The 57,671-nt window shown below is 34.3% G+C and carries 59 protein-coding genes and 1 tRNA gene (2 of these 60 running past the window's edge); 48 read left to right on the forward strand and 12 right to left on the reverse strand.

Going from position 1 to position 57,671, the window contains the following annotated elements:
* The 6 genes from dnaJ to DS830_RS02455 all read left to right on the forward strand — a co-directional run.
* Positions 1-465 carry the end of a molecular chaperone DnaJ gene (gene dnaJ, locus DS830_RS02430; RefSeq protein ID WP_118908098.1) on the forward strand. 672 nt of this gene lie to the left of the window's left edge, so 465 of the gene's 1,137 nt are visible here — the last part of the coding sequence; the start codon falls outside the window, past its left edge; its stop codon occupies positions 463-465.
* Between the two features lie 116 nt (positions 466-581).
* Complete coding sequence (gene lepA, locus DS830_RS02435; RefSeq protein WP_118908099.1) at positions 582-2,417, forward strand: translation elongation factor 4; 1,836 nt, start codon at positions 582-584, stop codon at positions 2,415-2,417.
* A 13-nt stretch (positions 2,418-2,430) separates the two neighbouring features.
* Entirely contained in the window at positions 2,431-3,090 is a 660-nt protein-coding gene (locus DS830_RS02440) for a class A sortase (RefSeq protein ID WP_205526794.1), read from the forward strand.
* A gap of 12 nt (positions 3,091-3,102) precedes the next feature.
* Complete coding sequence (recJ, locus tag DS830_RS02445) at positions 3,103-5,415, forward strand: single-stranded-DNA-specific exonuclease RecJ (RefSeq protein ID WP_118908100.1); 2,313 nt, start codon at positions 3,103-3,105, stop codon at positions 5,413-5,415.
* Positions 5,416-5,425: 10 nt separating this feature from the next.
* A complete protein-coding gene (locus DS830_RS02450; RefSeq protein WP_118908101.1) occupies positions 5,426-5,938 on the forward strand; it encodes an adenine phosphoribosyltransferase in 513 nt (170 codons plus the stop codon).
* 20 nt (positions 5,939-5,958) lie between these two features.
* Positions 5,959-6,047, forward strand: a tRNA-Ser gene (locus DS830_RS02455).
* Positions 6,048-6,457: 410 nt separating this feature from the next.
* Here DS830_RS02455 and DS830_RS02460 read toward each other — a convergent pair.
* From DS830_RS02460 to DS830_RS02495, 5 genes are all read right to left on the reverse strand, one after another.
* Positions 6,458-6,709 carry a site-specific integrase gene (locus DS830_RS02460; RefSeq protein ID WP_118908102.1) on the reverse strand — a complete coding sequence of 84 codons (252 nt, stop codon included), beginning with the start codon at positions 6,707-6,709 and terminating at the stop codon, positions 6,458-6,460.
* Positions 6,710-7,673: 964 nt separating this feature from the next.
* Complete coding sequence (locus tag DS830_RS02470; RefSeq protein ID WP_205526795.1) at positions 7,674-8,024, reverse strand: hypothetical protein; 351 nt, start codon at positions 8,022-8,024, stop codon at positions 7,674-7,676.
* Between the two features lie 1,137 nt (positions 8,025-9,161).
* Entirely contained in the window at positions 9,162-9,731 is a 570-nt protein-coding gene (locus DS830_RS02480) for a hypothetical protein (protein WP_118908106.1), read from the reverse strand.
* 422 nt (positions 9,732-10,153) lie between these two features.
* Positions 10,154-10,549 (reverse strand): hypothetical protein, encoded by a 396-nt coding sequence (locus tag DS830_RS02490; RefSeq protein ID WP_118908108.1) that lies wholly within the window; start codon positions 10,547-10,549, stop codon positions 10,154-10,156.
* Positions 10,542-10,886 (reverse strand): helix-turn-helix domain-containing protein, encoded by a 345-nt coding sequence (locus DS830_RS02495; RefSeq protein ID WP_118901479.1) that lies wholly within the window; start codon positions 10,884-10,886, stop codon positions 10,542-10,544. Before DS830_RS02495 ends, DS830_RS02490 begins: the two co-directional genes overlap by 8 nt.
* Positions 10,887-11,199: 313 nt before the next feature.
* Between DS830_RS02495 and DS830_RS02500 the strand changes: the two genes are divergently transcribed.
* Genes DS830_RS02500 through DS830_RS02510 form a run of 3 tightly spaced genes read left to right on the forward strand, consistent with a single transcriptional unit; the run spans position 11,200 to position 15,436 of the window.
* Complete coding sequence (locus DS830_RS02500) at positions 11,200-12,414, forward strand: MFS transporter (protein ID WP_118908109.1); 1,215 nt, start codon at positions 11,200-11,202, stop codon at positions 12,412-12,414.
* The gene (locus DS830_RS02505) at positions 12,411-14,390 is read left to right on the forward strand and encodes an alpha-amylase family protein (protein ID WP_118908110.1); all 1,980 of its coding nucleotides are present in this window, start codon (positions 12,411-12,413) and stop codon (positions 14,388-14,390) included. The genes DS830_RS02500 and DS830_RS02505 overlap by 4 nt, the downstream gene beginning before the upstream one ends.
* 17 nt (positions 14,391-14,407) lie before the next feature.
* A complete protein-coding gene (locus DS830_RS02510; protein ID WP_118901488.1) occupies positions 14,408-15,436 on the forward strand; it encodes an alpha-L-fucosidase in 1,029 nt (342 codons plus the stop codon).
* Between the two features lie 51 nt (positions 15,437-15,487).
* On the opposite strand, the gene DS830_RS02515 is transcribed toward DS830_RS02510, so the two are convergent.
* The gene (locus DS830_RS02515) at positions 15,488-16,132 is read right to left on the reverse strand and encodes a helix-turn-helix domain-containing protein (protein ID WP_118901491.1); all 645 of its coding nucleotides are present in this window, start codon (positions 16,130-16,132) and stop codon (positions 15,488-15,490) included.
* A gap of 160 nt (positions 16,133-16,292) precedes the next feature.
* On the opposite strand from DS830_RS02515, the gene DS830_RS02520 reads away from it, so the two are divergent.
* The 8 genes from DS830_RS02520 (at position 16,293) to DS830_RS02555 (ending at position 22,966) form a co-directional block, all read left to right on the forward strand.
* Entirely contained in the window at positions 16,293-16,547 is a 255-nt protein-coding gene (locus DS830_RS02520) for a helix-turn-helix domain-containing protein (RefSeq protein ID WP_118908111.1), read from the forward strand.
* Positions 16,537-17,298 carry a MurR/RpiR family transcriptional regulator gene (locus DS830_RS02525; RefSeq protein WP_118908112.1) on the forward strand — a complete coding sequence of 254 codons (762 nt, stop codon included), beginning with the start codon at positions 16,537-16,539 and terminating at the stop codon, positions 17,296-17,298. Before DS830_RS02520 ends, DS830_RS02525 begins: the two co-directional genes overlap by 11 nt.
* A gap of 110 nt (positions 17,299-17,408) precedes the next feature.
* On the forward strand, positions 17,409-19,091 hold the full coding sequence (locus DS830_RS02530; RefSeq protein WP_118908113.1) for a PTS transporter subunit EIIC: 1,683 nt from the start codon (positions 17,409-17,411) through the stop codon (positions 19,089-19,091).
* A 20-nt stretch (positions 19,092-19,111) separates the two neighbouring features.
* Positions 19,112-19,885, forward strand: a complete 774-nt coding sequence (locus DS830_RS02535; RefSeq protein ID WP_240366823.1) for an HAD-IIB family hydrolase — start codon at positions 19,112-19,114, stop codon at positions 19,883-19,885.
* Positions 19,878-20,369, forward strand: coding sequence for a PTS sugar transporter subunit IIA (locus DS830_RS02540; protein WP_118908115.1), 492 nt, complete (start codon positions 19,878-19,880; stop codon positions 20,367-20,369). The genes DS830_RS02535 and DS830_RS02540 overlap by 8 nt, the downstream gene beginning before the upstream one ends.
* A 452-nt stretch (positions 20,370-20,821) precedes the next feature.
* A complete protein-coding gene (locus DS830_RS02545; protein ID WP_118908116.1) occupies positions 20,822-21,097 on the forward strand; it encodes a DUF2089 family protein in 276 nt (91 codons plus the stop codon).
* Positions 21,097-21,396: a hypothetical protein gene (locus tag DS830_RS02550; protein WP_118908117.1), complete on the forward strand. Its 300-nt coding sequence runs from the start codon at positions 21,097-21,099 to the stop codon at positions 21,394-21,396. The genes DS830_RS02545 and DS830_RS02550 overlap by 1 nt, the downstream gene beginning before the upstream one ends.
* Before the next feature lie 166 nt (positions 21,397-21,562).
* A complete protein-coding gene (locus DS830_RS02555) occupies positions 21,563-22,966 on the forward strand; it encodes a C69 family dipeptidase (RefSeq protein WP_118908118.1) in 1,404 nt (467 codons plus the stop codon).
* A gap of 45 nt (positions 22,967-23,011) precedes the next feature.
* Here the strand turns inward: DS830_RS02555 and DS830_RS02560 are convergent, their stop codons facing one another.
* Entirely contained in the window at positions 23,012-23,686 is a 675-nt protein-coding gene (locus tag DS830_RS02560; RefSeq protein ID WP_118908119.1) for a LexA family transcriptional regulator, read from the reverse strand.
* Between the two features lie 128 nt (positions 23,687-23,814).
* On the opposite strand from DS830_RS02560, the gene DS830_RS02565 reads away from it, so the two are divergent.
* Positions 23,815-24,057, forward strand: coding sequence for an XRE family transcriptional regulator (locus DS830_RS02565; RefSeq protein WP_338024777.1), 243 nt, complete (start codon positions 23,815-23,817; stop codon positions 24,055-24,057).
* Between the two features lie 149 nt (positions 24,058-24,206).
* On the opposite strand, the gene DS830_RS02570 is transcribed toward DS830_RS02565, so the two are convergent.
* Positions 24,207-24,668, reverse strand: coding sequence for a YbaK/EbsC family protein (locus tag DS830_RS02570; protein ID WP_118908120.1), 462 nt, complete (start codon positions 24,666-24,668; stop codon positions 24,207-24,209).
* Positions 24,669-24,798: 130 nt separating this feature from the next.
* Here DS830_RS02570 and DS830_RS02575 point away from each other — a divergent pair, with 130 nt between their 5' ends.
* Genes DS830_RS02575 through DS830_RS02605 form a run of 7 tightly spaced genes read left to right on the forward strand, consistent with a single transcriptional unit; the run spans position 24,799 to position 30,313 of the window.
* A complete protein-coding gene (locus DS830_RS02575) occupies positions 24,799-24,996 on the forward strand; it encodes a hypothetical protein (RefSeq protein WP_118901516.1) in 198 nt (65 codons plus the stop codon).
* Positions 24,997-25,005: 9 nt separating this feature from the next.
* Positions 25,006-25,866, forward strand: coding sequence for a 50S ribosomal protein L11 methyltransferase (gene prmA / locus DS830_RS02580; protein ID WP_118908121.1), 861 nt, complete (start codon positions 25,006-25,008; stop codon positions 25,864-25,866).
* Entirely contained in the window at positions 25,866-26,627 is a 762-nt protein-coding gene (locus DS830_RS02585; RefSeq protein ID WP_118908122.1) for an RsmE family RNA methyltransferase, read from the forward strand. Before prmA ends, DS830_RS02585 begins: the two co-directional genes overlap by 1 nt.
* The gene (locus DS830_RS02590; protein WP_118908123.1) at positions 26,624-26,965 is read left to right on the forward strand and encodes a hypothetical protein; all 342 of its coding nucleotides are present in this window, start codon (positions 26,624-26,626) and stop codon (positions 26,963-26,965) included. The genes DS830_RS02585 and DS830_RS02590 overlap by 4 nt, the downstream gene beginning before the upstream one ends.
* A 50-nt stretch (positions 26,966-27,015) precedes the next feature.
* Positions 27,016-29,232 (forward strand): RelA/SpoT family protein, encoded by a 2,217-nt coding sequence (locus tag DS830_RS02595; RefSeq protein ID WP_118908124.1) that lies wholly within the window; start codon positions 27,016-27,018, stop codon positions 29,230-29,232.
* Positions 29,233-29,243: 11 nt separating this feature from the next.
* Positions 29,244-29,681 (forward strand): D-aminoacyl-tRNA deacylase, encoded by a 438-nt coding sequence (gene dtd, locus DS830_RS02600; protein WP_118908125.1) that lies wholly within the window; start codon positions 29,244-29,246, stop codon positions 29,679-29,681.
* Positions 29,682-29,683: 2 nt separating this feature from the next.
* Entirely contained in the window at positions 29,684-30,313 is a 630-nt protein-coding gene (locus DS830_RS02605) for an HAD hydrolase-like protein (RefSeq protein ID WP_118908126.1), read from the forward strand.
* 31 nt (positions 30,314-30,344) lie between these two features.
* Here the strand turns inward: DS830_RS02605 and DS830_RS02610 are convergent, their stop codons facing one another.
* On the reverse strand, positions 30,345-31,661 hold the full coding sequence (locus DS830_RS02610) for an N-acetylmuramoyl-L-alanine amidase family protein (RefSeq protein ID WP_118908127.1): 1,317 nt from the start codon (positions 31,659-31,661) through the stop codon (positions 30,345-30,347).
* Between the two features lie 279 nt (positions 31,662-31,940).
* Between DS830_RS02610 and hisS the strand changes: the two genes are divergently transcribed.
* The 5 genes from hisS to DS830_RS02635 are packed head-to-tail and all read left to right on the forward strand — an operon-like array spanning position 31,941 to position 37,333.
* Positions 31,941-33,221 (forward strand): histidine--tRNA ligase, encoded by a 1,281-nt coding sequence (gene hisS, locus DS830_RS02615; RefSeq protein WP_118908128.1) that lies wholly within the window; start codon positions 31,941-31,943, stop codon positions 33,219-33,221.
* Positions 33,222-33,223: 2 nt separating this feature from the next.
* A complete protein-coding gene (gene aspS / locus DS830_RS02620; RefSeq protein ID WP_118908129.1) occupies positions 33,224-34,981 on the forward strand; it encodes an aspartate--tRNA ligase in 1,758 nt (585 codons plus the stop codon).
* Between the two features lie 59 nt (positions 34,982-35,040).
* A complete protein-coding gene (msrB, locus tag DS830_RS02625; RefSeq protein WP_118908130.1) occupies positions 35,041-35,487 on the forward strand; it encodes a peptide-methionine (R)-S-oxide reductase MsrB in 447 nt (148 codons plus the stop codon).
* A gap of 52 nt (positions 35,488-35,539) precedes the next feature.
* The gene (locus DS830_RS02630) at positions 35,540-36,418 is read left to right on the forward strand and encodes a YitT family protein (protein WP_118908131.1); all 879 of its coding nucleotides are present in this window, start codon (positions 35,540-35,542) and stop codon (positions 36,416-36,418) included.
* 18 nt (positions 36,419-36,436) lie between these two features.
* Positions 36,437-37,333: a deoxyribonuclease IV gene (locus DS830_RS02635; protein WP_118908132.1), complete on the forward strand. Its 897-nt coding sequence runs from the start codon at positions 36,437-36,439 to the stop codon at positions 37,331-37,333.
* Between the two features lie 41 nt (positions 37,334-37,374).
* Here the strand turns inward: DS830_RS02635 and pepI are convergent, their stop codons facing one another.
* Together pepI and DS830_RS02645 are read right to left on the reverse strand one after the other, a co-directional pair.
* Positions 37,375-38,256: a proline iminopeptidase gene (gene pepI, locus DS830_RS02640; RefSeq protein ID WP_118908133.1), complete on the reverse strand. Its 882-nt coding sequence runs from the start codon at positions 38,254-38,256 to the stop codon at positions 37,375-37,377.
* Between the two features lie 18 nt (positions 38,257-38,274).
* Complete coding sequence (locus tag DS830_RS02645) at positions 38,275-39,081, reverse strand: pyruvate, water dikinase regulatory protein (protein ID WP_118901555.1); 807 nt, start codon at positions 39,079-39,081, stop codon at positions 38,275-38,277.
* Between the two features lie 161 nt (positions 39,082-39,242).
* Here DS830_RS02645 and rpsU point away from each other — a divergent pair, with 161 nt between their 5' ends.
* From rpsU to DS830_RS02725, 16 genes are all read left to right on the forward strand, one after another.
* Positions 39,243-39,431, forward strand: coding sequence for a 30S ribosomal protein S21 (rpsU, locus tag DS830_RS02650; RefSeq protein ID WP_045922571.1), 189 nt, complete (start codon positions 39,243-39,245; stop codon positions 39,429-39,431).
* Positions 39,432-39,450: 19 nt separating this feature from the next.
* The gene (locus DS830_RS02655) at positions 39,451-39,894 is read left to right on the forward strand and encodes a GatB/YqeY domain-containing protein (RefSeq protein WP_118908134.1); all 444 of its coding nucleotides are present in this window, start codon (positions 39,451-39,453) and stop codon (positions 39,892-39,894) included.
* 79 nt (positions 39,895-39,973) lie between these two features.
* Entirely contained in the window at positions 39,974-40,939 is a 966-nt protein-coding gene (locus DS830_RS02660; RefSeq protein ID WP_118901560.1) for a PhoH family protein, read from the forward strand.
* A 3-nt stretch (positions 40,940-40,942) separates the two neighbouring features.
* Positions 40,943-41,419, forward strand: coding sequence for an rRNA maturation RNase YbeY (gene ybeY / locus DS830_RS02665; RefSeq protein WP_118901563.1), 477 nt, complete (start codon positions 40,943-40,945; stop codon positions 41,417-41,419).
* Positions 41,420-41,426: 7 nt separating this feature from the next.
* Positions 41,427-41,831 (forward strand): cytidine deaminase, encoded by a 405-nt coding sequence (locus DS830_RS02670; RefSeq protein ID WP_118908135.1) that lies wholly within the window; start codon positions 41,427-41,429, stop codon positions 41,829-41,831.
* Positions 41,824-42,729: a GTPase Era gene (gene era / locus DS830_RS02675; protein WP_118908136.1), complete on the forward strand. Its 906-nt coding sequence runs from the start codon at positions 41,824-41,826 to the stop codon at positions 42,727-42,729. The genes DS830_RS02670 and era overlap by 8 nt, the downstream gene beginning before the upstream one ends.
* The gene (gene recO / locus DS830_RS02680; protein ID WP_118908137.1) at positions 42,729-43,490 is read left to right on the forward strand and encodes a DNA repair protein RecO; all 762 of its coding nucleotides are present in this window, start codon (positions 42,729-42,731) and stop codon (positions 43,488-43,490) included. Before era ends, recO begins: the two co-directional genes overlap by 1 nt.
* A gap of 248 nt (positions 43,491-43,738) precedes the next feature.
* Positions 43,739-44,662, forward strand: coding sequence for a glycine--tRNA ligase subunit alpha (gene glyQ, locus DS830_RS02685; protein WP_118901575.1), 924 nt, complete (start codon positions 43,739-43,741; stop codon positions 44,660-44,662).
* Positions 44,655-46,733 (forward strand): glycine--tRNA ligase subunit beta, encoded by a 2,079-nt coding sequence (glyS, locus tag DS830_RS02690; protein ID WP_118908138.1) that lies wholly within the window; start codon positions 44,655-44,657, stop codon positions 46,731-46,733. Before glyQ ends, glyS begins: the two co-directional genes overlap by 8 nt.
* Before the next feature lie 109 nt (positions 46,734-46,842).
* Positions 46,843-48,684 carry a DNA primase gene (gene dnaG, locus DS830_RS02695; protein WP_118908139.1) on the forward strand — a complete coding sequence of 614 codons (1,842 nt, stop codon included), beginning with the start codon at positions 46,843-46,845 and terminating at the stop codon, positions 48,682-48,684.
* A gap of 12 nt (positions 48,685-48,696) precedes the next feature.
* The gene (gene rpoD, locus DS830_RS02700) at positions 48,697-49,824 is read left to right on the forward strand and encodes an RNA polymerase sigma factor RpoD (protein ID WP_118908140.1); all 1,128 of its coding nucleotides are present in this window, start codon (positions 48,697-48,699) and stop codon (positions 49,822-49,824) included.
* 65 nt (positions 49,825-49,889) lie between these two features.
* Positions 49,890-50,582, forward strand: a complete 693-nt coding sequence (locus DS830_RS02705; RefSeq protein ID WP_162887481.1) for a tRNA (adenine(22)-N(1))-methyltransferase — start codon at positions 49,890-49,892, stop codon at positions 50,580-50,582.
* Positions 50,575-51,369: a Nif3-like dinuclear metal center hexameric protein gene (locus tag DS830_RS02710; protein ID WP_118908142.1), complete on the forward strand. Its 795-nt coding sequence runs from the start codon at positions 50,575-50,577 to the stop codon at positions 51,367-51,369. The genes DS830_RS02705 and DS830_RS02710 overlap by 8 nt, the downstream gene beginning before the upstream one ends.
* 14 nt (positions 51,370-51,383) lie before the next feature.
* Positions 51,384-52,622, forward strand: a complete 1,239-nt coding sequence (pepT, locus tag DS830_RS02715) for a peptidase T (protein ID WP_118908143.1) — start codon at positions 51,384-51,386, stop codon at positions 52,620-52,622.
* A gap of 2 nt (positions 52,623-52,624) precedes the next feature.
* Positions 52,625-52,813 carry a 2-hydroxymuconate tautomerase gene (locus DS830_RS02720; RefSeq protein ID WP_118908144.1) on the forward strand — a complete coding sequence of 63 codons (189 nt, stop codon included), beginning with the start codon at positions 52,625-52,627 and terminating at the stop codon, positions 52,811-52,813.
* A gap of 173 nt (positions 52,814-52,986) precedes the next feature.
* Complete coding sequence (locus tag DS830_RS02725; RefSeq protein WP_240366825.1) at positions 52,987-55,512, forward strand: M1 family metallopeptidase; 2,526 nt, start codon at positions 52,987-52,989, stop codon at positions 55,510-55,512.
* A 51-nt stretch (positions 55,513-55,563) separates the two neighbouring features.
* Here DS830_RS02725 and DS830_RS02730 read toward each other — a convergent pair whose 3' ends face one another.
* On the reverse strand, positions 55,564-56,514 hold the full coding sequence (locus DS830_RS02730; RefSeq protein WP_118908146.1) for a sugar-binding transcriptional regulator: 951 nt from the start codon (positions 56,512-56,514) through the stop codon (positions 55,564-55,566).
* A 108-nt stretch (positions 56,515-56,622) separates the two neighbouring features.
* Here DS830_RS02730 and deoC point away from each other — a divergent pair, with 108 nt between their 5' ends.
* The gene (gene deoC, locus DS830_RS02735; protein WP_118908147.1) at positions 56,623-57,288 is read left to right on the forward strand and encodes a deoxyribose-phosphate aldolase; all 666 of its coding nucleotides are present in this window, start codon (positions 56,623-56,625) and stop codon (positions 57,286-57,288) included.
* Between the two features lie 15 nt (positions 57,289-57,303).
* On the forward strand, positions 57,304-57,671 hold the start of the coding sequence (locus tag DS830_RS02740) for a phosphopentomutase (RefSeq protein WP_205526796.1). 823 nt of this gene lie beyond the right edge of the window; the window shows 368 of its 1,191 coding nt (coding positions 1-368); it begins with the start codon at positions 57,304-57,306; its stop codon lies off the right edge, out of view.

A 57,671-nucleotide genomic window follows, 5' to 3' on the forward strand; every position in this document is an offset into this window, starting at 1 on the left:
GGAATTGATAATTTACAACGGATGCGTCTGGATGGACAAGGTGAAGCTGGCGATAATAAGGGGCCTTATGGTGACTTATATATCGTTTTTGAGGTGGAACCGAGTCGAGAATTCACACGAGACGGCGATACAATTTATTCTCATGCAGCTATTTCGTTTCCACAGGCAGCCTTAGGTGATACGATTAAAGTAAAGACAGTGCGTGGTCCAGTAGAATTGAAAGTTCCTGCTGGAACTCAAAGTGGAACTGTATTTCGCTTGCGTGGTCAAGGTGTTCCTCGTCTTCATGGTGGTGTCGGCGATCAACGCGTAACAGTGGAGATTATTACACCAAAGCATTTAAATAATAAACAAAAAGAAGCCCTGCAGCAGTTTGCTAAATTAGGCGGCGATAAAGTTAAAGAACAAGATCGTAATCTTTTTGAGAGAATGCGTGATAATATGAAAGACAAATTTGGTAATTAATTATAAAGGCTGGTGCTTAGTGACCAGCCTTTAATTATACATAGTAAGAATCAGCATTGCTTTGTTTATATTCAAAAAATTGGTATAATGCTTGCTGTAAGTAAAGGAGTGTTTGAATGACCGATCTTGACTTGACTCAAAGACAAAAATATATTCGTAATTTTTCTATTGTGGCTCATATTGACCACGGCAAATCAACTATCGCTGATAGAATTTTAGAAATGACTGATACAGTTTCTGAGCGTGATATGGAAAATCAAGTTTTAGATGATATGGATATTGAGCGTGAACGTGGTATTACCATTAAATTGAATGCTGTAGAATTAAAATATCAAGCTCATGATGGCCATGTTTATACTTTTCACTTGATTGATACTCCAGGTCATGTTGATTTTTCTTATGAAGTTTCAAGGAGTTTGGCTGCATGTGAAGGAGCTTTATTAGTAGTTGATGCGGCGCAAGGAGTCCAAGCACAAACAATGGCTAATGCTTATTTGGCAGTTGATAATGACTTGGAAATCGTTCCTGTTATCAATAAAATCGATTTACCATCAGCCGATGTTACTAATGTCAAAGCAGAAATCGCAGATATGATTGGTATTGATGCTGATGATGCGGTTTTAACTAGTGCTAAAAAGGGTACCGGAATTGCAGAATTGTTGGAACGGATTGTCAGTGATGTGCCGGCACCTACTGGAGATATTAATAAACCCTTAAAGGCTTTGATTTTTGATTCAGTGTATGACAGTTATCGTGGTGTTGTTTTGAGTGTTCGAATTTTTGAAGGACAGGTTAAAGTCGGTGATAAAATTGAATTAATGAGTAACGGTAAGCAATTTGAAGTTACAGAAGTTGGAGTAATGTCGCCTAAAGCAGTCCCACGAGCTAGTTTAATGGTTGGGGATGTTGGCTACATTACTGCCAGTATCAAAAATGTTCAAGATACGCGTGTTGGTGATACAATTACTTTGGCAGATAACCCAACCAAACAAGCACTAGCTGGTTATCGTAAAATTACCCCGATGGTATACTCAGGAATGTATCCTGTTGATAATTCCAAGTATGAAGACCTAAGGGATGCTTTAGAAAAATTACAATTAAATGACGCCTCATTAGAATATGAACCTGAAACCTCACAGGCTTTAGGATTTGGATTTCGCGTGGGGTTCTTGGGCTTGTTGCATATGGATGTGATTCAAGAACGTTTGGAACGTGAATTTAATTTGGATTTAATTATGACTGCTCCTTCGGTTAATTATAAAATTATCTTAACTGATGGCACGATAAAAGTAATCGATAATCCATCTCAAATGCCAGATCCATCAGAAATTAAAGAAATTCAAGAACCTGTAGTACGTGCTGAAATTATGGTTCCTAAGGATTACGTAGGTGCTGTTATGGAATTATCTGAGCGTAAACGGGGACAGTTTCAAACGATGGATTATTTAGATAACTATCATGTTAATGTAATTTATAAATTGCCCCTAGCTGAAATTATTTATGACTTTTTTGACAGTTTAAAATCAAGTACTCATGGATTTGCTTCTTTAGATTATAATATTAGTGGTTATGAAGCTGCCAAAATGGTAAAAATGGATATTTTATTGAATAAGGAGCCGGTCGATGCGCTAAGTTTTATTGTTCATGAGGATTTTGCTTATGATCGAGGACGGACAATTGTTCAAAAGTTAAAGCACATTATTCCGCGTCAACAGTTTGAAGTAGCCATTCAAGCAGCTATAGGAACTAAGGTTGTTGCTCGTTCGACAGTTAAAGCATATCGCAAAGATGTAACAGGTCCTTTGTACGGTGGAGATCAGACCCGAAAAAATAAATTATTAGATAAACAAAAACGCGGCAAAAAGCGCATGAAAGAAGTAGGACGCGTAACTGTTCCACAAGCTGCCTTTATGGCAGTCCTACAAATGGGTGATGACGATTTAAAGAAATAGTAAGGATAAAATTATGAAAAAGTTTTGGAAAATTTTGCTGACACTTTTAGTTTTAATTGCAGCGTTAGCCTTAATTTTTAATGAACCAATCAAAGTGCAATTAGTAAAGCAAGTTTCAAATAGTCGCGTGACCAATTTAACTAAAGATCAGGTGCGTCAAAATAAATTACGTGATGCATCTTTTGACTTTGCTAAAGTAAAGCCAATTACTGTCAAGCAAGCAGCTAAAGCCGCGTTAAAAAATAATGCTGCAGCAATTGGTAAAATTACAATTCCATCTGTTGGTCTTAAGCTTCCCATCGTCAAAGGTGTCGATGATACTGCTTTAGCTACAGGTGGAGGCACTTTAAAGCCCGATGAAAAGATGGGTGAAGGCAATTATGCATTAGCAGGTCATTATATGACCGATAAAGGAGCTTTATTTTCACCAATTGCTCGTGTCCAAATTGGCGATTTAATCTATATTACAGATTTAAAAAATGTTTATACCTATAAGGTCGATTTAAAACAAGTTATTTCGCCACGGGCTACTTGGACTATGAATAATCAACCTGGAACCAAAATGATTACTCTCATTACTTGTGCTGATGGAGGAGCAAATCGGTGGTTAGTTCAAGGAAGTTTAGTAAAGGCAAGAGTTGCGAATCGTTCTACGTTAGCAGTATTTGGATAGGAGTTAATAATTTTGAGTTTAAAGTATCAATGGCATTTGAGAGAACAACCTGAAGATACTCAAGTCAAAAATTTAGCACACGAAACTGGTTTATCAACATTAGTAACACAAATTTTAGTGCAGCGAGGATTAAAAACACCACAACAAGTGCTTTCTTTTTTGCAACCGCAAATTGCAGACTTGCATGATCCTTATTTATTGCATGATATGGATATTGCAGTTGAAAGGCTAACGCAAGCAATTTTTGCAGGAGAAAAAATTTTAATTTATGGTGATTATGATGCTGATGGAATAACTAGTGCGGCTATCTTGAGGGAAGCGATTATGATTTTGGGCGGGCAGGCTACGGTTTTTATACCTGATCGCTTTGTTGATGGATATGGCCCTAATCAAAAGCGCTATGAACAGTTTGTACAAGAGGGTTATCAGCTAATTGTTACTGTAGACAATGGGGTAACCGGGCTTGAAGAAATACAGTATGCTCAGGAACATAAGGTTGATGTTATTATTACAGATCATCACACTTTGCCTCCTAAATTGCCATTAGCAACTGCTATTGTTCATCCTCAATATCCTGGAAGTAATTATCCGTGTCCAGATCTTTCGGGAGCTGGAGTAGCTTTTAAAGTTGCTAGTGCGTTATTAGATGAGCCTCCTGAAGAATTGTTAGATTTAGCAGCTATTGGAACAGTTGCTGATATGGTCGAGTTAAAGAATGAAAATCGGGTACTAGTCACATGGGGATTAAAGCAAATCCAAAATGAACCACGCTTGGGTATTGAACAATTGTGTAAACAAGCACATATCAAATTAGCTGATTTTGATGAAGAAACTATTGGTTTTCAAATTGCTCCACGTTTAAACGCTTTAGGACGCATGGATGATGCTACCAAAGGAGTAGAACTGTTAACTACCTCAGACTTAGAAAAAGCCAAGCACTTAGCCCAAGAGATAGATAAATTAAATCAGCAACGTAAGGATATCACAGCCGAAGTATTTAATGATGCTTATATAAAAGCCCAAGAACAAATCCAAGCAGGTAATCAACTTTTAATTATTGCAGGTGAAAATTGGCATCGAGGCGTTTTAGGGATAGTAGCTGGAAAAATTGTCGATTTAACCAATCATCCGACAGTTATTTTAGATATTTTAGAAGATGGACGAGCTGTGGGATCAGGACGTAGTAACGGTAACTTTGATTTATATCAAGCACTAGCAATAAATCGGAAGTTATATCAAAATTTTGGAGGTCATGCACAAGCTTGTGGTGTTACGTTAGCAGCTAGTGATCTTGAACAATGGCGCCAACAAATAAATGCTTTGTCCATGGTCAAAACTCTAGATACTAGTAAAAAAACATCCCGGCTTTATGATTTGAATCTATCAGTGTCACAAATCAATTTACAGTTATTAGAGCAGTTACAACAGTTAGCTCCTTTTGGCCAGGGCAATCCTTTACCAATTATCAAAATTGACCAATTTGATTCTTTTCAGGCTGAATATTTAGGAAAAAAAACGCAAAACCATGTCAAAATTAAATTACGGCAACAGCAGCAATATCTAGACATAATAGCTTTTGGATGGGGACAGCAACTTAACCAAATTCAAGAATCCGGTATCAGTGCTGTTTATGGTTCCTTAAGGCAAAATAAATGGCGTAAGCAAATACAAGTTCAACTAAACTTGCAGGATGTAGAAGAGCAGGTTTTAAGTACTGATGAAGCACAATCAAGACTTGTCGATTTACGCCAAACACATAATATTAATGTTCAATTGCAACAAGCACAAAATTTAGTGTTTTTTCACCAGCATAATTTTCAAAAAATACAAGATAAATATCCACAATTAAATTGTGTGCTAGCTTCGGATTTAAATACTAATTTAAAGAAAGTTAGTTTGGTGGATCGACCACCCAGTCTCAATGTTTTTGAACAATTTGTTAAACAAAACCAGCATTTGGAAAGAATAGAATTAATTTTTCATACTTACTATCCTGCTTATTATCAATTAAACTTAACACCACAAGTGTGGCATAGATGTTTGAAGTACTTTTTAAATCATAAAAATTTAACGATAAAAAATTTAGCAAGCGTAGCTAAATTTTTAAAACTTTCAAATTTAGAAATTAAATTTGTATTAAAGGTGTTTTCTGAGTTAAATTTTGTTAAAATAGAAAATGGTTTTTTGATTAATCCAGAAAAAATACCACAACAGCAGCTGGTTGATTCCAAAACTTATTGTCAAATACGTGATTTGGCTGCTGTTCAAACCACATTAATTGATTCTCATTTTGATGAAATTATTAAATATACTAATACTATTTAGGAGTTTTCCCATGGATTTTAAAAAATATGTTGCTAGTGTTAAAGATTTTCCAGAACCAGGAATTATATTTCGCGATATTTCGCCATTAATGTACAATGGTAAGGTGTATTCTGCTGCAACCGATAAAATTGTTGATTATGCCCGTGAACGCGGGACGGAGATGATTGTCGGTCCAGAAGCACGTGGATTTATTGTCGGATGTCCAGTTGCTTATAAATTAGGTGTAGGCTTTGCTCCAGCTCGTAAAAAGGGGAAATTGCCACGCGAAACGGTTTCTGTAACTTATGATTTGGAATATGGGCAGGCATCTTTATACATGCAAACAGATGCAGTGAAACCTGGTCAAAAAGTTTTAGTAGTAGACGATTTAATGGCTACTGGGGGAACTTTGGCTGCAACTATTAAGCTAGTCGAAGAATTAGGCGGAATAGTTGTAGGAACAGCGTTTTTAATTGAGTTGACCGATTTACATGGTCGTGATAAAATTAAAAACTATGATATGTTTACTTTAATGCAATATTAGTAGCTAAAGGCTACTATTTTGGAGAGTTGGCAGAGTGGTAATGCACCGGACTCGAAATCCGGCGAACCGATTCGATATCGGCGCGCAGGTTCAAATCCTGTACTCTCCTTTTTTAATTAATTTTTAAAGGCTTTTAAGTTTTTAAGTAATGCTTGTGATTGTTGATAGAACAGCAATTACAAGCATTATTTTTGTTTTTATAATTTTTTAAAAAGTCGTTTAAAATGTTTTAAAATTGGCACCAAGTATCCCAAAAGTATCCCAATTTTAAAAAATGGGATACTTGCTAAGACAATCTTTTTAAAATTTCATTAGCTTTATTATTTGATTTTTCCTTTTGTTTCTTTAACAAATGTTCGTATGCTCGCATTGTAATATTAGAATTTTTATGCCCAAGAAATTCAGATACGTACTTAATTTGCATCCCTTATGCCAACAAATAGCTAGCAAATGTATGTCTCAATTCATGCATTCTAATTTGCTTTTTACGGGGTACTTCAATCTGATCTTGAATATATATTAAACTTTTAGAACATCCATCATTTGAAGGAATAGCCATATCATAAATACAATTTGTTGATTGTTTTGTTTGCCAGATGCAACAAGCCATTCCAATTGAGCAGTATGCAATTGTTCTAAAATGGCTTTAAGCGGATCTAACAGGGGAATAGTACGTTTAGAACTTTCAGTTTTTGTTCTTGATACAATTTTCTTAGTATCAACATAATCGTATATTTGGTCAACTTTTATTGTTTTAGTATTTTGGGCCAAGTTAAACCAGCTATTTCTTCATAGAGCATACCAGTATATGCTCCAGTGAGTATCATGTAGTAAGAGATGGATTGAAGGCTTTTATTTTGATTAGCATAATTAATAAGATTTTTAAATTACTATGAATTAGATAACTCTGGAAATATTACTTATAATACAAAGGATGTAAAAGACGCTAACAGCATATCAAATTTAATTTTCTTGTTGAGCTGCTGAACTGAAGACAAAATATTCATTGAATATTTCTGTTAATCAGTGTAATAAGAGATTACATCTTTCTTTTGATGTATATCCTGGGGTCTAGATACTGATAAACATTTTGTGATTTTTTTACTAGGACATAAATTTGTTGAAACAAAAAACAACTATAGAATATTTGACAGACTAAAAGATGCTTTTCCCACAGCATATATTGGTGACGATTTCCTATATCACTATAGTTATCACTATAGTGCTTCAAATAATGAACAACAATTCCAAAATCACAATATCCCGGTTTTTCAAAAATATGCTGAAAAAATTATAGATTGGTATTAGTAGTTAGTGGATTTAGATATAATATAGCAAAGCAATCACTCTGTTATTATTACTAAGTCTTAATATAATAAACCTTCCAGTTTGAATGACATAATCTCAGCTGGAAGGTTTATTACGTTATAAATAAAATATATTTAAAGACTGAATTAAAGTGCGTTGCTAAGGATCAAGTGAATCAAAGATAATTATCCAAATTAGAAAAATTCATCTTCTGTTTCCCTTTGCAGATGATTAGTATTCTTATCTTGATCTTGTTTAGTTAACTGGAATTTTAAAGACTAATTTTGAGTTAATCCAGTTTGTTTAATAAGTGTTTGCTTTCGTCAATTGCAACACCATCCAATCCCAATACTTTTAATTGCTCATAATTAGTAATATTTTTACGTGGTACAACCACTGAAATACAAGTACTAAATTACTTTATCTATTAAGATAACTCACTGGAAATCAAAGCTTGAGCTTGGTTAATAATTTCTTGTAACTTATTCAGCCATAAATCTTTGTTACTATTATCATAGGATTCAGTAAATTCTGGAATAATACTATTTAAATAGTCCTCCAATATTGGATTATCAGTAGCTAACGCATCAGTTTTATCTGCAAAGTAGTCTTGAATAGTAAAAACGTACACTGCTAAATCATGAGTTGTAAATGCATCTTTCAATATCTTAAGTGTATCTTGTTCACTTTTTTCAATAAGAGTCCACTTCTTTCCTGGTTTTCGTTGCCGAATAATAGTAACAATTTCGTCTGTGTTTACTTCCTTAATCAATGTCATTTTATCATAATACAATATTGTTAGAGAATTGAGTGTACCAATAAAAAGGTGTTATTTTTATATATTTGATGAAACTTTGAAATCAAATATATAAAATTCAGATTGCTATTATATTAACAATCTGGAAGCTATAAACAAATATAAATATCAGTCTGATGAGGACGTAAACATAATGGATGATCTAATAACTTACTTATTAAATTATGCTTTTGATCATGGATATGGTTATGAAATTTTAATGATGCAGAGAATGACTGGCCATCTGTTGCTTATACAGATCTTAATTTGATATTTTAATTATGTATAAATAAGATTTGGTTAATATAGGTAATATTTTATAGATGATATTTGTGAACGGACAACGTCGATCTATTGCCAAACAAAATGAGTTTATTCTTGCGTATCATTTTGATAATAGTCATTCAAATGTGTGTGTAATCTGATTCTTTTTTAAAATATTAATATAGTTGCCTAGATTTATTTGTTTTTTTAGATTTCATTTGATTTGTTTTTCTTTTATATCTATGTTTAATTGTAAGAACTATATAAATTAAAATTGGAGTTACAATATGTTAACTAAATATAAGATTAACTTGATGAAAGAAATTAAGAATCAAACTTGTCCAAGCTCTTATGGATATCTTCTAAGAATTAAAAGTAACGAGTTAATATCAAAAAAATATGTTACAGCTCAATACATTGGACGTAATTCTATTAATTTTTCAATATACGATCTAAGACTTACAATAAGGGGAGAAGCAGAGTTGGAAAATTACTATAAAAAAAGAAATCATAATATAATTAGTTGCTTGGTTGTACCAATTATTGTTTCTGTAATTAGTTCAGTGTTAACGAGTTTTATTAATATTCTGATAAAATGAACAATCTACTGATGAATTAAATCAATGCTTATTTACTTATGAACATGAAAAATATTTTTTATGTGCAACTAGAATAGATAGTTGTCTAAAACACCTTATGTTCTTAACACTTTGTAATTATAAAAAAGAAAGTAGCTTTAGGCAGAAAACCAACAGCTAAAGATTATCTCAACTAAATTTAGAAAGTAGACAACAACTTATATTGATTGTTTATTTAGATTAAGAAATTCAATAGATCATCACTAATGTCTCTAATTCATCTTTTAATCCGGTAATATTTCATTAGTTCATTTCCTGTTTTGGTAGAAATTCCATTTGGTTTAGGAATATTGTTGGAATTGTTAATTTGATTTTTATCCCATTTGAAAAGATCAGTCATATATGCACCAGAAATCAATTTTTTGAAATTATAGTGAGTTTGTTCGTCTATATAATCGAATTTTATAGGTCCATAACCATTATATGCGCTGGCTTCTCTGCCGCCTCTACCGCGATATTGATTAACCATATCTTGTCTTAATAAATTTTCGAGTGAGTATTTTTTATCACTCCGGGCACCAAAATTCAAACCTAAAAGAATCACATTTTTATGTAAGTTTCCAGCTAAATTATCATTAAAATAGGTTTGACTTCTTTTGCCATCTTTATCATTTTCACAACGAGCTTTTGTTAAAAAGGCAGCATCATGACCATCATAATTTTGAGGCCATAGTGCAAAACTAGCAACATGACGATATTTTTCAGCAGATATTTTTTGAAAATCTTCATATGTTACAGGTTGCTCATTTAAAAAAGTATCAATCTTATGGATATCTTTTATTTTCATAATTTCCTCCTTCAGTATTACTAATATTTTATCACTTTCGCCAAAAAACAGCGTTTAGACTTTAACAAACGTCAAAAAAAGATTACAAAATTCAAATCTTATAACTTAATGATTGAATTTTGTAATCATGATAAATTTTTATAAACAATTAAACATTATGACGAGTAAATAACAAAAGAAGCAATATTAATAATAAAATTGGCGTGAAGAATAAAATTAATTTAAAAGCTAAACCAACTAACAATAGACCAATTATTAACGGAAATAAAATTTTAAAAGAGAATTTGAATGATTTCCAACAAATAAATCCTAATAATAAAATGAAGAGTGTTAACATATAAGTTCCTCCCATTGGTAGATAAAGCTATTATAACAGCAATTACTTGGTTATAGGTAAAATAAAATTTCAGTAATTGCGGCTGTCAAGCATACCAACGATATTGAACTATTTCATATAAATGAGATGGAATACCAAATTGTTGAGCAAAAATAATCGCGCTTTCAAAAGAGATATCATTATCTAGACAATACTGCCTTAAAAGATCAATTGCGTGTAAATCTGCTTGATTTTCGGATTGTATTTTTATTCGGTAAAAATCATTATACATATAGCAAGTATTTCCTTCTAACATATGGCCAATTTCATGAGCTAATTGAAAGGGAATTTCAGTTTTATTTTCCCAATTTAGATTAATAAACATTAAATTGCGTTGGGGACACGCAACCGAAGGCCAGATGCTTGGAGCATCATTCATAATAATATAATCAAATTCATGTTGAAATGCATAATTTAATAAATAAGCAATTACACTATTCATTATTATTTTTCCCACCTTCTAAAATTCTACGAATCATTTCTAATTCTTCAGCTGGAATTTCTTTACCTTCATAAGATAGAAGCATTGTATCACTTGTTTTAATTGCTGGCGCAATATCAATTGCAACTGGTTGATTAGACGGACTATTTTCATGTTCTAAAAGTTGATCAACAGAAACATGCAAGATTTTAGCAACTTTTTGTAAATTTTCAATATTGGGCTGTTTGGTTTTCCAATGATAAATGGAATTTTTTCCTAGTCCGGCTTTATCATTTAGTTGTGTTAAAGATAGTCCTTGCATCTTAGCTAGTGTTTTTATTTTTTCAAATGTTGTCATAATATATTACTCCAAAACAACAAATATAATTAGCACACTAGCTAATTTACTCTTGATTTTTTAGCATTTATGCGCAATAATATATTTGTTAGCAATTTAGGCAGTAAATAAGTCATAACTCGTTAAACTGGGCAGGTTTAAATGGATAATGACTAATTTATTGTGTCCTTTTATGAATCTATCTTAGCATTTATGCTAACTATTCGCAATTGACCATAGAAAGGAGATGAAAGAGTTAATTTTAGTTAGGTTGTCTACATAAATGTAATGGCAATCTTAATGACTACTTTAAGGATAGGGAGAATTAAAGTTTATGGATGAAAAAGATATGGTCCAGCACAGTAAGAAACTCATGATTGCTATTATGGGTATTTCTTTGGTGTTATCTACTTCGGGTGCAATTAGTGGGACAATTCCACTGATGGAAAAGCATTTTGCCAATATGTCTACTGCAACTGTTGAATTGATTGTTACAATTCCAAGTGCGGCAGGAATTTTTGTGCCTTTGTTAGCCGGCTTTATTGAAAAAGTAACTGGGAAAAAGTTATTAGCGTTATTAGGACTCGCAGTAACAGCTATTTGTGGAGTTTTACCAGCATTTACTGGAAGCTACGGTTTAATTTTATTTTCTCGAATTATGGTCGGTGTAGGAATTTCATTGTTAACACCACTAAGTGTTTCTTATATTACTGATATTTATGATGAAGTTAAAGCAAACGAATTATTAGGTTATCGAAATTCATTTATAAATATTGGAAGTACTGTTTTGCTATTTTTAGCTGGTTATCTTATTAAAATAAGTTGGCATGCAGCCTATTGGGTTTTTATCTTAGCTTTAATCCCATTGGCAATGACTTTATTCTGGATTCCAAAAAAATTTGATAATTATAGTGTTACAGTTGCTGAAAATGTTGATCAACAAAAAATTAAACAAACGACTAATTGGGCAATTATTGGATATGCTGTTTTATTTGGAATTATGCAGGTTAGCTATATGGGAATTAATTTAAAAATTCCAAGTTATATTGTTAATAATCACATTGGTGATAGTAGTACAGGGAGTTTTATTCTTAGTTTATTGCCGATTGCTGCAATTGTTTCTGGCTTGTTATATAAGTATATTTATAAAGCTTGGGGTAAAAACACAACAGCAATTAGTGCTACTATTGCAGGTATTGCTTTAGGATTGACTTTGGTACTAAATAATTCTTTCTTAATTGGTACTTGTGTTGTAGTTTCAGGATTTTTCTGGGGAATTATGAACCCACATATGACAGAATTATTTGCTTTAAGTTCACCAAAAGGCTCCATGACTTTAAGTACATCAATTGTTATTTTTGGTATTAATATTGGAGGCACTTTAGCACCTTATGTTTTCCAATCATTAGGAAAAATGTTTAAAAATAATTCGCCAGAATCAGGTTTGTTAATTTCTGCAGTAATATGGACAGTCTTTGGGATAGTATTTTTGTTAGCTAATATGATGATTAAGTCTCAAAAGACAACTGGAAAAGAGGATGAAAAATGAGAAAAAGAACAGTTCATTTAGATTTTCACACTAGTCCTTATGTAGAAGTAGGTAAAGATTTTAATAGTGAAGAATTTGCTGCCACTCTTAAAAAAGCTCACGTCAATTCGATTACTTGCTTTGCGCGAGACCATCATGGTTATTTATGGTATAACTCTAAACATCATCCAGAAATGATTCATCCACGATTAATGAATCATAATTTGCTAGCAGAACAAATTCAAGCTTGTCATCAATTAGATATTAAAGTGCCAATTTATTCAACTTGTCAATGGGATGAGTATTGTATGCTTAATCATCCAGAATGGTTATGTCGTACACCTGAAGGTAAATGTATTAATATGGGAGATGCACAGCCTAATTTTAATGATGTGCTTTGTTTAAATAGTAATTACCGGAATTATTTATTTGATCATGTTAATGATGTGATTGATAGTATTGGTGCTACCAATATTGATGGGTTTTTCTTTGATATTTTCTTTTTGGTACCATGTGATTGTCAACATTGTCAAAAAGAAATGCAACGCTTAGGAATTGATCACACCATTGAAGCTGAAAGAATTCGTTATTGTCATTTGATGTTGAAAGAATTTAAACGAGAAATGACAACTTTAATTCATCAGCAAGTTCCTAAGGCGAGCGTTTTCTACAATGGTTCTCATGTTGGACCATATATTAAATCATCTTTAAAATATTATAGTCATTTAGAAATTGAAAGTTTACCTGGTGGTGATTGGGGATATGATAATTTTCCTCTTGTGGATCGCTATGCACGCACTTTAGATAAAGATATTGTAGGAATGACAGGTAAATTTCATACTTCATGGGGAGATTTTCAATCTTTTAAAAATATTGAAGCTTTAGAATATGAAGTATTTCAAATGTTATCTTTTGGTGCAGGATGTTCAATTGGGGATCAACTTCATCCCAGTGGTAAATTATCACCCGCAACTTATGATTTAATCGGTCAAGTATATTCTGAAGTGGAACAACTGGAACCAGAATTAGACAATACTCAGCCAACGGTCGAAATTGGAGTTATTACTCCAGAAAGTATTTGGGATAATGGGATGACCTTAAATGAGTCATTAATCGGATGCAATCGCTTACTAGACGAATTAGGTTATCAATTTGATATTATCGATTTAAAAGCAGATTTCTCCAAATATAAATTGATTATTTTACCTGACATAATTGAATATGATGAAGAAAGTTTTATCAAATTAAAGCAATATATGGCTTTAGGTGGCAAAATTTTATTGTCTTATCAATCGATGGATACGGGTATTTATACGGAAAATACTTTAACTGGCAATTTAATGAAAGGGTATTCATCGTGGGATCGCGATTATATATATCCTAATAATATTTTAGGAAAAGATTTACCTAAAGAAGAACATGTCATGTATGAGCAAGGTATGGCTGTTGATTCTTTGAATTCTCAGATTCTTTTAGAGACTCGCGAACCTTATTTTAATCGTGAAGGTAAGTTTTATTATGGTCATAAACACGCACCTTCCACGGGAAAAGTTGGTGTACCAGCAGCTACACAAAAAGAAAATTGTATTTATTTTTCACACCCAGTTTTTAAGATTTATCGTGATTTTGCACCTTGCTGGGTTAAACGAATTTTGCAAGATGCATTAACTATTTTATTACCTGAAAAACTAGTTAATAAGCCACAAACACGGCCTAATTTATCAGCACAATTGCATGTTAATGGTGAAAAAAATAAATATTTATTACACTTATTAGATTATCCATTAAAGAAAAATGCAACTCAACTATACACAATTGATGAACGAACAATACTATTTGATACAAAATTCAGTATTTTGGTAGGAAATCAACAAGTCAAAAATATTAAACTTTTACGCAGTGGCCAAGAAATTAATTTTAAACAACAAGATAATTATGTCCAGTTTACAGTGCCTAAAATTAATGGTTATGAAGTCGTTAAAATTCAATGTAAATAAAAAAGGATGGTTTAGCAATGAATACAAATATTGAGTGGTTTAAGCAAGCAAAATATGGAATGATGATTCATTGGGGATTATATTCATTATTAGCAGGAGAGCATAATGGACAATCTTCTAGTTATTATGCAGAATGGATTCAATCAAGGTTGCAAATATCTAATACTGAGTATGAAAAATTAGCTTCGGCCTTCAATCCAGTTTTCTTTGATGCCGAAAAAATTGTTAATTTAGCCAAAGAATGTGGCATGCAATATTTAGTTGTTACAACTAAACATCATGATGGTTTTGCGATGTATCATTCCTTAGTTGACTCTTATAATGTTTATGATTTTACCCCGTTTCATCGCGATGTTATTGCTGAATTAGCTGCTGCTTGTCAAAAAGCAGGATTAAAGTTTGGATTATATTACTCACAGGATTTAGATTGGCATGATCCTAACGGTGGAGGTTATCTTTCTAATGATATTGAATCCGCTGGTACGACTTGGGACAATAGTTGGGACTTTCCAAATAGTAATAAAGATTTTAATGTTTGTTTTGAAAATAAAATCTTACCTCAAATTAAAGAAATTATGTCTAACTATGGTGAAATTGCAACTGCATGGTTTGATGTACCTATGACCTTATCTGAGCAACAAAGTCAAACTATTTATGATACTGTTAAAAAATTACAGCCTAATTGTTTGATTAATTCACGATTAGGTAATGGAAAGTATGACTATGTTTCATTAGGTGATAATGAAGTACCAGAAACTAAAGACGTAAATCCTAATGAAGTTGACTATAATTCAATTGAAGGCTTTAAACCATCACCAAATGGATTATATGAAACGGCTGGCACAATCAATGATTCATGGGGCTTTTCTTATCATGATCACAATTGGAAATCACCAGAACAAATTTATCAATATAAGCAACATTTAAATAGTTTAGGAATTAATTATTTATTAAATATTGGTTTAGATGGTTTGGGGAGAGTTCCTATGGTCGCTGAAAGCAATCTTTTAGCAGCGAAAAAATTGGAAAGTGAAACTCTAAATTAATATTTCTATAAAATGGGGCGGGACAAAATGTTGTCCCGCCTCTTGTGTGGTTTATTTATAATTACGTTTAATTTCAACTAATTTGCCAATAATATTAATTTGATTACAATCTTCTTCGGTAAATATGCGTGGTGGATAGCTAGGATTAGAAGCTGTTAATACGATTGATTGATGCTTGCGTGAAATATGCTTTAGTGTACCTTCATCGCCATTAATCACAATTGCGCAAATGTCACCATTATTAAAAGTCGGAGTTTGCTGAATTAAAGCTAAGTCACCGTCTAAAATACCATCACCAATCATTGAATCGCCGATGATTCGCAGCCAGAAATAGTTATTGGTTGGATCAATGTCAGCAGCAACAACTGTGTCATAGCCATCGTAATCTAAATTAGCCAATCCATTAATACCTGCTTTAATTGTTCCAATAATAGGTATATTAATCAAGTCATTAAAATCAGCTTTTTGTAAATTGTGAGAACTATTAATATTTAAATGTCCTAAGAGAAAGTCTGTTGAAACATTGAAAAAAGTAGCAATCTTATCTAATTCACTAGCATCAACTTTTCGTTTACCGTGTTCTAAGCGACTTAGGGAAGTTCGATCTATTCCTAAAAAGTGAGCTAAAGTATCTTGACTAGTTTTATTTTGAATTCTCAAATTTAGTACTTTTGCTCCTATATTGTTTACAGACATCAGTATCTTCCTCACTTCAATATCAATATATCATGTGCAACTATTGCACACAATTATTCGTGAGTAAATCGCACAATTAATCTTGACCGTGAGAAATCAGCACGTTATGATGAAGCTGTATTAAATCAAATTATGAGATATAAGAAAGGAGATTTATTTAATGTTAAATTTAACATTAATTCGTAAATTAAGGATTCAACAAGGACTAACTCAAACAGAAATGGCTAAGCAATTAAGCTTGAAAACGCGTTCAACCTATACACGTATGGAAAACGGTAACACAAAGATAAAAGCCGATGATTTAGAAAAAATTGCTCAAGTTTTAAAGATTGATATTGCAACCTTGTTTGAACCTACTCACCAATCAGCTTTGAAAAATTCAAAATCAGTAGTTAAGGTGCAACATGACAGATAGTATTAATTTTTATCAGCAGGTTGCTCAAAATTATGATTTACTAACTAGTAACGAGCAATTAGTGATTGATTATATAATTCATAGCTCACACATTAATCATTTGACAATTAAAACTATTTCACAAGAATTATTCATATCAAGTGCTACTATCATGCGTGCAGCTCATAAGTTAGGATATGATAATTTTTCACAATTAAAATATTCAGCAGCTGAAGCCAATCAAATTGCCACAAAATCACTACCTACAGAAGAATTTGCTACAATTGTCAATCGAGTAGCGGGAGATTTTGATAAGACTTTACAGTTATTAACTGAAGATAAAATAGCTCGTTTTGCTCACTTTCTTCAACAAGCTCGCCGAATATTTTGTGTTGGAAGTGGTTCATCTGTTAGTGTTATGGCTGATTTCAATCGTAAGATGAAGTTACTAGGTTATTGGATTAATGATTATGCCGAAATATATTCAATTCGTGATATTGCTGAATTAGTACATCCTGGAGATGTTATTGTTATTTTTTCATTAAATGGTGGTAATCAATTAGTTAATCAATATTTAGTGCGTTCGAAAGTACAGGGAGCACGTATTATTTCCATTACTGGTATGAATGCCAAAACGGTAATTAACTTTTCAGATTATAATCTTTTAGTTTACGAAAGTCTTGTACCACGGTCACGAATGCGTTCACGCTTGATGTTAAATGTTGCTGTTGATGTTGTTTTTGAATATTTACTTTCACATTCTGAAAGTTAAATTTAACTTAAAAAGTCAAAAATGTCTCTTGTAGTTGCTTTTAATGAAAACGAATACAATTAAAAATATCATGCTAATATAAAAGCGAATTATGAGAGGAGAGAAGAGAAATGGCATCAACCATTACTACAACTTCAACTTCTAAACGCCGAGAAAAATTTCGTCGAGCGTTTGAGATGTTTGGACGTTCATTTTTATTACCAGTGTCGGTTTTACCGGCAGCGGGAATTTTACAGGGTTTAGGATCAGCTTTTACCAATCCTGATACTGTTAAGATGTATCCATGGATGGCTAATCACGCTTTTCAGTTTGTAATGGGTTTCTTATCTAGTATGGGTTCAGCTGCTTTTAATAATTTACCAGTTATTTTTGCTGTTGGTGTTGCTGTGGGGCTAGCCAAGCATGAAAAGGGTTCAGCAGCTGTTTCTGGATTATTAGGTTTTTTAACATTACATGTAATGTTAAATTTTTTACTGACTAGTACTGGCAAATTAGTAAATACAACAGGAATGAATCCGACAGCAGCTAAATTAGCTCTAGCTGATAAAATGCAAACAAGTGTTTTAGGTATTCAAACTATGGATTTGAATGTTTTTGGAGGTATTATTGTCGGTGTTATTGTGTACTTCGTGCATAAACATGCTATTAAGATGCATGTTCCCAAGGTTTTAGATTTCTTTTCTGGACCTCGATTAGTGCCTATTTTAATTATGCCTGCTATGTCTTTAGCAGCAGTAGTTTTGTTTTTCGTTTGGCCAACGGTACAAACAGGAATTTCCGCTTTGTCAGTGGCAGTTTTAAAATCTGGTACTGTAGGCACGTTCTTTTATGGAGTTATTGAAAGGTTACTTTTGCCTTTTGGTTTACATCATGGTTTGAATTGGCCTGTAAGAACTACAGCTTTAGGTGGAGTTTTTCATATTGCTGGTCAAGAATATCAAGGAACTATTGCTGCATATATGGCAGCATTAGCCCATGGTGGAGCAATTAATCCGATGATTACACGTTTTTCTAGTGGTAAGTTTGTTTATAATATGTTTGGTTTACCTGCAGCAGCTTTAGCAATGTATAGTTGCGCACGTCCTGAAAACAAAAAGCGAGTTGGATCGTTATTATTAGCTGCAGCAGCCACTTCTTTTTTAACTGGTATTACTGAACCAATCGAATTTACTTTTTTATTTGTAGCTCCAGCACTTTATGGAATTCACGCTATTTTAGTTGGAATTACAATGGCTGCTACTTCTGCAATGGGGGCTGCGTATTTAACGCCAACAGGTCATGGTTTAATTAATTTTATTATTTATGGTGTATTACAAGGGCCACGAACTCATTGGTGGATTATGCCGTTAGCAGGAGTTTTTTGTGCAATTATGTATTATTTTGTTTTTCGTTTTGCTATTAACAAATTTGATTTTCAAACTCCTGGTCGAGAAATAGATGGTGAAATCACGTTACATGGTAAAGAAGAGACTCGTCAAAAGATGGGTGTTCATACGCTAAAAGATGAACAACCAAAAAAGGAAAGCTCTAATGGTAAAATGTCCACTCATAATCAAGCAATTGAGTTAATTAAGGCTCATGGAGGACCAGATAATATTGTTAGTGTTGATGCCTGTATTACACGATTAAGAATAGATGTCAAAAATAAAAATTTGGTAGATTCTCAAAAAATTGTTCAGCAGTTAGGAGCAATGGGTTTTAGTGAATCTGGTATGCAAATGCAATCCATTTATGGAGGACATGCCAACGTCTTAAAAATGGAAATTCAAGATATGTTAGGACTTACAGAATAATGATAAAAAAAGCGCTCATCATGACAGATTTAGATGGTACATTTGTATATGATTCACATCGTGTTCGTCCAGCAGATCAAGCAGCATTTAAAGCTCTTCAAGAATATTATTATGTAGGCATTGCCACAGGTCGTTCACTAAAAGAGATTGCTTATATTGAACAACAGAATAAGTTGCAAGCTGATTGTAAAATTGCCTTTAATGGAGCAACAGTTATTAATCAACGGGCACAACAATTAATTTGCCAACCTTTGGCTTACGAAGATTTACAAGCAGTACTACGATATCTGCAACAAAAAAACTTAACTTTTGACGCTTTAAATGGAGAACAGCGAATTGGTAATTTTGCTAGTACCGATGTTCAACGTCTATGGGGGATGGAACTGATTACTTTAAAAGATCCTTTTATGCGTGTTGCTCAAGAAACTATTTATAAGATTAATGTTAGACCAGAAGTTCAACGATTTGAATCAATAGCCAAAGATATGAAAAAACGCTTTAAAAATTTAAGTTTATTTGAAAGTAATGGTAAAAGAATTGAAATTACAGCAGCAGGAACATCTAAAGGACAGGCCTTAAAACTATTACAAAAATCTGTGGCTTTACCAATTATTGGTATTGGCGATTCTGGTAATGATTTAGCAATGTTTCAAAATTCTGATTTAGCTATATGTATGAATCATGCCACACCAAAGATTAAGGCCCAAGCAAAATTAACTATCGACTATTTTTCTGATTTATTAACTTATGAATCAAAATTTGACCAATTGATTAAGGAGGCAGATAATGTTTAAATTTTTTCATAAAGATAATAATATTACTGAACCACTACAAGTTGTGGCAGCAGGTGAAGTTATTGAATTAAGTGAAGTATCAGATCCTGTGTTTTCACAAAAAATGATGGGTGAAGGTTTTGGTGTGCATCCTACTGCTGGTGAAATTTATGCACCTACGGCAGGTAAAATAACGATGGTTGCCGATACTAAACATGGTTTGGGACTAACTTCAAGCAGTGGTTTAGAAATTTTACTACACATGGGTATCGATACGGTTGAATTAAAGGGAGTTCCTTTTAAGATTAATGTTAATGTTGGCGAAGAAGTTCAAGCTGGTCAACTTCTTGGTCAAATGAATATTGAAGCTATTGAGTCTGCTGGCAAAGATCCAACAATTATGGTTGTTATTACGAATACTGCAGAAGTTATTAGTAAACTAACAACAAATGTTGGTAATAAAACAAATGGTGATGTGGCAGCTGAAGTAACAATAAAATCATAATTATTAGACAATACTTGGTAATATAATACTCGAATAATTTCTTTAAAACTGATTGTCTATCAAATATCAAAATAAGTAGTATTCGGATTTATAACAAATATTAGGCTAGTTTGTTTAAAATACGTAAAGAGTAAATTAAAAATCAAAAAGCAAAAACCAAAATAATAAGAAAATGGTTTTTGCTTTTTTAGTAGTTTGCTTATGAAACTTAAGAAGTTTTAAAGTGTTTGAATTTTTTGTTACATTTCATTTATGCTAGTCCTTTTTGAATAGTTACATATTAAAATTCCTTTTCTTTTTTGCTGATTATCACGACGTGAAATAGTTGACCCAAATAATGACAAAAAAATTATTTAATTAAACATCACCTTTAACTTTATTCAATTAATATTAAGTTTATTAAAATAAAAACTTATGTTATAATTGCTAAAATTAAGTAGGGAGGTGGTGTTTTGGATTGGTTTTTATTACTAACACCTGATGAGCAAGAGTTTATTCATCAACTAGTTTTGAAATCAGGATCACTAAAGAAATTAGCATCTTTTTATCAAGTTAGTTATCCAACCGTTCGTCTGCGTTTAGACCGCCTTATTGAAAAAATTAAGCTCATTGAAAATAATAAAAGTAGCAACTTTGAAGCACGTATTATGCAGTTGGTTGTAGATAAAAAATTATCATTTGATTTAGCTAAAGAAATTATTGAATTGTATAAGGAGACAGATAGATAATGGACATCTTAATAAAGATTTTAGTTGGTATGCTATTTGTTGCTGTAATTTATTTAATTGAAAAAGCACTAGTTAGATTTTCTAAATGGTACGGCGCTGTTCCTCTAATAATATGGAGCATTTTTATCGGATATTTACTTTTTACTAAAGGTTTATCACAATTTTTAGGTTTGTTGGTTGTTTGGATTGTCGGGATGTCGGTGTTGGCAGAAATTTGGCAAGATGTATGGCATAAAAAGAAGCATATACAACAAAGAGAGCTAGATAGTATGAAAGCCAAAGATTTTAAAAATAGGTAATAATTATTTTACTTTTTATAACATTACAAACCTGATATAACAAGAGTTTGCGTTTTACAAACCTTAAAAATTATAGTATTGTGAAAGTTAAAGTAATAAATACTAGATCTAGTATTTATTAACAATCTTTATTCACTAAAAGTAAAAATTTAAGGAGGACTTTAAGATGAGTCAAATTGCTTCATCTTGTACGACAATTTTGGTCGGTAAAAAGGCGACAATTGATGGTTCGACGATGATTGCACGGACTGAAGATCATGCCGATAAGCCCGAACCACAACAATTTATTGTAGTAGAACCAAAAGATCAGCCCCAACATTACCAAGCCAAGTTATCTAAGTTAAATATTGATTTGCCAGATAATCCACTACGATATACTGCAACACCTGATGCAGATCGTTCACATGGCATCTGGGGTGGTTCTGGTATTAATAGTGATAATGTGGCAATGACAGCAACAGAAACAATCACCACTAATGCTCGTGTTTTAGCTGCTGATCCATTAGTAAAGGACGGATTAGGTGAAGAAGATTTATTAACCATTGTTTTACCTTACATTCATTCCGCACAAGATGGTATCCAGCGGGTAGGGCAATTACTAGAACAATATGGCACTTATGAATCCAACGGCATGGCCTTTGCTGATCATGATGAAGTTTGGTATTTAGAGACTTTAGGTGGACATCATTGGGCTGCCATTAAAATTCCTGAAGATGCTTATGTTGTTGCTCCTAATCGGTTGAATATTGCTGAATTTGATTTTGATAGTCCAGATGTCCGTTATTCGACAGATTTACCGCAGTTTATTGATGATTATAATCTAAATCCTGAAGGACAGACTGTTAATTTAAGACATATTTTTGGTTCTTCAACAATTAAAGACACTCACTATAATAATCCGCGGGCATGGTATGTACAAAAGTTCTTTACACCCGAGATAGAACAAAATCCGCTCGATCAAAATTTGCCTTTCATCTGTCATGCCAATCGTAAAATTAGCATTGAAGAGTTAAAGTGGGCAATGAGTTCTCATTATGAAAATACTCCTTATGACCGTTATGGAACCGGAAGCGCTGAACAAAAAACGCTCTTTCGTCCAATTGGAATTAATCGGAATGAAGAAAGTCATATTTTACAAATTCGTAACAATGTGCCGGAAGTGGTGGCTGGTATCCAATGGTTGGGCTTTGGTCCGAATACCTTTAATACCTTTGTTCCGTTTTATACTAATATAACAGATACACCAGCAGCTTTTCGGGATGCGAATGCTACTTACAATCCTAACAGTGCTTATTGGCTCAGTCGCACCATGGGAGTTTTAGGTGATACCAATTATTCTTTGTACAGCGAATATCATGCCCAATTTGAGCAAAAAACTTTAGCAGAATTACGAGCAGTGATTTTAGATACTGATGTGCAAATTGAGCACTCAAAAGAGGCTGAACAATTATTAACAAAAGCTAATCAAAAGTTATCTGATATTTATATTAAAAATAGTTGGGAATTATTAGGGAATATGGTAAAATCCGGTTCCGAACGGATGCAGTTAAAATTCACTATTTTTGATTAATAAAAATCCTTTGAACGTCCTGTAAGGACAACTCAAAGGATTTTTTTATAGATTAACTGTATAAGTAAGCACTTTGCCCAAAATTTTAATGTTTTGTGTTTGCTTTATGCGGTAATTTAGTTCATCAATAAGGTTATTAAATGAATTAGGCCGAAATGAAATTATTTGTGTTTTTGAATCATAATAATAGTTTCTAATCCCAAATCCATTATCATTTTGAAAAATAATAATATCGCCGTTAGCTAATTCATGCCAATTTTTAATTTTTTTAACTGCAATTAATGATTTTTTTGGAATAATTTTATTCATGGTCTCAGAGTTAACACGGGTAATAAAAATATTTTTATCGCCGGCATATTTACCTAAGAAATCACTTGATAATGCGATATGGCGCACATTAGATTGGGTAAGATGATCAACATCTTTAGGGTAATTGTCAGATAAATCATAATAGGTATAATAAGAAACGCTAATATGGGGCTGATTATTCGGTTGTGAACGCATGAATAATTCTTGAGGTGTTGTCCCTAAGGCAGCAGCGTATTTGGATATTCCTTTTTCACTCAGTGCACGTTTCTGATTTTCATAATTTGATACTGTATTTTGACTATAACCCGTCAACTTTCCTAATTCAGTTTGAGTGAGATTTTTTTCTTTTCGAATCTCTTTAATGATGGGCCCCAAGGTGTTTTCTCCCATCTTGTCACTTCCTTTTTTCATTGGATATTTTTATCTCTTTTATTGGCTTTACGAGAAAAAGATATCACAAATAGCAAAAAACTACAAATTTATTTTTCACTATTGACATTTTCTATCACTATATGAGATATTAAAGATGGAAAGAAGAGGTGATAAAATTGGCTGATAAAAAAGAATTAAAAGAGGAATTATTACAACCAAAAACCCATGTGCGCCAAGAGCGTTTAGCTCACGAATATAGCACAAGTGAAATGGCATCATTAATTGGTTTAAAAAATCGGCGGCAATATGAACAAAAAGAAAAAGGTAAAGCCCCATTTCATGATTATGAAATGTTAATTATTGCCCATAAATTTAAAAAGAGTATTATGTATTTATTTTATGAATATTAATAATTAGTCCTGTCAGATAATTTTAGTAATTACAAATTATGCATTGATATTACGTTTTACATATTTGTTGATTACTAAAAAGGCATCTAGGTGTATAATATAGTTCCTTGGCAGGGGCAAAAAAGGCCGCGATTTGATTCGCGGTCTTTTTATTCGGGTTGATTGATGGCAAAATCTCCAAATTTACCATCGACTAATTGAGCAATTTCTTTAGCGTTAACGATAACTGAACGACCAATTTTTCCGGCTGATACCGCAATTTCTTGGTCCAGCAGAGCCTGATTATCAAAGTAAATCGGATAATTATGCTGTTCCCGAATACCAATAGGACTATTGGCTCCATGTTCAAAGCCAGAAGTTTTCTTTAAATCTTTTAAAGGAACCATGCCAACTTTTTTATTATTAGATAATTGGGCGAACATCTTATAGCTAATATGCATATTGAGTGGAATAACTCCAACTAATGGTCCCGTTTTATTGCCAGTTAAAACTAAAGTTTTATAAATTTTTACTTTTGGAGGTGCTTGGTTAGGAACAATTTGTTCTACGTCACCTTGTTTTTCGGTAATAAAATTTAAAGGTTGGTATTGAATGTTATTTTTATCAAGAATTTTTTCAACTAAAGTTTTTTGGTAATGCTGTTTTTTTTTTGCTCATAATAACCTCGTTTTGATTTATTATTTTACCCACTAACATTATAATATAATAAATAAAAACTGAATTATGTGAAGAGGAAAGATCATGTTTGGATTTCATAAAAAAGATCGACTGGATTTAAATCAACACGATTTTGAAAAGATTACGGCTCAACTGCGACGAGACAGTCGCCAAATGGCTAAAGCACAAAAGCAATTTAGAAAGTTAGTTAAAGTATATCCATCTTCAAATACACAAAAAGCCAAAAAAGAGGATCATTCTTCTGAAAATAAATCTGAATAAGGGGCAACCATGGAAAAAAATTGGAGTCAGCTACAAATATTAACTAATCCTGAAAATTTTGAATTAGTGACTAATGCCTTAATCATCCAACAAATTACGGGCATTGAAAATCTTAACCATGATCGTGGATTAGCAATTTATTTACCTAGTGAGCAGTTAACAAAAGATTGGTGTCACCAATTACAAATCACCTTAAACCAATTAGGTTTAACAGATTCGGCATATCAATTACAAATTATCGCCAATGTGAATATGCATTGGGGACAAAATTGGGCGCCATATTATCAACCTGTTCGTATTTCACATTTTATGTCTATTATTCCTAGTTGGCAAAAAGACTTAGTCCAAAGTCCTTATGATATTCTCATGGATCCCCAGGAATCTTTTGGTAGTGGTGAACATGCGACTACTAAGCTTTGCTTACAAGCGCTAGAAGAAGTTGTCAATCACCAAGAATCTTTAATTGATGTAGGTACAGGAACTGGTATTTTGGCAATTGCAGCCGCTAAATTAGGCGTTAAAACCCTTTATGGCTATGATATTTCGGATGAAGCCATTGTGGTAGCCCAGAAAAATTTTAATTTGAATTGCCCCCAAGAAAAGTTTCAAGTGGCGATTAATTCGTTACTAGATAATATAACTAACAGCGCTGAGATTATTACAGCTAATATGTTAGAAGAACCCATTAGAGCTTTAATTCCACAATTAGCACCGCATTTAAAAGCGAAAGGGCATGTGATTATTTCAGGTATTTTGGAAACTAAAATTGCAACTATTACTCAGCTTTTAAAACAAGAACACCTTGCCATCATTAAAACTAGTGCAGCACAAGGATGGGGCTGTATAATTGCTCAAAAGGAGCGCGGATAATGCAACAAATTTTTCTTAATCAAACATTAGATGCAAACCAATCTTTAACACTAGCTGATGATTATTTTCAGCATTTAATTAAGGTGTTACGCTTACAAATTAATGATCAATTTTGGGTGGTTGATGCAGTTCAAAATACTTTTAAAGCACAAATTACTGCCATTAATGCTAGGGATTTTCAAGTATCATTGACAGCACAATCTCGCGCCTATAGTGAGTTGCCTGTAAAAACAATAATTGCTTGTGCCTTATCTAAAAAGGATAAAGTTGATTGGATTACTCAAAAGGCTACTGAATTAGGAGCCCATGAAATTATTTTTTTTAAATCACAATATTCAATTATGAAATGGTCAGATACTGTAGTTTCTAAAAAATTAACTCGACTTAATCAAATTGCGCTGAATGCAGCTCAACAAGCGCATCGGCTGTTTGTGCCTCAAGTACATTATTTTGCTACTTTAGAGCAGCTAATAGCTACTAAAAGTGCAGATTTTTGCTTGGTGGCTTATGAAGAAGCAGCTAAACAAAATGAAAGCAGCAACTTAGCCGCCGCTTTGCACACTATTAATCCACAACAGTCAATTTTTTGTCTATTTGGTCCTGAAGGCGGGTTTACGGTTGAAGAAATCGCGCAATTGAGGCAAAATGATTATAATCCATGTGGTTTAGGGCCGAGAATTTTACGTGCAGAGACAGCACCTTTGTATTTTTTAAGTGCATTGTCATATCAAATTGAATTAGATAAGGATCTTTCAAAGTGAAAATAAAAATATTAAAATTTTGGCATTCTGCCTACTGCAAAATTGTTTTATTAGCATTATTAATCGCTGTTACTTTGCCATTAATTGCCAGTAGCTTTCATCTAGGCAAATCTTGGCGAATTGGCCTAATATTTATAATTATAAATATTAGTGTTTCCATTGTTATGGGCAGATGGATAAAAAAATCTCATCAGCCTAAATGGACTTTTGGTATTTTTCCCGGTGCTTTTTTATTTTTAGTATTGATTCATTATACACTCAGTATTTATGCGTATTTGTTCTTCTTTTTATATATACTAGTTGAATATTTAGCTTTTCTTTTGACCAAAAAATATTAAAATGATTATAATATTTTAATTTATAATATTGTGAAAGTTGGTGGTGGGAGATGCCAAAAGAAAAAATTTACACGGCACAAGAAGTTTTTGATCTTTGTGCCTCTTATATGAATGAACGGCATATTGATTATATCAAAAAGGCCTATCAAATGGCGGCTTACGTCCATCGTGATCAAAAAAGAGCTTCTGGAGAACCATATATTATCCATCCTATTCAAGTGGCCGCGATTTTAGCTAATTTAAAAATGGATCCGGATACTATTTCAGCGGGCTTTTTACATGATGTGGTTGAAGATACTAATATTATTTCAGAAGATATTCGAGAATTATTTGGCAATGATGTAGCCAATATTGTTGAAGGCGTAACTAAAATTTCTAAATACAAGTATGAATCTCATCAACAACTTTTAGCTGCTAATCATCGGAAAATGCTTTTAGCAACGGCGCAAGATATGCGGGTAATTATGGTTAAATTAGCCGACCGTCTACATAATATGCGGACATTAAATCACTTACGTGCAGATAAACAACGGCGAATTGCTAATGAAACTTTAGAAATTTATGCGCCATTGGCTGACCGGTTAGGTATTAGTACAATTAAGTGGGAACTTGAAGATTTGTCTTTGCGTTATTTAAATCCACAGCAATATTATCGTATTGTGCATTTAATGAATTCTAAACGTGCTCAACGAGAAGAATATATTCAAGGTGCTATTAAAGAAGTCAAAGATAATATTGATCAGCTGCATATTTCTTATGAAATTAGTGGTCGTGCTAAGCATATATATTCAATTTATAAAAAAATGGTCGAGAAGCATAAAAGGTTTGAAGAGCTGTATGATTTACTAGCTATTCGAATTATGGTTAATTCCGTAAGAGATTGTTATGGTGTGCTAGGAAATATTCACTCAAAGTGGAAACCCATGCCTGGACGTTTTAAAGATTATATTGCAGTTCCTAAAGTTAATGGTTACCAATCTTTACACACAACGGTCATTGGTCCGCAGGGTCGTCCTTTAGAAGTGCAAATCCGCACCTATAAAATGCATGAAATTGCTGAATATGGGGTAGCTGCTCATTGGGCTTACAAAGAAGGTAAAAAAGAAAAAATTGCCCTAGATAATAATGATCACCAAATTGATGTCTTTCGTGAAATTATGGAGATTCAAGAAGAATCTTCGACTGATGCTGATTTCATGAAAAACATTAAAGGCGATGTGTTTAGTGATCGGGTGTATGTTTTTACACCCAAAGGAGAAGTCTTAGAATTGCCTAAGGGTGCAGTACCTCTAGATTTTGCTTATCAAGTCCATACGGAAGTTGGTAATCACACTACTGGGGCTAAGGTAAACGGAAAAATTGTCCCTTTGGATTATAAGTTGCATAATGGTGATTTAGTCGAATTATTAACTCAATCTAATGCCACTCCGAGTCGAGATTGGGAAAATATTGTTTATACTACACGAGCACGTAATAAAATTAAACGTTATTTCAAAAGTGTTGATCGTCAGCAAAATATCGAAACTGGGCGCAATAAAATTGAACGGGAGCTCTTAGATCGTAATTTTGCCCCTAAAAATTATTTAAATAAAAAGGCTTTACAGCCCGTTTTGGAACGTTATAATTTTGCCACTGAAGATGAACTGTTAGCCGCAGTAGGGTATGGTGAAGTATCTGTTATTGGAGTGGCTAATCGCTTAACAGAATCTGATCGAAAAAAGGCTGAGCAACAAAAAAAGGCCGAATATGAAGATCGGATTATGAGCGATGATTCTAATAAAGATGAAAACAACAACGATCACAGTGATACCGCCTTGGAAACAGATGATCGTGAAATTCATATTCAAGGTGTCGAAAATCTTTTAATTCATATGGCTAAATGTTGTACACCTATTCCGGGAGATGCAATCGTTGGTTATATTACTAAGGGACGTGGAATTACAATTCATCGTGAAAACTGCCCTAATATTCAAGAAGAGCAAACTGATCGCTTGATTGAAGCTAGTTGGGGCAACGTTTATAATCATCAATATCTAGTCAAACTAGAAGTTTTTGGTTTTAATCGCAATGGATTATTAAATGATATTTTACAAATTGTTAATAAACAAACGAACATGCTCAATGATGTTAATGGCCGAATGGACCATGATCGGATGGCACATGTTTCCTTAACGGTGGGAGTTCGGAATTTAGAGCATTTGAAAGATATTATAGCGAAGATTAATAATATTCCTGATGTCTATAACGTCAAAAGAGTCATTAATTGAGGTAGAGTGCAATGAAGGTTGTATTACAAAGAGTTCAACAAGCGAGTGTCACAATTAAACACCAATTAGTCTCCCAAATTGGTGCTGGACTATTACTATTAGTAGGATTTGGACAAGACGATAACTCGGAAGTAGTTGATTATTTAGTTGCAAAAATCAGTAAAAGTCGCATTTTTGCGGATGAAAATGGTAAAACCAATTTATCTATTGCTGATGTTAAAGGCGAAATTTTATCTGTGTCGCAGTTTACCTTATATGCCAATACTAAAAAGGGTAATCGGCCTAGTTTTACAGAAGCGCTAGAACCACAAAAGGCCCAAAAGTTATACGAGCTGTTTAATCAGCAACTAGCCAATACAGGTGTGAATGTGAAAACAGGTGTATTTGGCGCTGATATGCAGGTCGAATTAATCAACGATGGTCCGTTGACCATTATTTATGAGAGGTAATTATGGTTTTGCAAAATGCAATTTGGGATTTTGATGGCACTTTGGCTGATACCTATCCAGGAATTTTAGCTAGTTTGCAAAAAACACTACAGGATTTTAATTATCCTATACAGGATGCATCCGAACTTTACCGATTTATTAAATTGCATTCCGTGAAAGAATATTGGCATCAATTAGTTCCTGATGAAAATTACGAAAAAATATATCAATATTTTCAAAAAGTTGACCACCAAATGCAAAAACAAATTTCTTTATTACCACATGCACAAATGACTTTGCAAAAAATTGTGGATCACGGGGGTCATAATTATTTATGGACTCATCGAGACAATTTGGTGTGGCAGTTATTGGACCAAAACAATATTGGGCAGTATTTTGAGGATGTAATTACCAGCCAAGATGAATTTGCACGCAAACCTGATCCTGCAGCAATTAATTCTTTAGTTGCCAAGCATAACTTGTTGACCGTACAAACAGCAATGATAGGTGATCGTTCATTAGATATTCAAGCAGGTCAAAATGCTAATGTACAGACAATTTATTATGATGTGGATCAGTTTCATGATGATCACCAAGCTAGTTATATTGTGCAAGATTTACAAGAAATAGTAACATTGTTTGAAAAAGATTAAAAAAACTCTAAGGCCATTTGCCTTAGAGTTTTTATTTAAAATAATCCATCAATCCTTGCAAAATACAATCTGCCAATTTTTGCCGATAGGCAGGATTAGCGATTTGTTTATAGTCTTTTTTATTATTCAGATAACCACCTTCAATTAAAATAGCTGGTTGCTCATTTTCACGAGTAACTTCAAAGTCGCCAAATCTAGTGCCGCGACTAGGCAGGGCTAAGTGTTTAAATTGTCTTTGAATATTTTGAGCAAGAGGTTGATCTTTCTTTTCTGAATAATAATATGTGGTAACCCCGGTAGCTTGACTCTTATCCGAAGTTGAATCAAAATGCAAACTAATAAAAACGTCAGCATTTAATTTGTTAGCTAGCCGTGCCCTTGATGCAAGATCCATATCACTATCGCCTTTTCGTGTCAAAATAACATTAGCACCAGCTTGTTGTAATTGTTTTTGCAGACGCTGAGCTGTATCGAGAGTATAAGTTTTTTCGTAGTGTTTTTGATTAGTAGTTAAAGCACCTGTGTCGCTGCCTCCATGACCAGGATCGATAACAATGGTCGCTTCAGAAATTTTAGTGGCAGCACTTTTAATAGGATGTTTAGAATTAGAGATTGATACCAGCCAACTAGCAATATAACCAGTGTCACCAGAATTTAATTTAATCTTATAAAAATCACCTTCCTTGCCTAAATATTGCAGAGTTGTTTGATCAGTAATATGAGCAACAACTTTAGCATCAGTATGTGGCTCAGCAAGTATTTTGGTATTATTTTGCAGAGTAGTGACCGAGCGGATATTGAGGTTTTGATCGCGATTATTGTTAATTTTACGGGCTACTTTATCGGTAATAATTAATTCAGAATTGGGAATCCAGCCAACGGTGTCATTATAAAGAATCTGACTCCAATCGTTTTGTGTATATACAATATTGACTTTTTGCAATTGGGGCAATGTTCCCAAAACTTCAGAATTATTGTCTGGATATTTTTGAACATTAGTGTTGGGAGCTTTGATAACGCCAACTGTATTACTAGAGGTATTAGCATCATCATTATTAATTAGCCAACTAGCTACCCAGCCAATTTTATCTCCAGCTAGTCGAACTTGATACCATTGATTTTTTTCACTCAAAATGGTCAATGTTTCACCGCGTTTGACACGAGTCAAAGTTTCATATGAAAGACTGGGTCCGATACGAACATTTAAAAAATTAGCCTTCACGATAACTTGGTTGGCTTTAGCAGCTGCAAATGTAGTCACACTTGAACAGGCAATTAAAACAATAATTGCAGCCCAAACAAAATGCTGCTGTTTTTTTTTCCGAATAGAGCTTCTACGTAATTCCATCAACTAACATCCCACTTAAATATTGAACTTATATTTATCTTATAATAATCAAAACTAAATAGCCATATTATTTCGTAAAACATGATGATATCTCTTATAAGCTAACTTGACATTAGTCACGATGATGGTAGTTTAATAGTTAGATTAAAAGGTCAAAGCAAGAGATTTAGCTTTTGACCTTAATTTTTGCGATGGGACAATTGGCAGTTTGCGATTAGAGACCGGTGTGCTAATATTTATAATGACTAGTTTGAGATAATATTTGAAGGAGGAACTATTGTGCGCTATCAAAAATTAAAAGGTATGGTTGATATCTTGCCAGGAGAAAGTGAACATTGGCAATATTTAGAATCAATCGCACAAAAAGTCTTTAATAATTACCAATATCATGAAATTAGGACACCACTGTTAGAACAATATGATGTCTTTGCCCGTTCCTCTGGTGATAGTTCGGATATTGTTTCTAAAGAAATGTATGACTTTGAAGATAAGGGACATCGCCATGTTGCTTTGAGACCGGAAGGTACTGCAGGGGTGGTCAGAGCCTATGTTGAAAATAAATTGTTTGGCCCAGATCACATTCATCCTTATAAAGTTTGGTATAAAGGACCAATGTTTCGTTATGAACGTCCTCAATCAGGACGACAGCGGCAATTTCATCAAATTGGTGTTGAAGCTCTAGGCAGTGATAGTCCAGCTATTGATGTTGAAACAATTGCAATGGCGAGTGATTTTTTACATGAATTAGGTTTGGCTAATTATAAAGTCGTTATTAACACATTAGGTGACCAACAGACCCGTTCTGCTTATCATCAAGCACTGTTAGATTACTTAATGCCTTTAAAAGAGCAATTAAGTGCGGATTCTAAAGAACGCCTAACAAAAAATCCATTACGTATTTTAGATAGTAAGGATAGCCAAGATCAAGAAATAGTAGCGCATGCACCCTCAATTTTAGATTATTTAACACCAGCAGCTCAAGAGCACTTTGGGCAAGTCCAACAATTATTGGCAGCACTAGAAATTGATTATGAAATTGATGCTAATATGGTACGTGGTTTAGACTATTATAACCATACTATTTTTGAAATCATGATGACTAGTCCTGCATTTGGCAATAAAGAAATGACCTTAATCGCAGGTGGACGTTATAATGGATTAGTAGCTGAATTAGGGGGTCCTGAAGTAGCTGGAGTCGGATTTGGTATGGGTGTAGAACGTCTTTTATTGGTATTAAAACAGCAACAAGACAACTTGCCTGCACCTAATTATCCAGATATTTATTTAGTTGCTGTTGATCAAAGCAGCTCTTTAGAAGTTTCCAAACTATTAGCGCAGCTACGCAAGGCAGGTATTTCTGCTGAACGTGATTATCTAGATAAAAAGGTCAAAGGTCAATTTAAACAAGCAGATCGGATGCATGCCAAATTCACTTTGGCAATTGGAGAACAAGAATTAAAAGAACATAAAGCACAATTAAAAAGAATGCAAGATGGTCAACAAGTAGAAGTTGATTTAACTAAGATTTCTGATTTGATTACAAAAGTACAAGAGGGATAAACATGCAAAGAACAAATTATTGTGGCCTAATTAATGAAGATTATATTGGACAAAAGGTCCATTTAGCTGGTTGGGTTCAAAAAAAGCGTAATTTGGGTAATCTGATTTTTGTAGATTTGAGAGACCGTGAGGGAATTGTTCAATTAGTCTTTAATCAAGAAACTGATACACAGGCTTTTGCCCAGGCAGCACAATTACATTCAGAATATGTAATTAGTGTGTCTGGACAAGTAGTTGCTCGTTCACAAGCAACTATTAATGAACAAATGCAAACTGGGCGTGTGGAAGTTGAAGTTAGCCAATTAGATATTCTCAATACTGCTAAAACGGTGCCTTTTAATATTGAAAATGGGGTAGAAGCCACTGAAGATACTAAACTTAAATACCGCTACTTAGATTTGCGTCGTCCAGAAATGCAACAAGCAATTAGAACGCGTGCAAAAATCACCTCAGCAGCTCACACGTATTTGGATAGTCATGGCTTTATTGATATTGAAACACCGGACTTGGCCAAATCAACCCCAGAAGGGGCACGGGATTATTTAGTGCCTTCAAGAGTTTATCCGGGGAGTTTTTATGCTTTACCGCAATCACCACAACTATTTAAACAATTATTAATGGGAGCAGGTTTTGATAAGTATTATCAAATTGCACGGTGCTTCCGTGATGAAGATTTACGTGGTGATCGGCAGCCTGAATTTACACAAATTGACTTAGAGACAAGTTTTTTAAGTGCTGAACAGATTCAGACTTATACAGAAGGTTTAATTGCCCAAGTAATGAAAGACACACAAAATGTTACTGTCAAATTACCATTTCCACGAATAACGTGGGATGAAGCGATGGCCCGTTTTGGTTCAGATAAACCGGATACTCGTTTTGGCATGGAGTTACAAGATTTAAGTGACCTCTTTGAAAATTCTGAATTTAAAGTTTTCAAAGAAGCAATTGCTAATGGAGGACAAGTCAAAGCGATTGTTGTTAAAAACGCAGCTGACAAATATTCGCGTAAAAATATTGACGCTCAACAAGATTATATTAAACGTTTTGGTGCTCGAGGATTAGCTTGGTTAAAAGTCAAGCAGACAGAATTTAATGGTCCAGTAGCAAAGTTTGTGCAAACAAAAGCTTCTGAGTTAACTAAACGTTTAGAATTAGCTGATAATGATTTGGTATTGTTTGTCGCAGCTTCTAAGAAAGTTTGTGCCGACTCTTTGGGTTATTTACGCAAACACTTTGCTCAAGAATTAAAATTATATGATGAAAATCAATATAATTTCTTATGGGTAGTTGATTGGCCGTTATTTGAGTATGACGAAGGTATCCAGCGTTGGGTGTCTGCACATCATCCTTTTACAATGCCTAATGAAGAAGATCTTGACTTATTAGATACTAATCCCCATCAAGCCCATGCCCAAAGTTATGATATTGTACTAAATGGTTATGAATTAGGTGGTGGCTCAATTCGTATTCATACAAGAGAAATACAAGAAAAAATGTTCAAAGCTTTAGGCTTTACCAAAGAAAGAGCTCAGTCACAATTTGGCTTTTTATTGGAAGCATTAGATTATGGTTTTCCACCTCATGGTGGATTAGCAATTGGATTAGATCGCTTTGCAATGCTTTTGTCTCATCGTCAAAATATTCGTGATGTTATTGCCTTTCCGAAAAATTCTAAAGCTACAGAACCAATGATGCAAGCACCAGCTCCTGTAGCTCAACAGCAATTAGATGACTTAGAAATTGACACTAAAAAGTAGCATAATTGTACTCAAACACTCCCAAATCGGTTACACTAAACGAAAAAGGAGTGTTTTTTATGTATGAAAAGCAAAAACAAGAATTAACCCCTGAGCAATATAATGTTACCCAAAAAAGTGCTACAGAAGCACCATTTAACAACCAATATGATGATTTTTTTGAACCGGGGATTTATGTAGATGTGGTTAGTGGAGAGCCATTATTTGCTTCTTCAACTAAATATGATTCCGGCTGTGGTTGGCCAGCCTTTACGCAACCCATTAAAAAGTTAGCAGAAAAATCGGATACAAGTTTTGGGATGCATCGTACGGAAGTACGGAGTCCTCAGGCTGACTCACATTTAGGCCATGTATTTACTGACGGTCCTAAAGAGCAGGGAGGGTTACGTTATTGTATTAATTCTGCTGCCCTTCGATTTATTCCTAAAGAACGAATGAAACAAGAAGGTTATGAAGAATATTTAAAGTTTGTGCAAAGTCCTAAATCGAAGTCCGCAAATGACTAAGTTTGTGTTAAAGTATGTAACGGAATAAATTGAAAGGTAATAGATTGCATTTATGGATGAAATAGAAAAAATTGCTAGACGTTATCGTAGTGTAGCAAAGCTGTCATTTGCTTTAATCTATGCGTTATGTGTTTCCGTTGCAGTTAATGTGTTTTGGACACCAGGTAAAATCTATGGTTCTGGTGTAACTGGCTTAGCACAACTAATTTCTACAGTAAGTCAACGCTGGCTACCATTTACAATTGGTGTGCCAGTTCTTTATGCGGTGTTAAACTTACCATTGTTAATCCTATCTTGGAAAAAAATCGGTCATGATTTTACTATTTATACAATCGGTGCGGTTATCTTATCCACAATCTTTATGCATATTATGCCACCTGTTCAAATTAAATTTGATCCTATTATTTGCGCTATTTTTGGTGGTTTATTTAATGGTGTTGGTACCGGATTGGCATTAAAGAATGAATTGTCTACGGGCGGATTAGATATTATTAGTATTGTGTTACGCAAAAAATTTGGCAAAAGTGTAGGAACTATTAATATTGCTTTTAATATCTTAGTTGTGATTGGCGCAGGCTGCCTTTTTGGTTGGGTACAGGCTTTGTATACTATTTTGAGTATTTTTGTAAATGGTCGAGTAATTGACAGTATCTATACACGTAATCAAAAACTACAAGTAATTATTGTTACGTCTCATCCAGACAAAGTGATTGAAAAAATACAAGATGAAATGCGGCGTGGAATAACTATTATTCATGATGTTGAAGGCGCTTATCAGCATTCATCTAAAACTATGTTGTTCACAGTTATTTCACAGTATGAACTACCAAAGTTTAGGACAGCTATGCACTGTTCTGATCCTTATGCGTTTGTCAGTATAACAGAGGCAAAATTAATCATGGGACGTTTTTATCAAGAGCATATATATTAATGAGGTGAAAATAAAATCATGTTATTGGGTTGTCATGTTAGTATGAGTGGCTTTGCAATGCTCTTGGGAGCTGCTCAAGAAGCAGTGAGTTATGGCGCTAATACTTTAATGATTTTTACTGGGGCACCTCAAAACACCCGTCGCAAGCCTATTTCTCAGATGAAAATTACTGCTGGACACCAATTTTTGAAACAGCATAACATTAACCGTATTATGGGGCATGCACCTTATATCATTAATCTTGGTAATACTAAAAGTCTTGAAAAATATCAATTTGCGATTAATTTTTTGCATGCAGAAATTGAGCGTTGTGATGCATTGGGAATTGAAGCCTTTAGTTTGCATCCTGGAGCCCATGTTGGATTAGGTGTTGATTCTGCTTTAAAAGCTATTGCTGCTGGTTTAGATGAAGTCTTAGCTCATAATCCTAAAGTCTTAATTGCTTTGGAAACAATGGCTGGTAAAGGAACAGAGGTAGGGATTAATTTTGAACAGTTGGCTAAAATTATTGATTTAACACCGCATAATGATAATTTAGCGATTACGTTAGATACTTGTCATCTTAATGATGCAGGCTACGATGTTAAAAATAACTTTGATGAAGTATTAAATGAATTTGATCGCGTTATTGGTTTAAAACGATTAGCAATGATTCATTTAAACGACTCCCAGAATATTAGAGGCTCGCATAAAGATCGCCATGCTAATATCGGTTTTGGAACTATTGGGTTTACAGCTTTAAATTACATTTGTCATCATCCACAATTAGTCAATATTCCTAAAATTTTAGAAACGCCATATGTTACTTTACAAAAAAACTCTAAAAAAGCTGCAGCGCCTTATGCAGCAGAGATTAACACGTTGCTGACGCAAAAATTTAATCCGAATCTGATGAACCAAGTAAGTTTACTATAACTAAGATTGTAAAAAAGCTAGGACAATATGTCCTAGCTTTTTTAGTTGTGAATTTGCAGCCACTGCTTTAAAACAGTTAGATATTGTTGATGTTCGTCAATAAAGGCCATATGCCGACTATGAGCAAACAACTTCCAAGTAGCATTTGGTAAGTAATCAAACATGGTCTTTGCCACTAAAGGTGTACATAAGTCATTAGTACCACTGGTAATTAAGGTAGGAACTTTAATTGCAGTGAGTTTTTTTGTATAATCGTAATTTTTTAAGTTTCCAGTGGGGGTATATTCATTAGGTCCCCAGGCAGTTTCATAAGCTTGGGTGCCTTGATTTTTGGGACGCTGTAAAACTGCAAATTGTTGTTGTGATTTTTCATCAGTTGCATATAATTGCATAAAATGCTGATTGGCTAATAGATAATCAGTTGCTTGATAATTACCGGTTTGTTCGGCTTTAGTAATTGCTAGTTGATCTTGATGATTCATAAATTTAATCAGGCGATGCTGTTCTTGAGCCCATAATTTAGCTGAAGATAAGGTACTAGCTAAGATTAAACTTTTTATACCTATAGGATGATAGTCACATAAATAAATAATGGCTAACATACCACCCCAAGATTGACCCAAAAGATGAATTTGATCTAATGCTAACAATTGACGTAAATTGATAAGCTCTTCAACCCAAGTTTGGGGATGCCAAAGCGTAGGATCGTTAGGCATAGATGATTGGCCACAGCCTAATTGATCATACATAATTAATTGATGTCCAGTTTGTGCTAATTCATCTAAAACTTCAAAATAATTATGCGTAGAACCGGGGCCACCGTGCAGTAACACTAATGGTGCTTTGTCAGATTGTCGAGTTCCAACAATACGATAATAAGTACGATATCCATGAAAGGGTAGATAACCAGTTTTAATTTTCATTTGTTTTCTCTTTTAAAGTTAAATACTATTTAAATTTAAGCGATTTTCGATAATTGCTGCCGTTTCTTCAATCGAACGATTAGCAACATTAATAACTAGACAACCTAATTTTTGATAAAGATCATCAGCGTATTTTAATTCGGCTTGAATTTTACTGGTGTCGGAATAATTAGTTGTCGGTTTTAATCCGTAAGCAATCATACGTTGTTGTCGAATTTGTTGTAGAACATCTTCATTCGTAGTTAAACCAACAATTTTTTTAGGATCTACTTGCCAAAGTTCTTTAGGTAATTGGACAGACGGGACTAACGGCAAATTCATAACTTTTATTTGTTTATTAGCTAAGAAAAATGAAAGTGGCGTTTTTGATGTACGTGAAATACCTAATAACACTACATCTGCTTCCAGCATACTTTTGGGATTTTTGCCGTCATCATTTTCTGCAGCAAAATCAATAGCTTTAATACGGTCAAAATATTGAGCGCTTAACTTACGTGCAGCGCCAATTTCATGTGATGCTTGTTGATGTGTAAAAGCTTCGATTCTTTTTAAATATGGATTTAAAATATCAAAAGCTAAAACTTGATGCTCTTGGGTTAACTTTTTAACAATTTGGTCATATTCTGGATTATTCAAGGTATAAAAAATAATAGCATGATCCTTTTTGGCTTGAGTGAAAATCTCTTGTAAAGTTTGGGCACTATTAATAAATGAAAAACGCTTTTGTTCAACTTCTAACATTGGAAATTGAGCAATCATAGATCGTGAAAAAATTGTTGCGGTTTCGCCAGATGAATCTGAAATGGCATAAATTATTTGTTTCATCGTCATTTTCCTCCCTAATTTAATTTTAAATTATCATTTTTTTTTAAAAAAAGCTATCAAAACTAGAGAATTATTGTTTCAACTTGGAAATTGTTTTGTTATACTATATAAGAACTGTTGCAACAAGCAGTTACGTAAATAATCGGAAGGAGGGATATCATATGGCTAAGACAGTTGTTCGTGAGAACGAGTCTCTTGATGATGCTCTTCGTCGGTTTAAACGTTCTGTTTCTAAGAGTGGTACTCTTCAAGAATATCGCAAACGTGAGTTTTATGAGAAGCCTAGTGTTAAACGCAAATTAAAATCTGAAGCTGCCCGTAAGCGTAACAAGAAGAGGAAAAGACGTTAAGATTGAGGAGTGATATTTGATGTCCCTCACTGATCGGTTAATGACAGATTTAAAGTCCGCAATGAAGAGTCATGACAAAACGGCTCTATCTGTTATCAGAATGCTTAAATCAGCTTTGATGAATAAAAAAATCGAACTCGGTCACGATTTGAATGCAGAAGAAGAAAATCAAGTTGTTGTTTCACAGATGAAACAACAAAAAGATTCTTTGGCTGAATTCGAAAAGGCTGATCGGGGTGATTTAGTGGCTGATGCCAAAGAACAAATTAAGGTATTAAGCCAATATATGCCTCAACAATTATCTGAAACTGAAGTACAACAAATTGTCCAACAAACTGCAGACAAGGTGGGTGCAACTTCCAAAGCGGACTTTGGTAAGTTGATGAAAGCTGTTATGTCACAGGTTAAAGGCAAGGCTGACGGTACTTTAGTAAACCGCATGGTTAAAGATTTGTTGCAGTAAAAAGGTTGGGACAAAGCATGTCCCAACCTTTTAGTTTACATAAATAGTATGATACTGGGGTAAATAACGATAGGAGCAGATGTGTTTGACTAAAACAACGACGAAATCTTTTAAATTATTTAATAATGATGATGCAGTTATTTTTGGTGTAAATGATGCCAATTTACATTTGTTAGCGGAGCAATTTGATGTAACTATCCATCCTTTTGGTGATCATGTAGATATTCAAGGTGAAAGTACCACCGTAAATTTGGTGGTTGATATTTTGAAGCATCTAGCTAATTTGTTGCATTCAGGGATACAAGTAGGACAAGTTGATGTTGTTAGTGCGGCACAGATGGCTCGTGAAGGTAAATTAGACTACTTTGAAGATTTATATAATGAAGTTTTAATTACAGATGCCAAAGGCAAACCCATTCGCGTACGCAATCTAGGACAAAGAAAATATATTCAAACTATTAAACATCAAGATATTACCTTTGGCATTGGACCTGCAGGTACAGGTAAGACATATCTAGCAGTAGTGATGGCAATCGCAGCTTTAAAAAAAGGCCAGGTCCAGCGCCTAATTTTAACTAGACCAGCTGTAGAAGCAGGAGAAAATTTAGGGTTTTTACCAGGTGATTTAAAAGAAAAAGTTGATCCATATTTGCGGCCCATTTATGATGCTTTATTTGCGATTATGGGGCGTGATCATACTAATCGCTTATTAGAGCGCGGAGTCATTGAAATTGCACCACTGGCTTATATGCGTGGCCGAACACTGGATGAAGCCTTTGTTATTCTAGATGAGGCTCAAAATACTACGCGAGAACAAATGAAAATGTTCTTGACGAGGCTTGGTTTTAATTCGCGGATGATAGTTAATGGTGATTTAACTCAAATTGACTTACCTAATCATTCTCGCAGTGGCTTACTGCAAGCGGAGCAAATTTTACGTAATTTACCACATATTGGGTTTGTAGATTTTCAAGCTAGCGATGTTGTTCGCCACCCTGTCGTAGCTGAAATTATTAACGCTTATGCTCAACATACTAAGGAGTAGTCAATGGATTTAACAATTTATGATGATCAGCATTTAGTTGCTGATAAGCATTTAGAATTAGCTCATAAACTTTTCGAATATGGAGCTCAAAAAATTAATTTGCCCACAGATACGGAAGCTTCCATTACATTTTGTACTGCTGAAGAGATACACAAAATTAACTTAGAATATCGACAAACCGATCGACCAACTGATGTGATTAGTTTTGCTTTGGAAGATGGTGACGACGATGGCATTAATACATTAGAATTAGAACAAGAATTTGGAGTACCCCGCAATATTGGTGATTTGTTTATTTGCCCCGAAGTCGTGAAAAATCATGCCCAAGAATACGGCCATAGTTTTGAACGAGAATTTGGCTATACAGTAGTTCATGGTTTATTACATTTGTCAGGTTATGATCATATTCAAGAAGCTGAAGCTCAAGAAATGTTTGCCTTGCAAAAAGAAATATTAAATGAATTTGGATTGAAACGGTAGTGATAAAATGATGATACCAGAGGATTTATATCAAGCAGCCACTAAAATGTTAACGCGTGCGTATGTTCCTTATTCGCATTTTCCAGTTGGAGCGGCTTTACTGACACAAACTGGAGAAATTTATACGGGTTGTAATATTGAAAATGCGGCTTATGGCTCTACTAATTGCGCTGAACGAACAGCAATTTTTACTGCGGTAGCTGCCGGACAGCGTCAATTTAAGGCGCTCTTAATCACAGGTAAAACGACAGAAGTTATTGTTCCTTGTGGAGCATGTCGCCAAGTAATTAGTGAGTTTTGTACAGATGAAATGCCCGTGTATTTAACCAATCAAACTGGCAAAATCAAACAAACAACAGTTGGGCAACTCTTGCCAGGTGCTTTTACAGCGGAGGATTTAACACATGAATAAAAACTTTCATTCCGGTTTTGTAGCCATTATTGGGGAACCTAATGTTGGTAAATCAACTTTTATGAATCGAATTTTAGGTAGTGAAATTTCTATTATTTCACCAAAGGCGCAAACTACGCGGAACAAAATTCAGGGAATATATACTAATGAAAATGAACAAATTGTTTTTTTAGATACCCCAGGAGTCCATACTCCCAAAAATAATCTTGATAAATATATGGATACTGCTGCCTTTTCTGCTTTAAAAGATGTTGATGTAGTCATGTTAATGGTCAGTGCAACTGAGACAATTGATGACAATGCCCAAAATATCATTGCCAAATTACAAGCCAGTCAATTACCGGTTATTTTGGTAATTAATAAAATTGATTTGGTACATCCAGATGATTTATTACCTTTAATTGAACAGTATAATAGTTTATTTAAATTTGCAGAGACTTTTCCTATTTCTGCTACACAAGGCAATAATGTTGATGAATTAATAACAGCAATTGGCAGCCGTTTACCAGAAGGCCCTCAGTATTATCCAGAAGATCAGTTAAGTGATCATCCAGAATATTTTGTAGTAGGTGAAATTATTCGCGAAAAGATTCTCGAATTAACTCGGCAAGAAGTTCCTCATTCTGTAGCAGTTGTTGTTGAGCAAATGAATCAGCGAGTTAATGGTAAATTGCAAGTTGAAGCAACAATTTATGTAGAACGGCAAAGCCAAAAGAAAATTTTGGTTGGTCAAAAGGGAAGTATGATTAAAAACATCGGCATTCGTTCCCGTGAAAAAATTGAACGTTTATTAGGTGAGAGTATCAATCTTAAATTATGGATTAAAGTACAGAAGAATTGGCGCGATGATCCCCTGTTTTTAGCACGAGCAGGATATTCAATGAAGGATTTAAAATAATGACATTACTCCGAGATCAAACATTTAATGGTTTGGTATTGCGGAATCAAGATTATCGAGAAAATGACCAATTAGTTCATATTTTTACAGATCGCTTTGGTATTATTACTTTTTGGTTGCGGGGAGTAAAAAAGGCTAAATCCAAGCAGCGTTATTTGGCCTTACCTTTTACTTATGGAAAATATCAAGGTACTATTAACTCACAAGGTTTTTCGTATCTCAATGATGGATTAAAAGTTCAACAATTTGCACAAATTGCGAGTGATATTAAGCTGAATGCCTATGTTACTTATTTGAATGACTTAGTATTACGAGCATTTGGTGCAGCCAAACCACAATTACAGTGGTTTCGCAGGTTAACTCAAGCTAGCAAGTTAATCAATCAAGGTTTAGATCCGGAAATTATTACCAATATTTTAGAAATCCAGTTATTAGAACCTTTTGGTGTGGCTCCCAATTTGAAAGCTTGTGTCATTGGTGGAGAAACACGGGGAATTTTTGATTATTCAATTGTATTGAGCGGTATAATTTGTCAAAAACACTGGACAGCAGATGAGCATCGTTTACAACTTTTGCCGAAGACAGTGGCTTACTTACGTCTATTTGCCCAAGTGGATTTGTTGCGGATTGGTAGTATTAAGGTTGACCACCGTATTAAAGGGCAATTACGGCAAACTATTGACGCTATTTATCGTGATAGCGTCGGAATTTATCCTAAAAGTAAAAAATTCATTGATCAAATGTATCATTGGCGTATCTAACTATTGACACCTATTTTGAAGATGCTAGAATAACTAGGTGGATTAAACAGCGAGCGTGAATAGTGAGAGCACGAAGATATTAATGGTGAATTATTAATTTAGAATATTAAAAGTGCAGGTTATTCCTGAAGTAGGGTGGAACCGCGAATAAATTCGTCCCTATGCAATCTTTGGTGTTGCATAGGGATTTTTTGTATGCTTGACCTAACTGGAATGAATGCTGTATTGGATAAAGTGAGGTAGAAAAAGTGGTTAAAAAGTTAAATATCCAAGAAATGATTTTGACTTTGCAAAAGTTTTGGAGCGATAAAGGCTGTATGCTAATGCAGGCTTACGACACCGAAAAAGGGGCTGGTACAATGAGCCCATATACTTTTTTAAGAGCAATCGGTCCTGAGCCTTGGAATGCAGCGTATGTTGAACCATCGAGACGACCAGCCGATGGTCGCTATGGTGATAATCCTAACCGACTATATCAACATCATCAATTTCAAGTAGTTATGAAACCATCACCGTTAAATATTCAAGAATATTATCTTGATAGTTTACGAGCTTTGGGAATTGATCCATTAGAGCATGATATTCGCTTTGTTGAAGACAATTGGGAAAATCCTTCCATGGGCTGTGCTGGTGTTGGTTGGGAAGTCTGGCTTGATGGTATGGAAGTTACGCAATTTACTTATTTTCAACAAGTTGGTGGCTTAAGTGTTAATCCAGTAACTAGTGAAATTACTTATGGAGTAGAACGCTTGGCTTCTTATATTCAAGATGTAAATTCTGTCTTTGATTTGGAATGGGGCAATGGCGTTCATTATGGTGATATTTTTAAAGAGCCAGAATATGAACATTCTAAGTATTCTTTTGAAGTAAGTGATCCCAAGATGCTCTTTCAATTTTTCGATGATTATGAAGGTGAAGCTAAGCGATTAATTGCATTAGGCTTAGTTCATCCTGCCTATGATTATATTTTAAAGTGCAGTCATACTTTTAATTTGTTAGATGCGCGCAAAGCGGTTTCTGTTACTGAACGAGCAGGTTTTATGCATCGCATTCGGTCATTAGCTCATCAAATAGCGCGGGCGTTTGTTCAAGAGCGACAAAAATTAGGATTTCCGTTATTAGATGAAACTACTCGAGAAAAAGTCCTAAAGGAGATGAATGATCGTGACTAAAACATTTTTATTAGAAATTGGTTTAGAAGAAATGCCTGCTCATGTTGTAACAGGTGCTATTGAACAATTACAGCAACGGGTAGTAGATTATCTCAAAGAACAAAAATTAGCACATGGTCAAGTTGAAGCACTTTCTACTCCACGGCGGTTGGCTATTATGATTCATGATGTAGCCGAACAGCAGCCAGATGAAGATATTGCTGTCAAAGGTCCTGCCAAAAAGATTGCCCAAGATGACCAAGGCAATTGGAGTAAGGCCGCTCAAGGTTTTGTCCGTGGCCAAAAAATGACTACAGCGGATATCTATTTTCAAGAACTTAAGGGAACAGAATATGTTTATGTCAAAAAACATATTGCAGGTAAACCGGCAACAGAAGTCTTGGCCGGATTGATTGAACCAATTAAGGCGATGAATTTTCCAACTAGAATGCGTTGGAATAAATTTAATTTGGAATATATTCGTCCTATTCATTGGCTTGTCGCAATGCTAGATCATCAAGTTATTGAGATGAAATTGTTAAATATTCAGGCCGGTAATCAAACTCAAGGACATCGTTTTTTGGGAAGTACAATTACTTTAGCAACAGCTGCAGATTATCAAAAGGTTTTAGCGGATGATTTTGTTATTGTGGATGCCCAAGAACGTAAAAATATCATTCAACAACAAATTGCTGCGATTGCTCAAGAACATGATTGGCAAGTTGACTTAGATGAAGATTTATTAGAAGAAGTAAACAACTTAGTGGAATATCCTACAGCGTTTGCCGGGCGCTTTGCAGATAAGTATTTACAAATGCCCGAAGAAGTTTTAATAACTTCCATGAAAGATAATCAACGTTATTTTTATGTGCGCCAGCAAGATGGTAGTTTAGCACCTTACTTTATTGGTGTTCGTAATGGTAATCGTGAATACTTAGATAATGTGATTGCCGGAAATGAAAAAGTACTGGTGGCTCGTTTAGAAGATGCAGCATTCTTTTTTGCTGAAGATCAAAAAAATAGTCTCAATTATTATGTAGAGCAATTACAACAAGTTACTTTCCACGATAAAATTGGTTCAATGAGTGAAAAAATGGCGCGTACACGCATTATCGCACAAATTTTAGCGCAAAAATTACAACTTTCAGCTGAACAAACAGCAGATGTATTACGAGCTGCCCAAATTTATAAATTTGATTTAGTAACAGACATGGTAGGAGAATTTGCGGAATTACAAGGAGTAATGGGTGAAAAATATGCACTTATTATGGGAGAAAATCCGGCTGTCGCACAAGCTATTCGTGAGCATTACTTGCCTAATTCAGCCCAAGGTCAATTGCCAAAATCTCAAGTAGGAGCAGTCTTAGCTTTAGCAGACAAAATTGAAAGTATTTTGAGCTTTTTTGCAGTTGACTTAATTCCTAATGGTTCTAATGATCCTTATGGATTACGGCGCCAAGCTTTGGGAATTGTCCGGATTTTGCAACATGAAAATTGGCAACTTGATTTACATCAATTGCAAAATGAAATTGTAGCTGCTTATCAAGAAAAGTTATCAACTGTAAAATTTGATTATTTGCAACATCAGGCTGATTTTGATGAATTTATCATTGATCGCATTCGACAGTTATTTAGTCAAGCAGCAGTAGCACATGATTTGATTGATACAGTAGTTGCTTTGCCACAATTAGATCCAACCGCTATGATGGAAGATGTGCAAGTGATTGCTAAACATCGTCAAGATGCTAACTTTAAAGATAGCATTGAAGCATTAACCCGGATTTTACGTATTACACAAAAAGCTAAATTGTCTGCCTCAGAGATTAACGTGCAACCAGCCTTATTCCAAACAGAATCTGAACAACAACTTTATCAAGCTGTTCAAGCAATCGTGCCAGATTTTTCGCACCAAAACTTAGAACAAAAATATCAAGCCTTAACTAATTTACAACCAGTTATTACTGCCTATTTTGATGAAAATATGGTTATGGATCCAGATTTAAAAATTAGAAATAATCGTTTGCAACAATTGAATCAATTAACACAACTGATTAAACAACTGGGCGATTTAAATCAATTAATTGTGAAATAATTGCAAATAAGTATCTAAACGAGTAAAATATAATATTGTATAAGGAAAAGTAGTCGCATTTTTTGATGCGGCTATCTTTTATCTCTCCGTTTGAAGGAGGTGATGCCAGATGTCAGGTAAAATTCCTGAGGAATTTATTGAGGATGTACGGCAGAAAACTAATATTGTTGATGTTATTGAGCCGTATGTTCAACTAAAAAAATCTGGTCGCAATTTATTTGGTCTATGCCCTTTTCATGAAGAAAAGACGCCCTCGTTTTCTGTTTCAGAAGAGAAGCAAATTTTTCACTGTTTCAGCTGTGGACGTGGTGGAAATGTCTTTAAATTTTTAATGGAAATTGAGAATCTTTCTTTTCCTGAAGCTGTGATTAAAGTAGCCGATTTTAGTGGGATTAGCCTACCTGAAGACTATCAAGCAGTTACTGTGCAAAACAGTAATTCACAATTTTCCTTATTAAAACAGGACTATCAAGCTGCTCAGGCTTTATATCATCATATTCTATTAAAAACTACCACTGGAGAACCAGCTTTAAAATATTTACAACAACGCCAATTAAGCTTAGAAACGATTAAACATTTTCAAATTGGCTATGCACCAAAAGAAAATAAAACTTTGGTTAGTTTTTTTCAGGGGAAAAATAAAGAATATGCTGAATTAAATAGTTCAGGCTTATTTTCTGAAGATGATGCGGGTAATTTATATGATCGTTTTCGTGACCGAGTAATGTTTCCCATTACTGATCAAAGTGGAAATATTGTTGCTTTTTCAGGCAGAATACTCACAACTGCTACGGCAACTGATCAGCCTATTGCCAAATATCTAAACAGTCCAGAAACTGAAATTTTTAATAAAGGGCAAACACTTTTTAATTTAGCCGCAGCTAAAAAAGCCATTCGCGAACAAGGCGAGGTAGTGCTTTTTGAAGGCTTTATGGATGTGATTAGTGCCTATCAAGCTGGCGTTGTAAATGGCGTGGCCTCCATGGGGACCAGTCTAACTGATCAACAATTGTATATGTTAAATCGCATTACTAAAAGAATAGTCATTTGTTATGATGGTGATACACCAGGCATTAAGGCTGCTCAACGGGCGTTACAATTGCTCAAATCAACCAATTTTGACGTTGGGGTAGTGGTTATTCCTAACGGCCAGGATCCAGATGAATTTATTAAAGCTCAAGGTGCACCAGCTTTTAAAACTTTAGTGGAACATAAATCTTTAACACCAACGGCTTTTATGATTAAATATTTAAGTCAGCAATATGATTTGAGTAATGATGCTGATAAGGTAGAATTTCTTAACGGAGCCTTAGAATATATTATTCAGGTCCAATCACCGGTGGAACAAGAGTTATATTTAGGTCAATTGGCAGATCAGTTAGGAATTTCAAAGCAAGCAGTTCAAAAAGAATTACAAGATAAACAAAAAACACAAAAAATACTACAACCAGTGGCTGATTATGGGAAATCTCAAGCAGTTATTAATTCACAAGCCAATCATGATTTGGGTTATAATCAGCTGGGCAGTGTTGAAAAATCAGAACGCAATTTATTAAACATTATTTTTCATTTTCCGGAAGTAGTTGGTATACTGGATAAGTATGCGGATTTTAGTTTTGTACACCAGCAATATCAAGATATTTTTGATTGCTGGTTGCGAAATTCTTTGTTGCAAACAGATTTGACGGTAGCCCAGTTTGTTGATTTGGTGCCAGATAATTTACGTGAACTAGTGGTAACTATTGAAATGATGGAACGTCCAGCTGATTATTCAGAAGATGAGGTGCGAGATTATATTGATAATATCAGGCATCATGAGCAACAACAGCAATTGCAAACTTATCAAACCCAAATTAAGCAAGCAGCCCAAATTGGTGATGCTCAGCAAGAATTGCAATTGACCATGGAACTAATAGCATTACGCAAAAAATTAGAGTCACAAAATAGTTAAGGGGGCTTGGCGATGGCGACCAATAAAAAGAAAAAAAGTGTTATTAAATCCAGCAAGGAATTAGACAAAGCGACAACAGCCTTAATGAAAGAATTTCAACAAGAAAAAAAAATTCCTGAAGATGTTGTTGAAGAAAGAATTATTAAGCCTTTTGATTTGAAAAATAATTCAGTTGAGGATTTGATTGATCATCTGCAAGAGCATGGAATGAGCGTTGTTGACAAAAAAGGTGATCCTAGTCAACTAGCTTTAAAAAATCAAAAAGAAGTCAACCATCATGAATTAAATGACATGTCAGCACCTACTGGTGTCAAGATGAACGATCCTGTGCGGATGTATCTGAAAGAAATTGGTCGAGTACCACTATTAAATGCCCAACAAGAAGTCGAATTGGCTCAAAGAATTGAAAAGGGTGACGAAGAAGCTAAGCAACAATTAGCTGAAGCTAATTTACGTTTGGTGGTTTCGATTGCGAAAAGATATGTTGGTCGCGGTATGCATTTCTTGGATTTAATTCAAGAAGGTAATATGGGATTAATGAAAGCTGTTGAAAAATTCGATTACCAAAAAGGGTTTAAATTTTCAACTTATGCTACTTGGTGGATTCGTCAAGCCATTACCCGTGCAATTGCTGATCAAGCACGAACAATTCGTATTCCTGTGCATATGGTAGAAACGATTAATAAGTTAATTAGGATTCAACGCCAATTGCTACAAGATTTAGGTCGTGAACCAACGCCAGAAGAAATTGGAGCAGAAATGGATATTCCGACTCCTAAGGTCAGAGATATTTTGAAGATTGCACAAGAACCAGTCTCTTTGGAAACACCAATCGGAGAAGAGGATGACTCGCATTTAGGAGATTTCATTGAAGATGATGATGCTACTAGCCCTGAAGATCATGCATCTTATGAATTATTAAAAGAACAATTAGAAAGCGTCTTAGATACTTTAACTGATCGAGAAGAAAATGTGTTGCGCTTACGTTTTGGACTTGACGATGGTCGCACTCGCACTTTGGAAGAAGTGGGCAAAGTTTTCGGTGTTACACGAGAACGAATTCGCCAAATTGAAGCCAAAGCTTTGCGGAAATTACGCCATCCGTCACGCTCTAAACAACTAAAAGACTTTTTAGAATAGTCAACGAGGAAGCTGAGACAAAAATGCCTCAACTTCTTTTTACTATACATAGGGAGATTGAAACCTTGAAGTTATCACCACGTTTACAAACTATTATTGAAATGGTGCCACCAATAAATTGTTTAGCTGATATTGGCTCGGATCATGCTTATGTGCCAATTTATCTAGTGCAGCAGCAGCAAATTCAGCGCGCCATTGCTAGTGAAGTAAGTGTCGGTCCTCGCAATATTTCTCAAAAAGATATTGCGGCTGCTCATTTACAAAAACAAATAACTACCCGATTGGCAGATGGACTAACCGGTTTGACCACTAGTGATCGAGTGGATTTAGCAGTTATTGCTGGTATGGGTGGTCAACTTATTGCTCAAATCTTAGAGCAAGGACAACAACAATTAGAGTATATTCCACAACTTATCTTGGAACCAAATAACGATGAAGCATGCGTACGTTCGTGGTTAAATAACCATAACTGGAGTATTGTCCAAGAAAATATTGTGCAGGAAGGACGCCATATTTATGAAATTATTCGTGCCCAAAAATTAGCAACACCAATTACTTTAACTGAACAGCAAATTATGTTTGGTCCACAATTATTGCAAAAACGGGATCCAATTTTTATTCATAAATGGCAAGAACAATTACGTCGTGCTGAATTTATGGCTAATAACTTACAAAATGCTCGACAGCCACAACCACAAAAAATTGCGGCTGCAAAATTACGTATCAAACAAATCAAGGAGGTTTTAAACTATGCCTAATGGTTATGAATTAGTCCAAAAAATTGAAGAGTACGCACCATTGTCTTTGAAAATGCAACATGATCCAACTGGATTACAGCTCGGAAACTTAAACCAACCGGTTCGGCGGGTAATGACAACTTTAGATGTTCGCCCAGAAGTCGTTCAAGAAGCTATTGAGCAAAAGGTTGATTTTATTTTTGCTCATCACCCAGTTATGTTTCATCCTGCACATAACTTAGATACGACTAATCCGCAAAATCAAATGTACTCAGATTTGTTGAGCCACCAAATTACAGTTTATGCGGCACATACAAATATGGACAAAGCTGCCAAGGGGATGAATGATTGGCTGGCTCAGCAATTACAATTGCAACAAGTACAAACATTTTGTTTGGATCAAGACAAAATACCCTTAGGGCGATGGGGGACTTTATCACAAGCAATATCCGTGCTAGAATTATCAAATAAGATCAAACAGCAATTAGCTTTAACTGGTCTGCGCTTAATCAGCAATAACCCGCAAATGTTAGTTCAAAAAATCGGAATTATTGGTGGTGATGGCGGTAAATTTTATACACAAGCCTTAGCTAATGGTCTAGATGTTTTAATTACTGGAGATGTGTACTACCATACAGCTCACGATATGTTGGCTGCTAATTTAAATGTGATTGACCCGGGCCATCATATTGAAGCGATTTTCATTGCTAAAACTAAATCTTTGTTAGAGCAGTGGTCACAAGCTAATAATTGGAACTTGACAGTTTTGGCATCGCAAAGTAATACAGAACCTTTTAAATTTATCTAAAAGGAGTTAATTTAATGAAATATGAAAAATTAGTACCGCGTTTTTTAAGTTATGTGAAACAGAATACGCGCTCGGATGAAAATTCAACTACCGTTCCTTCTACGCAACGTCAAGTTGATTTTTTGTTAAAATTAAAAACCGAATTAGAACATATTGGTTTGAGTGAAGTGGAATATAATCCTACAACAGCTTATTTAACAGCCACTTTGCCTGCCAATCTAGAACAAGAAGTCCCAGTAGTTGGCTTTTTGGGACATGTAGATACAGCAGATTTTAATTCTGAAGGAGTAAATCCTCAAGAAGTTTCTCATTATGATGGCCAAAGTATTATTAAATTGGACCCAAAGGGCAAATACCAATTAGATCCAGAAGTATTTCCTAGTTTAAAAAATTATGCAGGACATACTTTAATTACAACGGATGGCTCTACCTTATTAGGAGCGGATGATAAGGCTGGCGTAAGTGAAATTATTACGGCAATGGAATATTTAATTAGTCATCCCGAGATTAAACATGGTAAAGTGCGGATTGGTCTAGGACCAGATGAAGAAATTGGTCAAGGTGCAAAAAGATTTGATGTGCCAGCTTTTGGGGCTGATTTTGCTTATACTGTTGATGGCGGTGCGCAAGGACAGCTAGAATTTGAAACTTTTAATGCTGCGGCTGCTAAAATTCATATCACTGGCAAAGACGTACATCCAAGTGAAGCCAAAGATATTATGGTTAATGCAACTTTAATTGGAATGGAATTGCAACAAGCTCTGCCAGCACAAGAAGTTCCAGAAAAAACTGCTGGTCGGGAAGGATTTTTCTTATTAACTGATTTTACTGGTAGTGTTGATCATGCCGATATGGCTTACATTATTCGTGATTTTGAGCGTGAAGGTTTAGAAGAACGCAAACAGCTCATTAAACAAATTGTAGCTCAATTAAATGAAAAATATGGTGCTAATACAGTACAAGCAAAAGTTTTTGATCAGTATTATAATATGTATGAAATAATGAAAAATCATCAAGATGTCGTAAAGCGTGCGGAAAAAGCAATGATTAATGTCGGAATTAAACCTCAAGAAGAAGCAGTACGCGGTGGTACAGATGGTTCTATTATTTCTTTTATGGGCTTACCAACGCCGAATATTTTTGCAGGTCCCGAAAATATGCATGGACGTTTTGAGTATGTATCTGAGCAAGTTATGGAAAAAGCAATCGATGTTGTTATAGAAATTATTAAATTAACAGTTAAGGGAGAATAATTATGCCACTAGTTCATATTGAATTAATTGAAGGACGCTCACCCGAGCAATTAAAACAAATGGTACAAGATGTTACAGAAGCTATCAGCAAGAACACAGGAGCACCTAAAGAACATGTTCATGTTGTTCTTAGTGAAATGCAAAAGAATCATTATGCTGTAGGCGGCATCTTAAAATCAGATGAAAAATAGTTTTAATCAATACCGGTTGCACAGTTATCATAAACTGTGACAATCGGTATTTTTACTTTCTAATAAATACAATTAAACATATAAGCTGGAAAATGAGAAAGAGGTTTAGTTTGACTAATGAGATTTAAAGCTATTTAATAAATGTAACTATGTAATTAAGGGAGATTTATATTGTGACAAAAAGATTACTCGATTCGTTTCGACCTGAGCATTATGACATTTATTTAGATATCAATCGTGCAACTAAAACAATTACTGGACAGACTGTAATTACAGGAGAAGCTTTAGATAATAAGATTGCTATCAATCAAAAGTATTTACAAATTAAGCAAGTCCAAGTTAATAATCAAGAGATTAATTTCACAATAGATGATGATAATGAAGTGTTTCAGTTTTCGTTACATGAAGTTGGAGCAGTTAAGTTAACAATTGACTATACAGCTCCTTTAACTGATTCAATGATGGGCATTTACCCTTCATACTATCAAGTTGATGGTGTGCAAAAGCAGATTATTGGTACTCAATTCGAAACTACTGCTGCCCGTCAGGCTTTTCCTTGCATTGATGAACCAGCTGCCAAAGCTACTTTTACATTGGCGATTAAATTTGATGAACAACCAGGAGAGACAGTAATTAGCAATATGCCTGAGGTAAAGATTGAAAAGGGTGTTCACTACTTTGAACCGACAGTGCGCATGTCAACTTATCTGGTAGCTTTTGCTTTTGGTGAATTACAAAGTAAGCTAACTCAAACCAAGAGTGGCGTGGAAATTGGTGTTTTTGCAACTAAAGCTCATCAAGCTAAGGAGTTAGACTTTGCGTTAGATATTGCCAAGCGCTCAATTGAATTTTATGAAGATTTTTATCAAACACCATATCCATTACCGCATTCTTATCAATTAGCATTACCTGATTTTTCAGCCGGAGCAATGGAAAATTGGGGATTGGTCACTTATCGGGAAGCTTATTTAATGTTAGATCCAGACAACGCTTCTTTGGAATTAAAGAGCAATATTGCTACTGTCATTGCACATGAGTTAGCTCACCAATGGTTTGGTGATTTGGTAACTATGCAATGGTGGGACGATTTATGGTTAAATGAAAGTTTTGCCAATATGATGGAATACGTTGCAATTGATGCTCTAGAACCAGAGTGGCATATTTGGGAAACTTTCCAAACAGCTGAAGCACCTATGGCATTGCAACGTGATGCTGTTGATGGTGTTCAGTCTGTACATGTTCAAGTGGAACATCCTGCAGATATCGATTCAATTTTTGATTCGGCTATTGTCTATGCTAAAGGTGCGCGGATGTTAGTCATGGTCAGGGCGTTAATTGGTGATGACGCCTTACGCCAAGGATTAAAATCATATTTTGCGGCACATCAATATCATAATGCAACCGGAGCAGATTTATGGTCAGCCTTAAGTAAAGCTTCAGGAATTGATATCAGTAAAATTATGAATACGTGGCTGGAACAACCAGGATATCCTGTAGTTAAAGCCAGTGTGGTTGATGGTGATTTACAATTGCGTCAACAGCAGTTCTTTATTGGTGATGGACAAGAAACTGGACGTCAATGGGCTATTCCGTTAAAGGCTAATTTTACAGCTCCTCAAATTATGACCGAGCAAAGTATTAAATTAGGCAATTATCAACAGTTGCGCCAAGCAACAGGACAGCCGTTGCGTTTGAACGATGGGAATGAATCACATTTTATTGTGCAATATGATCAAACTTTATTAACAGATATTTTAGATAACGTACAATCTCTTAATGCAATTTCACAATTGCAACTCTTGCAGGACTTATTGCTTTTAGCACAAAGTCAAACCATTTCGTATGCAGAGTTGGTGCCTTTATTACCTAAATTTGCTCAAAGCAAATCTCATATCGTAAATGATATTTTATATCGTATTATTAACAACTTGAAAGACTTTGTGCAGCCTGATTCGCAATCTGAACAAAATTTGCGTACTTTCACTAACCAATTAAGTGCACCACAGATTGAACGTTTGGGTTGGCAATCGCGTCAAGGTGAGTCTAATGATGATCAATTAACTCGACCATATATTTTAAATGCTTCAATTTACGCCCAAAATAAAAATTCAATACAAGCTGCCCACCAATTATTTGGAAAATTTGCGCAGAATCTTTCTAAATTGGCAGCCGATATTCGACTTTATGTCTTAAAAAATGAAGTTCAAAACTTTAGTACACCACAATTGTTTACACAATTATTAAAAGAGTACCAACAAAGTGCTGATGCTAGCTATAAAGCCGACATTTGTGCAGCATTAACCAAAACTCCTGATAAAAATTTATTACAGCAAATTGTTGCAGCTTTTGAAAATTCTGAGATTATTAAGCCACAAGATTTACGAGCTTGGTTTGCAGGTGTCTTAAATAATGCTCACGGTGAACAAATGGCTTGGGATTGGTTGCGCAATGATTGGTCTTGGCTTGAAAAAACCGTTGGTGGCGATATGGAATTTATCACTTATATTACAGTAATAAGTAAAGTATTTCGGACACCAACACGTTTAGAAGAATTTAAAGCTTTCTTTGAACCAAAACTTAATACACCTGGATTAACTCGGGAAATAAAAATGGATATGGCAGTTATTAAAGGGCGTGTTCAATTAATTGAACACGAACAAGCAGCTGTCAACAAGGCAATTGAAGCTATGATTGCTTAAGATAAAAATCCGCTTTAGACTTTCAAATTTAGTCTAAAGCGGATTTTTTAATTACTGATTTAATAAATCTTTAGCCGTAATCAAATCAGTAATCAAGACGTTCGGATATCCCCCCATTAAAGCTGCATGAATAGAAGCTAACTTTTTTCTTCCACCTGCTATTAAAATTGAATATTTTTTATTTTTTAAATTATCTAAGGGAATACTTACAGTTCGACTATCTAATTCTTTATCTGCAATCATCCCATCATCTGTAATAAATCTTGAAAGAATATCACCTACAGCAACTTTTTTTATATGATCTATTTTTTCTTTGTCTAAATATCCGAGTCGAAAAAGCATGGCCGTGGGTAAAGTCGTCCCAACTGTATAGATAGCAATGTTAGAATTAAATCCCTTTTCTAAAACATTATTAATAAATCGATCTTTAACAACTAGGTTTTTGGTAGTAACATCATCAAAAATAACTGGTAATGGTAAAATTTCAGCTTGAGTATGAAAGGCACGACTGAATTTTTGAGTGATATCACTAGAATAATTACTTTCCTGAGAATTAGTTACGCTACCTTTTAGTTGGACAATTTCTATATTTTTATGAAAATTATCATTTAAGCTATTCGCTATTGCCTCCATAGTCTTCCCCCAGCTAATTCCAATAATATCATTATCACGAATAATTTTATCTAAATAATCGGCAGTTTGTTGTCCTAGATATTTTAAAATATTATTTTCATTAGTATTTGTTTGGGTTCCGATGATTGCATCTTTCAGATGATATTTTGCTTGCAACTGTTTTCTAATAGATTCAACATTTTGAAAGGGATCGTGAATTTTTACTTCAACAATATTATTTTCTTTAGCAAACTGCAGTAACCTTGAAATAGTTGGCCGAGAAATTTGCAATTTTTTAGCAATATCAGATTGACTCATTTCATCAATATAATATAGACGACTAATTTTTAAAGCTTGTTCAATTTTCTTTTGATTTTTCGATTGTATCATTAACATTACCTCATATTAATTTTATTGATTGAAATTAATTTCAACATGCATATTTATAAATGTAAAATAAAATGGTACTATTTGTTTGAAAATGAAAGGGGTTTAAAAATGGAGTTAACTAGAGAACAATTAGCAAAATATTTAGATCATACTAATTTACAACCTAATGCTACACAAGAGGATATCCAAAAAACTTGTATGGAGGCTATAAAATATAATACCGCTTCTGTCTGTGTTAATGCACATTGGATTGCATATGTTAAAAAAGAATTAGAAAATACTACTGTGAATCCAATTGCTGTAGTGGGTTTTCCACTAGGTGCAACAAGTACAAATGCTAAAACTTTTGAGGCAAAAACAGCGCTATTAGATGGTGCTGAAGAAATAGATATGGTAATTAATATTGGCGAATTAATTGGCGGAAATGATGAATTTGTTCAAAATGATATTCATTCTGTTGTTCAGGAAGTACATTCAAAAAATAAATTACTAAAAGTTATTATCGAAACTTCTTTTTTGAATAATTCTCAAATTATTAAAGCATGTGAGCTCGCAGAAAAAGCAGGAGCAGACTATGTCAAAACTTCAACAGGTTTTAGTTCTGCTGGGGCTAAGGTTGAAGATGTTGCTTTAATGCGGAAAACTGTGGGTAATCGTCTTGGTGTTAAAGCTTCTGGTGGTATTCATAGTCGTAAAGAAGCATTAGCAATGATTGCCGCAGGTGCTAGTCGCTTAGGTGTTAGTGCAACTGTTAAAATTTTGTCTGAAAATTGATAAGGAGTTATTATTATGACTAAATTTAATAGAATATTTGGAATTGTTTTGGATTCTGTTGGAACAGGAGCCGCAGCAGATGCAGATAAATTCAATGATTTAGGTGCAGATACTTTAGGGCATGTTGGGGATGCCTATCAAGGAAATTTAAAATTACCTAATTTACAAAAGTTGGGTATTTCCAATTTGCGAACTCAAGAAATTGCTGGAGTACCAGCCGCTAATAATCCATTAGGATATTATGGGAAAATGCAAGAAATTTCTGCTGGTAAAGATAGTATGGATGGCCATTGGGAAATGATGGAATTACCAGTTAATAAACCTTTAGATTATTTTCCTAATGGTTTTCCTGATGAGTTATTAGACAAAATTGCTCAATTTTC

It is taken from the genome of Bombilactobacillus bombi (genome assembly GCF_003522965.1).
GTDB lineage: Bacteria > Bacillota > Bacilli > Lactobacillales > Lactobacillaceae > Bombilactobacillus > Bombilactobacillus bombi.

Bases quoted from the DNA above. Each gene is read 5' to 3' on its own strand.
- lepA (WP_118908099.1), top strand. From the start codon at position 582: ATGACCGATCTTGACTTGACTCAAAGACAAAAATATATTCGTAATTTT.
- DS830_RS02440 (WP_205526794.1), top strand. From the start codon at position 2,431: ATGAAAAAGTTTTGGAAAATTTTGCTGACACTTTTAGTTTTAATTGCA.
- DS830_RS02450 (WP_118908101.1), top strand. From the start codon at position 5,426: ATGGATTTTAAAAAATATGTTGCTAGTGTTAAAGATTTTCCAGAACCA.
- DS830_RS02470 (WP_205526795.1), bottom strand. From the start codon at position 8,024: ATGACATTGATTAAGGAAGTAAACACAGACGAAATTGTTACTATTATT.
- DS830_RS02480 (WP_118908106.1), bottom strand. From the start codon at position 9,731: ATGAAAATAAAAGATATCCATAAGATTGATACTTTTTTAAATGAGCAA.
- DS830_RS02490 (WP_118908108.1), bottom strand. From the start codon at position 10,549: ATGAATAGTGTAATTGCTTATTTATTAAATTATGCATTTCAACATGAA.
- DS830_RS02495 (WP_118901479.1), bottom strand. From the start codon at position 10,886: ATGACAACATTTGAAAAAATAAAAACACTAGCTAAGATGCAAGGACTA.
- DS830_RS02500 (WP_118908109.1), top strand. From the start codon at position 11,200: ATGGATGAAAAAGATATGGTCCAGCACAGTAAGAAACTCATGATTGCT.
- DS830_RS02505 (WP_118908110.1), top strand. From the start codon at position 12,411: ATGAGAAAAAGAACAGTTCATTTAGATTTTCACACTAGTCCTTATGTA.
- DS830_RS02510 (WP_118901488.1), top strand. From the start codon at position 14,408: ATGAATACAAATATTGAGTGGTTTAAGCAAGCAAAATATGGAATGATG.
- DS830_RS02515 (WP_118901491.1), bottom strand. From the start codon at position 16,132: ATGTCTGTAAACAATATAGGAGCAAAAGTACTAAATTTGAGAATTCAA.
- DS830_RS02520 (WP_118908111.1), top strand. From the start codon at position 16,293: ATGTTAAATTTAACATTAATTCGTAAATTAAGGATTCAACAAGGACTA.
- DS830_RS02525 (WP_118908112.1), top strand. From the start codon at position 16,537: ATGACAGATAGTATTAATTTTTATCAGCAGGTTGCTCAAAATTATGAT.
- DS830_RS02530 (WP_118908113.1), top strand. From the start codon at position 17,409: ATGGCATCAACCATTACTACAACTTCAACTTCTAAACGCCGAGAAAAA.
- DS830_RS02535 (WP_240366823.1), top strand. From the start codon at position 19,112: ATGACAGATTTAGATGGTACATTTGTATATGATTCACATCGTGTTCGT.
- DS830_RS02540 (WP_118908115.1), top strand. From the start codon at position 19,878: ATGTTTAAATTTTTTCATAAAGATAATAATATTACTGAACCACTACAA.
- DS830_RS02550 (WP_118908117.1), top strand. From the start codon at position 21,097: ATGGACATCTTAATAAAGATTTTAGTTGGTATGCTATTTGTTGCTGTA.
- DS830_RS02555 (WP_118908118.1), top strand. From the start codon at position 21,563: ATGAGTCAAATTGCTTCATCTTGTACGACAATTTTGGTCGGTAAAAAG.
- DS830_RS02560 (WP_118908119.1), bottom strand. From the start codon at position 23,686: ATGAAAAAAGGAAGTGACAAGATGGGAGAAAACACCTTGGGGCCCATC.
- DS830_RS02575 (WP_118901516.1), top strand. From the start codon at position 24,799: ATGTTTGGATTTCATAAAAAAGATCGACTGGATTTAAATCAACACGAT.
- prmA (WP_118908121.1), top strand. From the start codon at position 25,006: ATGGAAAAAAATTGGAGTCAGCTACAAATATTAACTAATCCTGAAAAT.
- DS830_RS02585 (WP_118908122.1), top strand. From the start codon at position 25,866: ATGCAACAAATTTTTCTTAATCAAACATTAGATGCAAACCAATCTTTA.
- DS830_RS02595 (WP_118908124.1), top strand. From the start codon at position 27,016: ATGCCAAAAGAAAAAATTTACACGGCACAAGAAGTTTTTGATCTTTGT.
- dtd (WP_118908125.1), top strand. From the start codon at position 29,244: ATGAAGGTTGTATTACAAAGAGTTCAACAAGCGAGTGTCACAATTAAA.
- DS830_RS02605 (WP_118908126.1), top strand. From the start codon at position 29,684: ATGGTTTTGCAAAATGCAATTTGGGATTTTGATGGCACTTTGGCTGAT.
- DS830_RS02610 (WP_118908127.1), bottom strand. From the start codon at position 31,661: ATGGAATTACGTAGAAGCTCTATTCGGAAAAAAAAACAGCAGCATTTT.
- aspS (WP_118908129.1), top strand. From the start codon at position 33,224: ATGCAAAGAACAAATTATTGTGGCCTAATTAATGAAGATTATATTGGA.
- msrB (WP_118908130.1), top strand. From the start codon at position 35,041: ATGTATGAAAAGCAAAAACAAGAATTAACCCCTGAGCAATATAATGTT.
- DS830_RS02630 (WP_118908131.1), top strand. From the start codon at position 35,540: ATGGATGAAATAGAAAAAATTGCTAGACGTTATCGTAGTGTAGCAAAG.
- DS830_RS02635 (WP_118908132.1), top strand. From the start codon at position 36,437: ATGTTATTGGGTTGTCATGTTAGTATGAGTGGCTTTGCAATGCTCTTG.
- pepI (WP_118908133.1), bottom strand. From the start codon at position 38,256: ATGAAAATTAAAACTGGTTATCTACCCTTTCATGGATATCGTACTTAT.
- DS830_RS02645 (WP_118901555.1), bottom strand. From the start codon at position 39,081: ATGAAACAAATAATTTATGCCATTTCAGATTCATCTGGCGAAACCGCA.
- rpsU (WP_045922571.1), top strand. From the start codon at position 39,243: ATGGCTAAGACAGTTGTTCGTGAGAACGAGTCTCTTGATGATGCTCTT.
- DS830_RS02655 (WP_118908134.1), top strand. From the start codon at position 39,451: ATGTCCCTCACTGATCGGTTAATGACAGATTTAAAGTCCGCAATGAAG.
- DS830_RS02660 (WP_118901560.1), top strand. From the start codon at position 39,974: ATGTGTTTGACTAAAACAACGACGAAATCTTTTAAATTATTTAATAAT.
- ybeY (WP_118901563.1), top strand. From the start codon at position 40,943: ATGGATTTAACAATTTATGATGATCAGCATTTAGTTGCTGATAAGCAT.
- DS830_RS02670 (WP_118908135.1), top strand. From the start codon at position 41,427: ATGATGATACCAGAGGATTTATATCAAGCAGCCACTAAAATGTTAACG.
- era (WP_118908136.1), top strand. From the start codon at position 41,824: ATGAATAAAAACTTTCATTCCGGTTTTGTAGCCATTATTGGGGAACCT.
- recO (WP_118908137.1), top strand. From the start codon at position 42,729: ATGACATTACTCCGAGATCAAACATTTAATGGTTTGGTATTGCGGAAT.
- dnaG (WP_118908139.1), top strand. From the start codon at position 46,843: ATGTCAGGTAAAATTCCTGAGGAATTTATTGAGGATGTACGGCAGAAA.
- rpoD (WP_118908140.1), top strand. From the start codon at position 48,697: ATGGCGACCAATAAAAAGAAAAAAAGTGTTATTAAATCCAGCAAGGAA.
- DS830_RS02710 (WP_118908142.1), top strand. From the start codon at position 50,575: ATGCCTAATGGTTATGAATTAGTCCAAAAAATTGAAGAGTACGCACCA.
- pepT (WP_118908143.1), top strand. From the start codon at position 51,384: ATGAAATATGAAAAATTAGTACCGCGTTTTTTAAGTTATGTGAAACAG.
- DS830_RS02720 (WP_118908144.1), top strand. From the start codon at position 52,625: ATGCCACTAGTTCATATTGAATTAATTGAAGGACGCTCACCCGAGCAA.
- DS830_RS02730 (WP_118908146.1), bottom strand. From the start codon at position 56,514: ATGATACAATCGAAAAATCAAAAGAAAATTGAACAAGCTTTAAAAATT.
- deoC (WP_118908147.1), top strand. From the start codon at position 56,623: ATGGAGTTAACTAGAGAACAATTAGCAAAATATTTAGATCATACTAAT.